General features: G+C 71.3%; 55 protein-coding genes and 1 pseudogene (2 of these 56 only partly in view). 37 read left to right on the top strand and 19 right to left on the bottom strand.

Translation table 11 applies throughout. The features are described from left to right. A protein-coding gene (locus FRZ03_RS02330) for a VOC family protein (RefSeq protein ID WP_146463480.1) crosses the window boundary here: on the bottom strand, positions 1–540 show its 5' portion. It extends 252 nt beyond the left edge of the window; 540 of the gene's 792 nt are visible here — the first part of the coding sequence; the start codon lies at positions 538–540; the stop codon falls past the left edge of the window. 330 nt (positions 541–870) lie between these two features. Here FRZ03_RS02330 and FRZ03_RS02325 point away from each other — a divergent pair, with 330 nt between their 5' ends. Continuing rightward, positions 871–1,722: a sulfurtransferase gene (locus FRZ03_RS02325; protein ID WP_146463479.1), complete on the top strand. Its 852-nt coding sequence runs from the start codon at positions 871–873 to the stop codon at positions 1,720–1,722. 68 nt (positions 1,723–1,790) lie between these two features. Here FRZ03_RS02325 and sepH read toward each other — a convergent pair whose 3' ends face one another. Continuing rightward, on the bottom strand, positions 1,791–2,834 hold the full coding sequence (gene sepH / locus FRZ03_RS02320) for a septation protein SepH (RefSeq protein ID WP_146463478.1): 1,044 nt from the start codon (positions 2,832–2,834) through the stop codon (positions 1,791–1,793). A gap of 480 nt (positions 2,835–3,314) precedes the next feature. Here sepH and FRZ03_RS02315 point away from each other — a divergent pair, with 480 nt between their 5' ends. Beyond that, the gene (locus tag FRZ03_RS02315; protein ID WP_146463476.1) at positions 3,315–4,058 is read left to right on the top strand and encodes a hypothetical protein; all 744 of its coding nucleotides are present in this window, start codon (positions 3,315–3,317) and stop codon (positions 4,056–4,058) included. Here FRZ03_RS02315 and FRZ03_RS02310 read toward each other — a convergent pair. Both FRZ03_RS02310 and FRZ03_RS02305 read right to left on the bottom strand, forming a co-directional pair. After that, a complete protein-coding gene (locus FRZ03_RS02310) occupies positions 3,982–5,313 on the bottom strand; it encodes a D-arabinono-1,4-lactone oxidase (protein ID WP_146463474.1) in 1,332 nt (443 codons plus the stop codon). The genes FRZ03_RS02315 and FRZ03_RS02310 overlap by 77 nt on opposite strands. Continuing rightward, complete coding sequence (locus tag FRZ03_RS02305) at positions 5,261–6,511, bottom strand: MFS transporter (RefSeq protein WP_146463472.1); 1,251 nt, start codon at positions 6,509–6,511, stop codon at positions 5,261–5,263. Before FRZ03_RS02305 ends, FRZ03_RS02310 begins: the two co-directional genes overlap by 53 nt. Before the next feature lie 171 nt (positions 6,512–6,682). On the opposite strand from FRZ03_RS02305, the gene FRZ03_RS02300 reads away from it, so the two are divergent. After that, the gene (locus FRZ03_RS02300) at positions 6,683–7,810 is read left to right on the top strand and encodes a ferrochelatase (protein ID WP_146463470.1); all 1,128 of its coding nucleotides are present in this window, start codon (positions 6,683–6,685) and stop codon (positions 7,808–7,810) included. An 8-nt stretch (positions 7,811–7,818) separates the two neighbouring features. Then, entirely contained in the window at positions 7,819–8,634 is an 816-nt protein-coding gene (locus FRZ03_RS02295; RefSeq protein ID WP_146463468.1) for an inositol monophosphatase family protein, read from the top strand. A gap of 86 nt (positions 8,635–8,720) precedes the next feature. Here the strand turns inward: FRZ03_RS02295 and FRZ03_RS38765 are convergent, their stop codons facing one another. After that, positions 8,721–8,894 carry a hypothetical protein gene (locus tag FRZ03_RS38765; protein ID WP_167381439.1) on the bottom strand — a complete coding sequence of 58 codons (174 nt, stop codon included), beginning with the start codon at positions 8,892–8,894 and terminating at the stop codon, positions 8,721–8,723. A 412-nt stretch (positions 8,895–9,306) separates the two neighbouring features. Between FRZ03_RS38765 and FRZ03_RS02290 the strand changes: the two genes are divergently transcribed. The 4 genes from FRZ03_RS02290 to FRZ03_RS02275 all read left to right on the top strand — a co-directional run bounded on the left by FRZ03_RS02290 (position 9,307) and on the right by FRZ03_RS02275 (position 12,841). Further along, positions 9,307–9,960 carry a response regulator transcription factor gene (locus FRZ03_RS02290; RefSeq protein ID WP_020125132.1) on the top strand — a complete coding sequence of 218 codons (654 nt, stop codon included), beginning with the start codon at positions 9,307–9,309 and terminating at the stop codon, positions 9,958–9,960. A 6-nt stretch (positions 9,961–9,966) separates the two neighbouring features. Next, on the top strand, positions 9,967–11,214 hold the full coding sequence (locus FRZ03_RS02285; protein WP_146463466.1) for a sensor histidine kinase: 1,248 nt from the start codon (positions 9,967–9,969) through the stop codon (positions 11,212–11,214). A gap of 402 nt (positions 11,215–11,616) precedes the next feature. Then, the gene (locus FRZ03_RS02280) at positions 11,617–11,913 is read left to right on the top strand and encodes a DUF4193 domain-containing protein (protein ID WP_037654155.1); all 297 of its coding nucleotides are present in this window, start codon (positions 11,617–11,619) and stop codon (positions 11,911–11,913) included. 13 nt (positions 11,914–11,926) lie between these two features. Beyond that, positions 11,927–12,841 carry a hypothetical protein gene (locus tag FRZ03_RS02275; protein WP_146463465.1) on the top strand — a complete coding sequence of 305 codons (915 nt, stop codon included), beginning with the start codon at positions 11,927–11,929 and terminating at the stop codon, positions 12,839–12,841. A 15-nt stretch (positions 12,842–12,856) separates the two neighbouring features. Here the strand turns inward: FRZ03_RS02275 and FRZ03_RS02270 are convergent, their stop codons facing one another. Continuing rightward, complete coding sequence (locus tag FRZ03_RS02270) at positions 12,857–13,345, bottom strand: DUF3093 domain-containing protein (RefSeq protein WP_146463463.1); 489 nt, start codon at positions 13,343–13,345, stop codon at positions 12,857–12,859. A gap of 112 nt (positions 13,346–13,457) precedes the next feature. Here FRZ03_RS02270 and FRZ03_RS02265 point away from each other — a divergent pair, with 112 nt between their 5' ends. The 8 genes from FRZ03_RS02265 to FRZ03_RS02230 all read left to right on the top strand — a co-directional run bounded on the left by FRZ03_RS02265 (position 13,458) and on the right by FRZ03_RS02230 (position 21,131). After that, the gene (locus FRZ03_RS02265; protein WP_146463461.1) at positions 13,458–14,042 is read left to right on the top strand and encodes a PaaI family thioesterase; all 585 of its coding nucleotides are present in this window, start codon (positions 13,458–13,460) and stop codon (positions 14,040–14,042) included. Continuing rightward, complete coding sequence (gene dut, locus FRZ03_RS02260; protein ID WP_146463460.1) at positions 14,039–14,599, top strand: dUTP diphosphatase; 561 nt, start codon at positions 14,039–14,041, stop codon at positions 14,597–14,599. Before FRZ03_RS02265 ends, dut begins: the two co-directional genes overlap by 4 nt. 1 nt (position 14,600) lies before the next feature. Then, positions 14,601–15,365 (top strand): DUF3710 domain-containing protein, encoded by a 765-nt coding sequence (locus FRZ03_RS02255; RefSeq protein ID WP_146463458.1) that lies wholly within the window; start codon positions 14,601–14,603, stop codon positions 15,363–15,365. Positions 15,366–15,737: 372 nt separating this feature from the next. Continuing rightward, positions 15,738–16,442, top strand: a complete 705-nt coding sequence (locus FRZ03_RS02250; protein WP_146463456.1) for an ABC transporter ATP-binding protein — start codon at positions 15,738–15,740, stop codon at positions 16,440–16,442. A 125-nt stretch (positions 16,443–16,567) separates the two neighbouring features. Then, entirely contained in the window at positions 16,568–19,162 is a 2,595-nt protein-coding gene (locus tag FRZ03_RS02245) for a sensor histidine kinase (protein ID WP_261398467.1), read from the top strand. Next, on the top strand, positions 19,159–19,878 hold the full coding sequence (locus FRZ03_RS02240) for a response regulator (RefSeq protein ID WP_146463454.1): 720 nt from the start codon (positions 19,159–19,161) through the stop codon (positions 19,876–19,878). Before FRZ03_RS02245 ends, FRZ03_RS02240 begins: the two co-directional genes overlap by 4 nt. Before the next feature lie 68 nt (positions 19,879–19,946). Further along, on the top strand, positions 19,947–20,345 hold the full coding sequence (locus FRZ03_RS02235; RefSeq protein ID WP_071828767.1) for an OB-fold nucleic acid binding domain-containing protein: 399 nt from the start codon (positions 19,947–19,949) through the stop codon (positions 20,343–20,345). Between the two features lie 3 nt (positions 20,346–20,348). Then, the gene (locus tag FRZ03_RS02230; protein WP_146463452.1) at positions 20,349–21,131 is read left to right on the top strand and encodes a DUF3159 domain-containing protein; all 783 of its coding nucleotides are present in this window, start codon (positions 20,349–20,351) and stop codon (positions 21,129–21,131) included. A 146-nt stretch (positions 21,132–21,277) separates the two neighbouring features. Here the strand turns inward: FRZ03_RS02230 and FRZ03_RS02225 are convergent, their stop codons facing one another. Then, positions 21,278–21,952, bottom strand: a complete 675-nt coding sequence (locus tag FRZ03_RS02225; RefSeq protein WP_146463451.1) for a potassium channel family protein — start codon at positions 21,950–21,952, stop codon at positions 21,278–21,280. Then, entirely contained in the window at positions 21,952–22,623 is a 672-nt protein-coding gene (locus tag FRZ03_RS02220; RefSeq protein WP_146463450.1) for a potassium channel family protein, read from the bottom strand. Before FRZ03_RS02220 ends, FRZ03_RS02225 begins: the two co-directional genes overlap by 1 nt. Before the next feature lie 423 nt (positions 22,624–23,046). On the opposite strand from FRZ03_RS02220, the gene FRZ03_RS02215 reads away from it, so the two are divergent. From FRZ03_RS02215 to FRZ03_RS02200, 4 genes are all read left to right on the top strand, one after another. Then, the gene (locus FRZ03_RS02215; RefSeq protein WP_146463447.1) at positions 23,047–25,095 is read left to right on the top strand and encodes an APC family permease; all 2,049 of its coding nucleotides are present in this window, start codon (positions 23,047–23,049) and stop codon (positions 25,093–25,095) included. A gap of 144 nt (positions 25,096–25,239) precedes the next feature. Continuing rightward, positions 25,240–26,568 carry a class I SAM-dependent RNA methyltransferase gene (locus FRZ03_RS02210; protein WP_146463445.1) on the top strand — a complete coding sequence of 443 codons (1,329 nt, stop codon included), beginning with the start codon at positions 25,240–25,242 and terminating at the stop codon, positions 26,566–26,568. A 425-nt stretch (positions 26,569–26,993) separates the two neighbouring features. Further along, positions 26,994–27,188 (top strand): ribbon-helix-helix protein, CopG family, encoded by a 195-nt coding sequence (locus tag FRZ03_RS02205; protein WP_146463444.1) that lies wholly within the window; start codon positions 26,994–26,996, stop codon positions 27,186–27,188. Then, on the top strand, positions 27,185–27,577 hold the full coding sequence (locus FRZ03_RS02200; RefSeq protein WP_146463442.1) for a type II toxin-antitoxin system death-on-curing family toxin: 393 nt from the start codon (positions 27,185–27,187) through the stop codon (positions 27,575–27,577). The genes FRZ03_RS02205 and FRZ03_RS02200 overlap by 4 nt, the downstream gene beginning before the upstream one ends. A gap of 278 nt (positions 27,578–27,855) precedes the next feature. Here FRZ03_RS02200 and FRZ03_RS02195 read toward each other — a convergent pair whose 3' ends face one another. Both FRZ03_RS02195 and FRZ03_RS02190 read right to left on the bottom strand, forming a co-directional pair. Continuing rightward, the gene (locus FRZ03_RS02195; protein ID WP_146463440.1) at positions 27,856–28,545 is read right to left on the bottom strand and encodes a hypothetical protein; all 690 of its coding nucleotides are present in this window, start codon (positions 28,543–28,545) and stop codon (positions 27,856–27,858) included. A 192-nt stretch (positions 28,546–28,737) separates the two neighbouring features. Continuing rightward, on the bottom strand, positions 28,738–29,586 hold the full coding sequence (locus tag FRZ03_RS02190; protein ID WP_146463438.1) for a helix-turn-helix transcriptional regulator: 849 nt from the start codon (positions 29,584–29,586) through the stop codon (positions 28,738–28,740). Between the two features lie 188 nt (positions 29,587–29,774). Between FRZ03_RS02190 and FRZ03_RS02185 the strand changes: the two genes are divergently transcribed. The 8 genes from FRZ03_RS02185 (at position 29,775) to FRZ03_RS02150 (ending at position 37,658) form a co-directional block, all read left to right on the top strand. Then, entirely contained in the window at positions 29,775–31,235 is a 1,461-nt protein-coding gene (locus tag FRZ03_RS02185; RefSeq protein ID WP_146463436.1) for an MFS transporter, read from the top strand. Between the two features lie 115 nt (positions 31,236–31,350). Continuing rightward, the gene (locus tag FRZ03_RS02180; RefSeq protein ID WP_146463434.1) at positions 31,351–32,118 is read left to right on the top strand and encodes an SDR family NAD(P)-dependent oxidoreductase; all 768 of its coding nucleotides are present in this window, start codon (positions 31,351–31,353) and stop codon (positions 32,116–32,118) included. 21 nt (positions 32,119–32,139) lie between these two features. Beyond that, a complete protein-coding gene (locus FRZ03_RS02175) occupies positions 32,140–33,165 on the top strand; it encodes a Gfo/Idh/MocA family protein (protein ID WP_146463432.1) in 1,026 nt (341 codons plus the stop codon). A gap of 38 nt (positions 33,166–33,203) precedes the next feature. Next, entirely contained in the window at positions 33,204–33,743 is a 540-nt protein-coding gene (locus tag FRZ03_RS02170; protein WP_146463429.1) for a flavin reductase family protein, read from the top strand. Between the two features lie 37 nt (positions 33,744–33,780). Further along, positions 33,781–35,049: a beta-ketoacyl-[acyl-carrier-protein] synthase family protein gene (locus FRZ03_RS02165; RefSeq protein WP_146463428.1), complete on the top strand. Its 1,269-nt coding sequence runs from the start codon at positions 33,781–33,783 to the stop codon at positions 35,047–35,049. After that, positions 35,046–36,287, top strand: coding sequence for a ketosynthase chain-length factor (locus tag FRZ03_RS02160; protein WP_146463426.1), 1,242 nt, complete (start codon positions 35,046–35,048; stop codon positions 36,285–36,287). The genes FRZ03_RS02165 and FRZ03_RS02160 overlap by 4 nt, the downstream gene beginning before the upstream one ends. A 77-nt stretch (positions 36,288–36,364) precedes the next feature. Beyond that, positions 36,365–36,616: an acyl carrier protein gene (locus FRZ03_RS02155; protein WP_261398466.1), complete on the top strand. Its 252-nt coding sequence runs from the start codon at positions 36,365–36,367 to the stop codon at positions 36,614–36,616. Positions 36,617–36,797: 181 nt separating this feature from the next. Next, positions 36,798–37,658 (top strand): AfsR/SARP family transcriptional regulator, encoded by an 861-nt coding sequence (locus tag FRZ03_RS02150; RefSeq protein WP_261398465.1) that lies wholly within the window; start codon positions 36,798–36,800, stop codon positions 37,656–37,658. Between the two features lie 77 nt (positions 37,659–37,735). Here FRZ03_RS02150 and FRZ03_RS02145 read toward each other — a convergent pair whose 3' ends face one another. The 6 genes from FRZ03_RS02145 to FRZ03_RS02120 all read right to left on the bottom strand — a co-directional run bounded on the left by FRZ03_RS02145 (position 37,736) and on the right by FRZ03_RS02120 (position 43,045). Next, positions 37,736–38,884, bottom strand: a complete 1,149-nt coding sequence (locus FRZ03_RS02145; RefSeq protein WP_146463422.1) for an acyl-CoA dehydrogenase family protein — start codon at positions 38,882–38,884, stop codon at positions 37,736–37,738. Between the two features lie 17 nt (positions 38,885–38,901). After that, the gene (locus FRZ03_RS02140) at positions 38,902–40,065 is read right to left on the bottom strand and encodes an LLM class flavin-dependent oxidoreductase (RefSeq protein ID WP_146463420.1); all 1,164 of its coding nucleotides are present in this window, start codon (positions 40,063–40,065) and stop codon (positions 38,902–38,904) included. Further along, positions 40,058–40,549, bottom strand: a complete 492-nt coding sequence (locus tag FRZ03_RS02135) for a lipocalin-like domain-containing protein (protein ID WP_146463418.1) — start codon at positions 40,547–40,549, stop codon at positions 40,058–40,060. Before FRZ03_RS02135 ends, FRZ03_RS02140 begins: the two co-directional genes overlap by 8 nt. Further along, entirely contained in the window at positions 40,542–41,303 is a 762-nt protein-coding gene (locus tag FRZ03_RS02130) for a cyclase family protein (protein WP_146463416.1), read from the bottom strand. The genes FRZ03_RS02135 and FRZ03_RS02130 overlap by 8 nt, the downstream gene beginning before the upstream one ends. After that, positions 41,300–42,133 carry an aromatase/cyclase gene (locus tag FRZ03_RS02125; RefSeq protein ID WP_146463413.1) on the bottom strand — a complete coding sequence of 278 codons (834 nt, stop codon included), beginning with the start codon at positions 42,131–42,133 and terminating at the stop codon, positions 41,300–41,302. Before FRZ03_RS02125 ends, FRZ03_RS02130 begins: the two co-directional genes overlap by 4 nt. 126 nt (positions 42,134–42,259) lie before the next feature. After that, positions 42,260–43,045 carry an SDR family NAD(P)-dependent oxidoreductase gene (locus FRZ03_RS02120; RefSeq protein ID WP_146463411.1) on the bottom strand — a complete coding sequence of 262 codons (786 nt, stop codon included), beginning with the start codon at positions 43,043–43,045 and terminating at the stop codon, positions 42,260–42,262. Positions 43,046–43,287: 242 nt separating this feature from the next. Between FRZ03_RS02120 and FRZ03_RS02115 the strand changes: the two genes are divergently transcribed. Both FRZ03_RS02115 and FRZ03_RS02110 read left to right on the top strand, forming a co-directional pair. Continuing rightward, on the top strand, positions 43,288–43,740 hold the full coding sequence (locus FRZ03_RS02115) for a MoaF-related domain-containing protein (protein ID WP_146463410.1): 453 nt from the start codon (positions 43,288–43,290) through the stop codon (positions 43,738–43,740). Positions 43,741–43,756: 16 nt separating this feature from the next. Next, positions 43,757–45,322 (top strand): acyl-CoA carboxylase subunit beta, encoded by a 1,566-nt coding sequence (locus FRZ03_RS02110; RefSeq protein WP_146463408.1) that lies wholly within the window; start codon positions 43,757–43,759, stop codon positions 45,320–45,322. Between the two features lie 240 nt (positions 45,323–45,562). Here FRZ03_RS02110 and FRZ03_RS02105 read toward each other — a convergent pair whose 3' ends face one another. Beyond that, a complete protein-coding gene (locus tag FRZ03_RS02105) occupies positions 45,563–46,987 on the bottom strand; it encodes a cytochrome P450 (protein ID WP_146463407.1) in 1,425 nt (474 codons plus the stop codon). A 592-nt stretch (positions 46,988–47,579) separates the two neighbouring features. Between FRZ03_RS02105 and FRZ03_RS02100 the strand changes: the two genes are divergently transcribed. Both FRZ03_RS02100 and FRZ03_RS02095 read left to right on the top strand, forming a co-directional pair. Then, the gene (locus FRZ03_RS02100) at positions 47,580–49,079 is read left to right on the top strand and encodes a Dyp-type peroxidase (RefSeq protein WP_146463405.1); all 1,500 of its coding nucleotides are present in this window, start codon (positions 47,580–47,582) and stop codon (positions 49,077–49,079) included. A gap of 21 nt (positions 49,080–49,100) precedes the next feature. Beyond that, a pseudogene (locus FRZ03_RS02095) lies at positions 49,101–49,717 on the top strand (MFS transporter); the annotation flags it as partial. A 66-nt stretch (positions 49,718–49,783) separates the two neighbouring features. Here FRZ03_RS02095 and FRZ03_RS02090 read toward each other — a convergent pair. Beyond that, on the bottom strand, positions 49,784–50,560 hold the full coding sequence (locus FRZ03_RS02090; protein ID WP_146463403.1) for an IclR family transcriptional regulator: 777 nt from the start codon (positions 50,558–50,560) through the stop codon (positions 49,784–49,786). Positions 50,561–50,630: 70 nt separating this feature from the next. On the opposite strand from FRZ03_RS02090, the gene FRZ03_RS02085 reads away from it, so the two are divergent. From FRZ03_RS02085 to FRZ03_RS02070, 4 genes are read left to right on the top strand one after another with little or no spacing between them, the layout of a single operon-like run. Continuing rightward, positions 50,631–51,800 carry a cupin domain-containing protein gene (locus FRZ03_RS02085; RefSeq protein ID WP_146463402.1) on the top strand — a complete coding sequence of 390 codons (1,170 nt, stop codon included), beginning with the start codon at positions 50,631–50,633 and terminating at the stop codon, positions 51,798–51,800. A gap of 2 nt (positions 51,801–51,802) precedes the next feature. Then, positions 51,803–52,630 (top strand): fumarylacetoacetate hydrolase family protein, encoded by an 828-nt coding sequence (locus FRZ03_RS02080; RefSeq protein ID WP_146463400.1) that lies wholly within the window; start codon positions 51,803–51,805, stop codon positions 52,628–52,630. Continuing rightward, positions 52,627–53,262 carry a maleylpyruvate isomerase family mycothiol-dependent enzyme gene (locus tag FRZ03_RS02075; RefSeq protein WP_146463398.1) on the top strand — a complete coding sequence of 212 codons (636 nt, stop codon included), beginning with the start codon at positions 52,627–52,629 and terminating at the stop codon, positions 53,260–53,262. Before FRZ03_RS02080 ends, FRZ03_RS02075 begins: the two co-directional genes overlap by 4 nt. Positions 53,263–53,289: 27 nt before the next feature. After that, entirely contained in the window at positions 53,290–54,534 is a 1,245-nt protein-coding gene (locus FRZ03_RS02070; RefSeq protein ID WP_146463489.1) for an FAD-dependent oxidoreductase, read from the top strand. Between the two features lie 172 nt (positions 54,535–54,706). On the opposite strand, the gene FRZ03_RS02065 is transcribed toward FRZ03_RS02070, so the two are convergent. Then, entirely contained in the window at positions 54,707–55,099 is a 393-nt protein-coding gene (locus FRZ03_RS02065; RefSeq protein ID WP_146463396.1) for a hypothetical protein, read from the bottom strand. A 281-nt stretch (positions 55,100–55,380) separates the two neighbouring features. Here FRZ03_RS02065 and FRZ03_RS02060 point away from each other — a divergent pair, with 281 nt between their 5' ends. After that, positions 55,381–56,227: the 5' portion of a sensor histidine kinase gene (locus tag FRZ03_RS02060; protein WP_146463395.1), read on the top strand. It continues 362 nt past the right edge of the window; the window shows 847 of its 1,209 coding nt (coding positions 1–847); it begins with the start codon at positions 55,381–55,383; the stop codon falls past the right edge of the window.

The raw sequence follows: 56,227 nt of genomic DNA, 5'->3' as shown, positions 1-56,227 counted from the left end.
CGCACCGGCGTCGGCCGCCGGGTCCGTCTCGTAACCGAACACGCTCGCGTAGAACTTGGTGACGCTCTCCGTCTCGAACGTGAGCAGTTCGTTCCAGGCGGGCGTGCCCGGCACCCCGGTGACCGGGGTGCCCAGGCGCACGAGGCCCTGCCAGATGCCGAACACCGCGCCACAGGGGTCGGCGGCGATGGCCAGCCGCCCGGCCTCGTCCGCGTCCAGCGGGCCGACCGCCACCGTGCCGCCGCACAGCCGCACCGCGTCTGCCGTGCGGTCCACGTCGTCCGTGGCGAGGTAGGGCGTCCAGGCGATCGGCAGCCGGTGGTCCGGCGGCAACTGGCCCATGCCGGCCACCTCGTGCCCGTCGAGCAGCGCCCGCACGTACGGGCCGAGCTGCCGCGGGCCCGGTCGGAACTCCCAGCCGAACAGCGCCCCGTAGAACTCCTCGGTGGCGGTGAGCCCGCGCGCCATCAGGCTCACCCAGCAGGGCGTGCCGGGCGCGCGCAGCGCGTGCGGACCGGCCGACTCCCGTGCCTCGGTCATCGATCACTCTCTCCCCGGCCGCCCGTGTGGTGGCCGTGTCGCTTCCGCTCCCCCGGCAGGGGTGTGCTCGCCGCCGGCGCGTACGCCCGTACCGGTGTCCGCATCTTCCACGCTCTGGCGGCCATGTCCCGCCGCCGCGCCGCCACTTGGCGATGACTTCGGAAGATGTCCAGGGCTGACGTCTTTCGCCGCATCCTGATGATGTCGGACCGGTGTCCGACGGACGTACGACACGTGCTCGATCTCTTACGTTCGGTGACCGACACTGCCCGGCCGAGCAGCGTAGCCGTACCTGGACGCCGCGGCCACCCCTGGCGTATGCATGGCGCCATGACAGTCATCATCACCGCATCCGAACTCGCCCGGGACCTCGTCGGCGAGGCGCCGCCGGTCCTGCTGGACGTCCGCTGGCAGCTGAGCCTGGCGAAGGCGGCGGGTGCCCCGGCCTTCGACGGCCGGGCCGAGTACGCGGCCGGGCACATCCCCGGCGCGGTCTTCGTCGACCTGGACCGGGAACTGGCGGCGGCCCCGGGCGGGCGCGGCCGCCATCCGCTGCCGGACCTCGCGGAGTTCGGCGCCGCGATGCGCCGCGCGGGTGTGTCGGCGAGCCGTCCGGTCGTCGTCTACGACGGCGGACAGGGCTGGGCCGCCGCGCGCGCGTGGTGGCTGCTGCGCTGGACGGGTCACCCGGACGTGCGGGTCCTGGACGGCGGGTTGCCGTCCTGGGAGGGCGAGTTGGCGACCGGGGCGCCCACCCCGGCCGAGGGCGACTTCAGCCCGGCGCCGGGCGCGGCGGGCCTGCTGGACGCGGACGGTGCCGCGGCCCTGGCCCGCACGGGCGTGCTGCTGGACGCCCGCGCGGGGGAGCGGTACCGGGGCGAGGTGGAGCCCGTGGACCGGGTCGGCGGGCACATCCCGGGCGCGGTCTCCGCGCCGACGACGGAGAACGTCGGCCCCGACGGTCGCTTCCTGCCCGCGGCCGAGCTGAAGGACCGCTTCAAGGCGCTCGGCGTCAGCGCCGACACGGAGGTGGGCGTCTACTGCGGCTCGGGCGTGTCGGCAGCGCACGAGGTGCTGGCCCTCGCGGTGGCGGGTATCCCGGCGGCGCTGTACGTCGGTTCCTGGTCGGAGTGGTCCGCGGACCCGTCCCGTCCGGTCGCGACGGGCGCCGACCCGCGGTAGCGGGCCGGCGGAAGCCCGAGAGGGGCGGCTCACCGGTGACCCGCCCCTGCCCGTCGTCGTACGGCCGGCTACTCCTGCTTCTTGCGGCGGGTGCCGAACACGATCTCGTCCCAGCTCGGGACGGCCGCCCGGCGGCCGGGGCGGACGCCGTCGGCCTCCGCCTGACGGTCGGTCGCGCCGACCAGCCGGTCGCGGTGGCTGCCGACCGAGCGGGGCATGAGGACGTCCGCGTAGGCCGAACCGGCCGAGGCGGCGGGCGCCGGCGGCTCCTCCGCGACGGCCTCCTCGTCGGGCTCGTCCGAGGGGTCCGGGGCGCGTTCCGGGACCACCATGTCGCCGCGGAAGGACGGCACGGCCTCCAGGAGGCTGGTCAGCGAGTCCCGTTCACCGGTGCTCTCCTCGGCGGGTTCCGCCGCCTGCGCGGGCAGGGACGGCCGCTCCCGGTCGGTCTGCCGGTCCAGGGCGCGGTCCATGGAGCGCTCGCGCGGCAGCCGGGCGATGCGCGGGACGAACGGGAAGCTCGGCTCGGGCGCGGCGAGGTCGTCGGACTCGCCGATCAGCGAGCGCGCCTCGTCGTCCACGGCCTGGACCAGCCGCCGAGGCGGGTCGTACGTCCAGCTCGCGGAGTGCGGTTCGCCGGCGACCCGGTAGACGAGCAGGACCTCCCAGGTGCCGTCGTCGCGGCGCCAGGAGTCCCACTGCACGGTGTCCTTCTCGGCGCCGCGCAGCAGCAGCCGTTCCTGGACGGCCTCGCCGAGCAGCGGGCCGGAGTTCTCGCCCGGGCGGCGGACCGGGGTCTTGCGGGCGCGTTCGGCCATGAAGGCGCGTTCGGCCAGCACCGGACCCTCGAAGCGCCGCACCCGGTCGACGGGGATGCCCGCGAGCTGCGCGACCTCTTCCGCGGTGGCACCGGCTCGTATCCGCGCCTGGATGTCGCGGGGGCGCAGATGGCTCTCGACCTCGATCTCGATCTGGCCGAGGCGCGGCCGGTCGCCGCGTACGGCGGCGCGCAGCCGTTCGTCGATCGGAAGCGTGTACTCCGTTGAGTCGGCAGCCTTCAGCACCAGCCGTGTGCCGTCATTCGAGACGGCCACGACACGCAGTTCGGGCATGGGGACCTCCCGGGTGGTGCCTGCCGACGTCACGTGCGTCGCTGCTTCCGCTAGTCGAGTGTGGCCTGCCCGGGTGCAGCCTGCCACAACCTTGCCGAGTTGCCCGGCGTGTCGGGCACGGGCCCTGGATCGCCGTTATGGCACGGTTACCTGTTCGCCACGCTAAGTGACCAAGTCCGTCACCCTGTGCAACTAGCCCCCTCCCGGCGGTCCTTGGTGGCCGCGGACACCCTGGTGGGAGGCCGGACCCAGGGTTCGCAACAGTACTCCATTCGGGCCACGTGCGTGGATTGGCGCGCCGCCCAACTTCTGGCAACGGGCGCGACTTGGCCCGCCGCAACCGGTTTTGTCGATCATGAACGTGGCGAACTTCACCTAATCTCCAGAAACGGAACTAATGGTTTCGTGCGTACGTCCCTATCTCGTGCAGTCGGCCACTCAATGTCGATCAAGTACGGGAAAGGCAGGCAAGTTCCGGGTATGCGCGAAACACCCGATACGGAGCGGAAGCGGTTCGACCTCAACGTCCCCCAGGTGGCGGGAAGCGCCCTGGCGGCGGTCGTGGCGGCCAAGCTGGCTTCCTCCTTCGGCGTGTACGGCACGATCCTCGGCGCGGGCGTCGTCAGTGTGATCGCCACCTGTGGCGGCACCGTCTTCCAGCACTTCTTCAAGCGGACCGGCGAACAGCTGCGGGTGGTCAAGACCGGGGCCCGGCCCCAGGTGCAGGTGCCACCGGTCCCGGGCGAGTTCTCCGAGGGCACCGTCTACCGGGCCCGGATCAAGAGCTGGCGCCGGCCGCTGGTCGCCGCCGCTCTCGTGTTCGGGGTGACCATGGGCGGCATCACGGTGTACGAACTGGTGTCCGGCAGCAGTTTCAGCGGCGGCACCGGCACCACGGTCGGCGACGCCGTCGGCGGGCGGCACTCGTCCGCACACCGGACGAACGACCCCCAGCCCGGCCAGGACCCCTCCTGGACCCCCTCGCACACCGCCCCGACCGGCGGCGTCCCCTCGCAGGGCGCCGGCACCGGCACCGGCGGCGGTACGACGGACCCGGCGACGCCCACCCCGAGCGCCTCGCCGGACGGCCGGACCGGTGGCGGCCAGGCCGGCCCGACCCCCACGCCCAGCGGCTCCGCCCCGGCGGCTACGCCCCCAGCACCCTCCGCAGATAGTCGTTCTGGAACAGCCGATCCGGGTCAAGGCGGTCCCGCAACGCCGTGAACTCGGCGAACCTCGGATACACCCGGGCGAGGTACTCCGCGTCCCGGGTGTGCACCTTGCCCCAGTGCGGCCGGCCCTCGTGCGCGGTGAAGATCCGCTCGGCGGCGGTGAAGTACGCCTGGTACGGCGTGCCCCGGTACATGTGCACGGCGACGTACGCGCTGTCCCGGCCGGAGGCGGTGGACAGGGTGATGTCGTCGGCCGGGGCGGTGCGCACCTCCACCGGGAAGCTGACGCGCAGGCCCGAGCGCTCCACCATGGTCTTCAGCTCGCGCACCGTCTCCACCAGGGCCGCGCGCGGAACGGCGTACTCCATCTCCACGAAGCGCACCCGGCGCGGCGAGGTGAAGACCTTGTAGGGGATGTCGGTGTACGACCGCGCGGACAGGGCCTGGCTGGAGATCCGCGCGATGCCCGGGACGGCGCCGGGGACCGCCCGGCCGATCCACTGGGCCACCTGGAAGACGCCGTTGGACAGGAACTCGTCCTCGAACCACCCGGCCAGCTGCCCCACGGGCCGCTCGGGGCCCAGGCTGCGGTTGTTGCGCTTGGTGGTGGTGTTCTCGGTGTGCGGGAACCAGTAGAACTCGAAGTGCTCGTTCTCCGCCCACAGTCGGTCGAACTCGGCGAGGACCCGGTCGAGGGGCATCGGTTCCTCGCGGGCGGTGAGCAGGAACAGCGGTTCCACGGCGAAGGTGATCGCGGTGACGACACCGAGCGCGCCGAGCCCCGTCCGTGCGGCCGCGAAGACCTCGGGGTTCTCCTTCTCGGAGCAGGTGAGTACCGAGCCGTCCGCCGTGACGAGTTCGAGGCCCTTGATCTGGGCGGCGATGGAGGCCGAGTCGCGGCCCGTGCCGTGCGTGCCGGTGCTGGTGGCGCCGGAGACCGTCTGCTCCATGATGTCGCCCATGTTGGTGAGCGACAGGCCCTCGCGCGCCAGGGCGGCGTTGAGCCTCTTGAGCGGGGTGCCGGCCTCGACCGTGACGGTCATGGCCTCCCGGTCGACGGCGCGTATGCCGGTCAACAGTTGAGGGCGTATCAAGACGCCGTCGGTGGCGGCGATCGAGGTGAAGGAGTGCCCGGTGCCGACCGCCTTCACCTTCAGGCCGTCCTCGCGCGCCCGGCGCACCGCCGCGGCCAGCTCCTCGACCGAGGCCGGCTCGACCTGCCGGGCGGGCCGGGCCGCGACGTTCCCGCCCCAGTTACGCCATGTGCCGTTCGCGCCGCTCGTCTTCCCGCTCGCTGTGGTGCTCAACGGTGCCTCCCCGACCCGCGGCCGGCCTGCGCAGCCGGCGGTACCCGAGGAAACCGACCACGACCGCGACGGCCCCGGACAGCGCCGGAACCCCGTACCCGGCCCGCGCGCCGGCGGCGTCGATCACCGTGCCGCCCAGCGAGGAGCCGAGGGCCACGCCGACCGCCAGGCCGGTGCTCACCCAGGTCATGCCCTCGGTGAGCTGCGCGCGAGGTACGTGCTCTTCGATGAGGGACATCGTCGTGATCATCGTCGGTGCGATGGACAGCCCCGCAACGAACAGCGCCACGGCCAGAAGCGGCAGGTTTCCGACCAGTAGGAGGGGGATCATACTCACGGCCATGGCGGTGACGCCCAGCAGCCAGCGGCGTTCCGGCGCCCCCGCGAGGCGCAGCAGCCCGAAGACCGCCCCGGCCACACAGGAACCGGCCGCGTACACGGCGAGCACCACGCTCGCCGCGCCCTTGTGACCGCGTTCGTCGGCGAAGGCGACCGTGACCACGTCCACCGACCCGAAGATCGCGCCGGTCGCCACGAAGGTCGCCACCAGCACCTGGAGGGCCCGCGAGCGCAGGGCGGTGCCGCCGCCGTGCCGCTCGCGCGGGTGCGGCTTCGGCTCGGTGGCCCGCTGCGCGGTCAGCCAGCAGACGCCGGCCGCCAGGAAGCAGGCGGCCAGCAGCGGGCCGGCCTCGGGGAACCAGGCCGTGCACAGGCCGATGGAGACGATCGGCCCGAAGATGAAGCAGACCTCGTCCATGACCGACTCGAACGAGTAGGCGGTGTGCAGCTTGGGCGTGCCCCGGTACAGGGCCGCCCAGCGGGCCCGGATCATCGCGCCGAGGCTCGGCACCGCGCCGATGCCGGCGGCGCAGACGAACAGCGCCCAGTCCGGCCATCCGAAGTGCGCCACGAGCAGCAGTCCGGTCGTCGCCGCGAGGGCCACGAGGGTCGCGGGCCGCAGCACCCGGCTCTGTCCGTGCCGGTCCACCAGGCGGGACACCTGCGGGCCGAGGATCGCCGCGGACAGCGCGATGGTGGCCGACAGGGCGCCCGCGAGCCCATAGCGCCCGGTGAGCTGGGAGACCATCGTGACCACGCCGATGCCCATCATGGACAACGGCATCCGGCCGAGCAGCCCGGCGGCCGAGAAGGCCTTGGTACCGGGCGCGTCGAACAAGGCTCTGTAGGGGCTGGGCACGTGGTCTCCGAGGCGGTCCGTAAGGCGCGAATACGGCGGATACAGCTTACGAGTTAGGCGACCCTAAGGGCATCCGGTTTTCCATGTGGAAATATCGTCATGAACCATTTGGAACCCGACTCTTCACCCCGCGCTTGCCGGGCTGTCGGTGCCGGGTGGCAGGATCGAGACATGCCAGACGCGCTCGATGCCACCCCGTACGACGCCCTGCTCCTGCTGTCCTTCGGCGGTCCCGAAGGTCCCGAGGACGTGGTCCCGTTCCTGGAGAACGTCACGCGGGGGCGCGGCATCCCCAAGGAACGCCTGAAGGAAGTCGGGCAGCACTACTTCCTGTTCGACGGGGTCAGCCCCATCAACGGCCAGAACCGCGCCCTGATCGAGGCGCTGCGCGAGGACTTCGCCGGGCACGGCCTGGACCTGCCGGTCTACTGGGGCAACCGCAACTGGGCGCCGTACCTGACCGACACCCTGCGCCGGATGGTCGCCGACGGCCGCCGCCGCGTCCTGGTGCTCGCCACCAGCGCCTACGCCTCCTACTCCGGCTGCCGCCAGTACCGCGAGAACCTCGCCGACGCGCTGGCCACCCTGCAGGGCGAGGGCCTCGACCTCCCGAAGATCGACAAGCTGCGCCACTACTTCAACCACCCCGGCTTCGTCGAGCCCATGATCGACGGCGTGCTGCGCTCCCTCGCCGACCTCCCCGAGGACGTCCGCGACGGCGCCCACATCGCCTTCACCACGCACTCCATCCCCACGGCCGCCGCCGACACCTCCGGCCCCGTCGAGGCCCACGGCGAGGGCGGCGCCTACGTGGAGCAGCACCTGGACGTGGCCCGGCTGATCGCCGACGCCGTCCGCGAGCGCACCGGCGTGGACCACCCCTGGCGGCTCGTCTACCAGTCCCGCTCCGGCGCCCCGCACATCCCGTGGCTGGAGCCCGACATCTGCGACCACCTGGAGGAGCGGCACGCGGCGGGCGTCCCGGCGGTCGTCATGGCCCCCATCGGCTTCGTCTCCGACCACATGGAGGTCCTGTACGACCTCGACACCGAGGCCAGGGCCAAGGCCGAGGAGCTGGGTCTGCCGGTGCGGCGCTCGGCCACCGTGGGCGCCGACCCCCGGTTCGCGGCCGCCGTGCGCGAGCTGGTCCTGGAGCGCGCCGCCACCGAGCGCGGCCAGGCCGTCACCCCCTGCGCCCTGGGTGCCCTGGGCGCGAGCCACGACGTCTGCCCGGTCGGCTGCTGCCCGTCCCGGGCGCCCCGCCCGGCCGCCGCGGGCGCCGACAGCCCCTACGCGTGAGGAGAGCCGTGACCGACGCCCTGCACAGGGAACTGCTGGAACTGGCCCAGGAGGCCGCCCGGCGCGCCGGCGAGCTGCTGCGGGACGGCCGCCCGGCCGACCTCGCCGTGGCACGGACCAAGTCCAGCCCGATCGACGTCGTCACCGAGATGGACATCGCGGCGGAGAAGCTGATCACCGATCTGATCTCCGAACGGCGCCCCGACGACGGCTTCCTCGGCGAGGAGGGCGCCTCCGTCGCCGGCAGCAGCGGCATCCGCTGGGTGATCGACCCGCTCGACGGCACCGTGAACTACCTCTACGGCCTGCCGACCTGGGCGGTCTCCATCGCGGCCGAACGGGACGGCGAGACCGTGGCCGGGGTCGTCGCGGCCCCGATGCGCGGTGAGACGTACCAGGCGGTCCGCGGCGGCGGCGCCTGGGCCACCGGCGCATGGGAGGGCGAGCGGGCGCTCGCCTGCCGCCCCGCGCCCCCGCTGGACCAGGCACTGGTCTCCACCGGCTTCAACTACGTCGCCGAGGTCCGGGCCCACCAGGCCGAGGTGGCCGCCCGGCTGATCCCGCTGCTCAGGGACATCCGGCGCGGCGGCTCGGCCGCCATCGACCTGTGCGACCTGGCCTGCGGCCGGCTCGACGGGTACTACGAGCGCGGACTGCACCCGTGGGACCACGCCGCGGGGGACCTCATCGCCCGGGAGGCGGGCGCGCTGACCGGTGGACGGCCCGGAGAGCGCCCCGGACGCGATCTGACGGTCGCGGGCACCCCGGGCGTCTTCGAGCCCCTCCAGCGGCTGCTGGAGGACTTCGGGGCCTGGCACGACTGACGGTCGGGCACGTGGGCACACGCGAAGGGACCCCGGCGCTGGATTCGCCGGGGTCCCTCGCCGTCGCTTCAGCGCGCTCGGATCGATCAGACGCGTGACGCGCCGACCTCCACACCGTGTTCGGCGGCGAGGCGGCGCAGGTCGTCGAGCTCTGCCTGCTCCACCTCGACGAGGAAGTCGTCGCCCTCGTCACGAGCCCGAGACAGGTCGGACTCGGTCGCCTTTATGCGCTGGAGAAGTCCTGCGGTGAAAGCGTCCATGCTGCGCCCCCTCGTCCAGGGTCGGTGGGTCGGTGGCACGGGGGTGTGCCGTCGGGAAGGGACGATCACGCCTTCCGCAGGTGCCCGACGCGCCCTGGCCGGGCGGCTACGGTGCCGGACACCCGCGCCCGCTCTGCACAAGCGGATCGCGAGGTACCGCATGGTGCTGCGGCACATGCAGAGCGTGATCGCGGGGTGTAAACCCGTCCTCCCCCCGCTGCATTCCCGGGAAACCTCGCCGGCGGAGAAAATCTCGCATTCCCGCCCCTGGACGCCCGTTCCCACGGCCGGGACACCGCTTACAGCCGACTTATGACCGAAAAGGGCAGGATGGAGTCACACTCCACGAACACCCCTGCCCGCGCGGGGCGCCCGGTGCGCCACGCGGGTGGACACAGGAAGGACTAGCGACGTGCGCGTACTCGTCGTCGAGGACGAGCAACTGCTCGCCGATGCGGTGGCCACCGGACTGCGCCGGGAGGCCATGGCCGTCGACGTCGTGTACGACGGTGCGGCCGCCCTGGAGCGCATCGGCGTCAACGACTACGACGTGGTCGTCCTCGACCGCGACCTCCCGCTCGTGCACGGCGACGACGTCTGCCGCAAGATCGTCGAGCTGGGCATGCCCACCCGCGTGCTCATGCTCACCGCCTCCGGCGACGTCAGCGACCGCGTCGAGGGCCTGGAGATCGGTGCCGACGACTACCTGCCCAAGCCGTTCGCGTTCAGCGAGCTGATCGCACGCGTGCGCGCCCTCGGCCGCCGCACCAGCCTGCCCCTGCCGCCCGTCCTGGAGCGCGCCGGCATCAAGCTCGACCCCAACCGCCGCGAGGTCTTCCGCGACGGCAAGGAGGTCCAGCTCGCCCCCAAGGAGTTCGCCGTCCTGGAAGTGCTCATGCGCAGCGAGGGCGCCGTCGTCTCGGCGGAGCAGCTGCTGGAGAAGGCCTGGGACGAGAACACCGACCCGTTCACCAACGTGGTCCGGGTGACCGTGATGACCCTGCGCCGCAAACTCGGCGAGCCCCCCGTGATCGTCACCGTGCCCGGCTCCGGCTACCGGATCTGATCCGCCATGGCCGCGACACCCGCACCCCCGCAAGCGCCGCCCAAGCCCACCTGGGACCCCCGGCGGCCGCAGGCCCCCTTCCCGTGGCTGCGGCCCACCATCCGCATACGGCTCACCCTGCTGTACGGCGGCATGTTCCTGATCGCCGGCATCCTGCTGCTGTCGATCATCTACCTGCTGGCCGCGCAGGCCATCAGCACCGGCAACCAGCCGCTGTTCAAGATCGTCAGCTTCCAGGAGCTGAAGGTCTCCAGCGACAACTGCCCCGCGATCAACACCACCAGCCTGCCGCTGGCGGACTTCAACGACGCGATCAGCCAGTGCGTGGACCACCAGCGCCAGGTCGCCCTGGACAACCTGCTCAGCCGCTCGCTGCTGGCCCTGCTGGGCCTCGCCGTGATCGCCTTCGCGTTCGGGTACGCGATGGCGGGCCGGGTGCTGTCCCCGCTCGGCCGGATCACCCGCACCGCCCGCGCGGTGGCCGGCTCCGACCTGTCCCGCCGGATCGAGCTGGACGGCCCGGACGACGAGCTCAAGGAGCTGGCCGACACCTTCGACGAGATGCTGGAGCGCCTCCAGCGGGCCTTCACCGCCCAGCAGCGCTTCGTCGGCAACGCCTCCCACGAGCTGCGCACCCCGCTCGCGATCAACCGCACGCTCCTGGAGGTCCACCTCTCCGACCCGAACGCGCCGGTGGAGCTCCAGCAGCTCGGCAAGACGCTGCTGGCCACCAACGAGCGCAGCGAACAGCTGGTCGAGGGCCTGCTGCTGCTCGCCCGCAGCGACAACCAGATCGTGGAGCGCAAACCGGTCGACCTGGCCGAGGTGGCCACCCAGGCCATCGACCAGGTGCGGTCCGAGGCCGAGGCCAAGGGCGTGGAGATCCGCGGCGAGCGCAGACCGGCCGTGGTGCAGGGCAACGGCGTGCTCCTGGAGCGGATCGCGCTGAACCTCGTCCAGAACGCCGTGCGCTACAACGTGGCCGAGGACGGCTGGGTCGAGGTGGACACCGAGGTCCGGCACGGACAGGCGGTGCTCACCGTCTCGAACACCGGTCCGGTGGTGCCCGCCTATGAGATCGACAACCTTTTCGAGCCCTTCAGGCGGCTGCGCACGGAGCGCACGGGCAGCGACAAGGGCGTGGGCCTCGGCCTGTCCATCGTGCGGTCCGTGGCCCGCGCGCACGGCGGACACATCGCGGCCCGGCCCCGCGAGGGCGGTGGCCTGGTGATGCATGTGACACTTCCGCTGTGATCCGCAGCGGAAAACATCGACACACGCGAGGGATGTTCGCTCGACGCGGAATTTTCCAGAGGCCGAATGGGCTTCTCTCTGTGTGATCGATCACATGGGCGGATTTCCGGCCATGTACTGTCAGTGATCATGACAGATGGCAGAAAGCCCGGAAAGTCCTGGTTTTCAGGCCTCTTGATCACGGGAAGTACACGTTGAGGCGCCTTTGAGGTGCGGTATTCGAAGCGTGTACGGTCCTCACCGCCATCCAAGCCGATCACTCTCGGGGGATCGGGTTGGGTGTCGATTGAGTAACAGCCCTTGATGTGAGGCAAAATCTCCGCCTCAGGTCGGGCACAAGTCCGGCCTCTCACGCGTTACGTGCGCTGGAGACACCGCAGACACCCAGAGGGGGAGAGCGATATGGCAACCGACTACGACACTCCACGCAAGACCGACGATGACGTCGACTCGGACAGCCTGGAAGAGCTGAAGGCCCGGCGGAACGACAAGACCACCTCCGCAGTGGACGTCGACGAGTTCGAGGCCGCCGAGGGACTCGAACTGCCCGGAGCGGACCTCTCGAACGAGGAACTGGCCGTCCGGGTCCTGCCGAAGCAGCAGGACGAGTTCACCTGCATGAGCTGCTTCCTGGTCCACCACCGCAGCCAGCTGGCCCGCGAGAAGAACGGTCAGCCGATCTGCCGCGACTGCGACTGAGGAGGGGTCGGCCATGACTGGCTCGACCCCTCCCCGGAAGCGCCGCCTTTCCCAGCGGAAGGCGGACCAAGGGCCGCTCGACGGCTCATTCGGCGCGCGTGACGACGAGCGTGGCTCCCCGGCCGCGGGAGCCCCGCTCGAACCGACGGCGGACCGGGCCGACCACCCGGCGCCGGAGCAGGGGCCCGCGCCCGTCGCCAGGCGACGGGTTCGGGTCATCAGCGGCAAGGCCCGGGACATCGCCCGGGAAGGCGCCCGCAGGAGCGGCTCCCGCGCCCGCGCGGGGCTGGCCCACCTCGCGGACCGGGTCATCGACATCGCCCCGCGTGTGCCCGTACGCGACCTCGCGACGCTGCGCAGGCAGTTCCCGGGCCTCGGCCCCGAGGAACTGGCCGACAAACTGGTGGCGGGCGCCGCGGCCGGCACCTCGACCATCGGGGCCGGCATCGGCGCGATGGCCATGCTGCCCGTGCCGCCCGCCCTGCCGACCGAACTGGCCACGGAGATCACCGGGGTCGCCGCGGTCGAACTGAAGCTCATCGCGGAACTGCACGAGGTCTACGGCGTACGCCCGCCCGGCGGCCTCAAGGTCCGCAGCACCGCGTATCTGTCCTCCTGGTCGGGGGAGCGCGGGATCGACGTGACGAAGCCGTCGACGTACGACGCGGCCCTCGGCGGCCGCATGAAGCGCGAACTGCGCCAGCAGATCATGAAGCGCATGGTGCGCGACATGCCCACCCTGATGCCGTTCATGGTGGGCGCCGCGGTCGGGGCGGTCCTGAACCGCCGGGACACCAGGAGACTCGCGGCCCGCGTCCGCGCCGACCTGCGCAAGATCCAGGTCCCCTGGGAGGAGCTGGAGCAGCAGCCGCCCCTGGATCAGCCTGCCGAGCCGCTGAAGATGCGCGATCTGCCCAAGGAACTCTGACTTCTCACGAACTTCTCAGGCGCGGTTCTCCGGCGCGCTCGGGGCGTTGGCCGCGCGTGCCGCCTCGATCGCCGCCGCCAGCCGCTCGGGCTCCCGCGTCGACAGGTACAGGTACGGCGTCGGGTCGTCGGGGTCCGTCACGATTACCCGCAGCGCCCGGGGGATGTACGCGCGCAGCAGCAGGAACGCGCGCACGTCCGCCTTGTGCGTGCGCCAGGCGCGGGCCTCCTCCGGGTCCAGCACCTCCGACTCGCCCAGCGCCGACACCGGGATCTTCGCCTCGCCCGCGATCAGCGAGTCGCCCACCACGCGGATGCGCGGGGAGCCGTACGCGCTGGCGACCACCGCGGACGCGGCCGTGCCGCCGACCAGGCCGCCGAGGATCGGCAGGGTGCCGAAGGGGAACAGGATCAGGGCGAACGAGACGCCGACGAGAAGGCTGATCAGCCACCACGAGCGGGGGGCGGTGAGGCGTTCTTCGTACGGGGTGGCGGAGTGCTGCATGAAGCCAAGCTTGGCACGGGGAGCCGGATGCCCCGGAACCAGGGGGAGCCGGTGCAGGGCACCGCGGGCGGGGCGGTGATGGGCGGCGGACGGACGGGTAAGGTCTGCGGCTGTGAGTGGTAGTTCCGCAAGCCTTCAGCCCCCCGCCGACGCGGTGAAACCGGTACGGCACCCCGACGCGCCCGCGCCCGGGGAGCTTCTCGGCGCCCACTACGAACACTGCTTCGGCTGCGGCCCCGGACAGCCGCACGGGCTGCACCTGGAGGCACGGGCGGGCGAGGGTGTCTCGCTGACCGCCGAGTTCACCGTCCAGGCCGCCCACCAGGGCGCCCCCGGCCTCGCGCACGGCGGGGTGCTGGCCACCGCACTGGACGAGACCCTGGGCTCGCTGAACTGGCTGCTGCGCACCATCGCCGTCACCGGCCGCCTGGAGACGGACTACCTGCGGCCCGTGCCCGTCGGCACCACGCTCCACCTGGAGGCCGAGGTCACCGCCGTCGCCGGGCGGAAGATCTACTCCACCGCCGTCGGCCGCCTCGACGGCCCCGAGGGGCCGGTCGCCGTCCGCGCCGACGCCCTCTTCGTCGAGGTGAAGGTCGACCACTTCGTCGACCACGGCCGCCCCGAGGAGATCCAGGCCGCCATGAACGACCCCGACCAGGTCCGCCGGGCCCGCGCCTTCGAGGTGAACCCGTGAGCCCCGCCGGCCGTGCCCCGCTCGACGTCCTGCTCAGGCGCGTGGACCCGGACGTACCGCTTCCGGCCTACGAGCACCCCGGGGACGCCGGCGCCGATCTGCGCACCACCGAGGCGTGCGAACTGGGACCCGGGGAGCGGGCCGTTCTGCCCACGGGCGTGTCGATCGCCCTCCCGGAGGGGTACGCGGCCTTCGTGCACCCGCGTTCCGGTCTCGCCGCCCGCTGCGGTGTCGCCCTCGTGAATGCCCCGGGGACGGTTGATGCCGGGTACCGTGGGGAGATCAAGGTGATCGTGGTGAATCTCGACCCGCGCGAGAGTGTGCGGTTCGAGCGCTTCGACCGGATTGCCCAACTGGTCGTCCAGCAGGTCGAGCGGGTCCGCTTCCAGGAGGTGGCGGAGCTTCCCGGCTCTGCGCGGGCCGAAGGGGGCTTCGGGTCCACCGGTGGCCATGCCGCGGTGGGCGACGAGAGCGGCACAAGCGGCCGGTCCGCCAACAGCGGTCCGGCGGGTGGGAATCGATACGCTTCGGTCGTATCCGACCGGGAAGGACAGTGACGTGTTCGGACGTCGCAACAAGAAGGGTGCCGCCGAGGACGCGGCCGGCGAGGCCGAGCAGGTCGTCGACAGCGTCGACACCGAGGCGGACGAGGAAGCGGAGGCCGAGCGCGAACGCGTCCGGCTGGAGCCCGGTCCCCGGCCCGAGGGGCCGTGGGACAGCACCGAGGTGCGCGACCCGGCCGAGGGCCGGGTGGACCTCGGGGGACTGTTCGTGCCGGGCGTGGACGGCATGGAGCTGCGGGTCGAGGTCGCCGGTGACGCGATCGTGGCCGCCACCGTCGTCCTGAACGACAGCGCCGTCCAGCTCCAGGCCTTCGCCGCGCCCAAGCGCGAGGGCATCTGGGGCGAGGTCCGCGAGGAGATCGCGTCCGGCATCACCCAGCAGGGTGGCATCGTCGACGAGGTCGAGGGCCCGCTCGGCTGGGAGCTGCGCGCCCAGGTGCCGGTCCAGCTGCCGGACGGCACGGGCGGCTTCCAGGTGGTGCGGTTCGTCGGTGTGGACGGCCCCCGCTGGTTCCTGCGCGGAGTGATCTCCGGCCAGGGCGCGGTGCAGCCGCAGGCCGCCGGGCTGCTGGAGCAGATCTTCCGGGACACCGTCGTGGTCCGCGGCGAGGGCCCGATGGCGCCCCGCGACCCGATCGTGCTCAAGCTGCCGAACGACGCGCAGATGGTCCCCGAGGGCGTGCAGCAGGAGGAGTCCTCGCGGTTCTCCGGCGGGATGGGGCAGTTGCAGCGCGGACCGGAGATCACGGAAGTCCGCTAGGGCCTCTCGTTCGGATCAGGCCGGGCTCGCGGGGCCCGGCACGCGCACCTGCCGCGTTGTCGTCAGTCGCCGACGCGCCAAGTCGACTCCCTCCTCCGCCTTGCATCTGCACGCACCGGACCCCGCTCCCTGATCCGGCCTGATCCAAACGAAAGTGACCGGAAAGGTTCACCGGCTCGCGACGCCCGGCAGACCTCTCCGGCCACAGCACTGGCCGCTCCGCCTGCCCGGCAGGGGTGCACGGGCCGTGCCCCTCGGGGCACGGCCCGTTTTCGCGGTCGCCGCGCGGCCGCGGGCGGATACGGTCCCCGCGCCCCTTCCGGGCCGTGCCCCGCTCGGTGATACTGGCGCCCTGCCCACGGGGGAGGCGACATGGTCATGGTGCGGGTGGAGGGGATCCACAAGTCGTACGGGCGGGGCGCGGCCGCCGTGCACGCCCTGCGCGGGGTCTCCTTCGAAGTGCGCCCGGGTGAACTCGTCGCGCTCAAGGGGCGCTCGGGGTCCGGCAAGACCACGCTGCTCAACATCGTGGGCGGGCTCGACACCCCCGACCAGGGGCGGGTCGAGGTGGACGGGCGGCCGCTGGCGGAGCTGGGGGAGGACGAGCTGCTGCCGCTGCGCCGGGATCGGATCGGCTTCGTGTTCCAGTCCTTCGGGCTGATCCCGATCCTCACCGCGGCCGAGAACGTGGGCGTGCCGCTGCGGCTGCGACGGACCGAAGCCCGCAAGCGCGAGGAGCGCGTGACGTCGCTGCTGTCCCAGGTGGGGCTGGCGGAGCACGCCGGGCAGCGGCCCGGTGAGCTGTCCGGCGGCCAGCAGCAGCGGGTCGCCATCGCCCGCGCGCTCGCCAACCGCCCGGCCCTGCTGATCGCCGACGAGCCGACCGGCCAGCTGGACGCCGAGACCGGCCACGCCGTCATGGAGCTGCTGCGCGCCGTCGTGCACGGCGAGTCCCCCGAGGCGGGCGACGCCCCCGGAACACCCCCCGCCGTCCTGGTCGCCACCCACGACGCGGCCCTCATCGGCCTGGCCGACCGGGTGCTGGAACTCCACGACGGCGAGATCGTGGGCCGGTGACGGCCGGACCCCCATCAGGGTTCCGTCAAAGACTCCCCGCCCTCCGCGTCCCGTCCGGTTTGTCCGCATCGTTGGCCGTAAGGTCGACGCTGCGTACACACGGGTCACCGGAAGACAATGGAGCCATGGCACGCGGGAAGCTTCGGATCTATCTCGGCGCGGCACCGGGTGTGGGCAAGACGTACGCGATGCTGGCCGAGGCCCATCGCCGTACCGAGCGGGGCACCGACTGCGTGGTGGCCTTCGTCGAGCATCACGAGCGGCCCCGGACCGAGGTGATGCTGCACGGCCTGGAGCAGGTCCCCCGCAAGGAGCTGGAGTACCGCGGGGGCGTCTTCGGCGAGATGGACGTGGACGCCGTACTGCGCCGCGCGCCCGCCGTCGCCCTGGTGGACGAACTCGCGCACACCAACATCCCCGGCTCGCGCAACGCCAAGCGCTGGCAGGACGTGCAGGAACTGCTCGCCGCCGGGATCGACGTGGTCTCGACCGTCAACATCCAGCACCTGGAGTCACTCGGCGACATCGTCGAGTCGATCACCGGGGTGCGCCAGCGCGAGACCGTGCCCGACGAGGTGGTACGCCGGGCCGACCAGATCGAGCTGGTCGACATGTCCCCGGAGGCGCTGCGCCGCCGGATGGCGCACGGCAACATCTACCAGCCGGACAAGGTCGACGCGGCGCTCTCCAACTACTTCCGCCCCGGCAACCTCACCGCCCTGCGCGAACTGGCGCTGCTGTGGGTCGCCGACCGGGTGGACGAATACCTGAACCAGTACCGCAGCGAGCACCGGGTCTCCCGGATCTGGGGATCGCGTGAGCGGATCGTGGTCGGCCTGACCGGCGGACCCGAGGGCCGCACCCTGATCCGGCGGGCCGCGCGACTCGCCGAGAAGGGCGCCGGCGGCGAGGTCCTCGCCGTCTACATCGCCCGCAGCGACGGGCTGACCTCGGCCTCCCCGAAGGAACTGGCCGTCCAGCGGACCCTCGTCGAGGACCTGGGCGGCACCTTCCACCATGTGGTCGGCGACGACATACCGGCCGCGTTGCTGGACTTCGCGCGCGGCGTCAACGCCACCCAGATCGTGCTCGGCTCCTCGCGCCGCAAGGCCTGGCAGTACGTCTTCGGGCCCGGCGTCGGCGCCACCGTCGCCCGGGACTCGGGGCCCGACATCGACGTCCACATCGTCACCCACGAGGAGGTCGCCAAGGGGCGCGGGCTGCCGGTGGCCCGCGGCGCCCGGCTCGGCCGCACCCGCATCCTGTCGGGCTGGGCCGCGGGGGTCGGCGGCCCGGCGGTGCTGGCGCTGCTGCTGATCACCGTCGACATCGGCCTCGCCAACGACATGCTGCTGTTCCTGGCCGTCACGGTCGCGGCGGCCCTGCTCGGCGGCCTGCTGCCCGCGCTCGCCTCGGTGGCCTTCGGCTCGCTGCTGCTGAACTACTTCTACACCCCGCCCCTGCACCGCTGGACCATCGCCGACCCGAAGAACATCGTCGCCATAGTGATCTTCTTCTGGGTCGCCGTGTCGGTGGCCTCGGTGGTGGACCTCGCCGCCCGGCGCACCCACCAGGCGGCCCGGCTGCGCGCCGAGGCCGAGATCCTCTCCTTCCTCGCGGGCAACGTGCTGCGCGGCGAGACCAGCCTGGAGGAGCTGCTGGAACGGGTCCGCGAGACCTTCGCCATGGAGTCGGCGGCCCTGCTGGAGCGGCAGAGCGACGTCGAGCCCTGGAACTGCGTGGGCCGGGCCGGCTTCGGGCCCGCCCTGGAGCGGCCCGAGGACGCCGATGTGGACATGCCCGTCGGCGACCACATGGCGCTCGCCCTCACCGGCCGGCCGCTGCCCGCCGAGGACCGCAGGGTGCTCGCCGCCTTCGGCGCCCAGGCCGCCGTCGTCCTCGACCACCGCCGCCTCCAGGAGGAGGCCGACCGGGCGCGCACCCTCGCCGAGGGCAACCGCATCCGCACCGCCCTGCTCGCCGCCGTCAGCCACGACCTGCGCACCCCGCTGGCCGGGATCAAGGCCGCCGTCTCCTCGCTGCGCTCCGACGACGTCGACTGGTCCGAGGCGGACCGGGCCGAACTGCTGGAGGGAATCGAGGAGGGCGCCGACCGGCTCGACCACCTCGTCGGCAACCTGCTCGACATGTCCCGCCTGCAGACCGGCACCGTCACCCCGCTGATCCGCGAGATCGACGTGGACGAGGTCGTACCGATGGCCCTGGGCGGGGTGCCGGAGGACAGCGTCGACCTGGACGTGCCCGAGACGCTGCCGATGATCCAGGCCGACCCCGGACTGCTGGAGCGCGCGGTGGCCAACCTGGTGGAGAACGCCGTCAAGTACAGCCCGCCCGGACGGCGCGTCCTGGTCTCCGCCAGCGCCCTCGCCGACCGGGTGGAGGTGCGGGTGGTGGACCGCGGCCCCGGCGTGCCGGACGCGGCCAAGGACCGCATATTCGAGCCCTTCCAGCGGTACGGCGACGCCCCGCGCGGCGCCGGTGTCGGGCTCGGCCTCGCGGTCGCCCGCGGCTTCGCCGAGGCCATGGGCGGCACCCTGAACGCGGAGGACACGCCGGGCGGCGGACTCACCATGGTCCTCAGCCTGCGCAGCCCGCGCGGAACGCGCCCCTCGCCACAGCCCGGTCCCGGCACGGCGGCCGAGCCCGCCCCCGGGGACGCCGGAACGGACAACGCGGAACCAGAAAGGCAGACCCTATGATGAGCCCGAATGGGGGGACACCCCAGACCCCCACGAGGGTCCTCGTGGTCGACGACGAGCCGCAGATCGTGCGCGCCCTCGTGATCAACCTCAAGGCACGCAAGTACGAGGTCGACGCGGCCGCCGACGGCAGGACCGCCCTGGACCTCGCCGCCTCCCGCCACCCCGACGTGGTCGTCCTCGACCTGGGCCTGCCCGACATGGACGGCGTCGAGGTGATCAGGGGCCTGCGCGGCTGGACCCGGGTGCCGATCCTGGTGCTGTCCGCCCGCCACTCCTCCGACGAGAAGGTCGAGGCCCTGGACGCGGGCGCCGACGACTACGTCACCAAGCCCTTCGGCATGGACGAGCTGCTGGCCCGGCTGCGGGCCGCCGTGCGCCGCGCCGAGCCGGTCGGCGCCGGCGAGGACGGCCTGACCGCCGTGGACGCCGAGGGCTTCACCGTCGACCTGGCCGCCAAGAAGGTCAACCGCGACGGCCGGGACGTCCGGCTCACCCCCACCGAGTGGCACCTGCTGGAGGTGCTGGTCCGCAACACCGGCCGCCTGGTCAGCCAGAAGCAGCTCCTCCAGGAGGTGTGGGGGCCGTCGTACGGGACGGAGACCAACTACCTGCGGGTCTACATGGCACAGCTGCGCCGCAAGCTGGAGGCGGACCCCTCGCACCCGAAACACTTCATCACCGAGCCCGGAATGGGGTACCGGTTCGAGAAGTGAGGAGGTGCGCGTACCGGGAGTGTGAGCGGGGATACGGCGCTGTCGGCGGGCCCCGGTACGCTTCATGTATGAGTGCTGTTCCTCGTTCCGAAAAGCCGGCCGGCCGGCTCCGGCGCATGTTCGACCGGCTGTCCTCGTCGCAGGAGGACCTGGAGTCCGAGGAGCTGCGCGAGGACGCCGAGACGGCGGGTTGTACGAAGATCGGCGACTGCCAGGACCGGCAGATCGTCACGGTAACTGGTACCTTGCGCACGGTCACCCTGCGTCCGCGGGCCGGAGTCCCGGCCCTGGAGGCCGAGTTGTTCGACGGCTCCGCCGCGCTGGACGTGGTGTGGCTCGGCAGGCGTTCCATCGTGGGTATAGAACCGGGGCGCAAGCTGATCGCATCGGGCCGGATCTCGCTCAGCCGGGGCCGCCGGGTGCTGTTCAACCCGAAGTACGAACTGCGACCCCTCGGACGGGAGTAGCCGGTGACGTCCCTCGACAAGCCGACCGAAGACACCGACCAGACCCCGCCCGGCCGGCCCGGCGACGCCCGCGCGGTGACCGAGGCGGCACTGTTCGAGGCCTTCGGCGGGGTCCGCGGCATGGTCGAGACGGTCGTGCCGGGCCTGCTCTTCGTCGCGATCTTCACGGTCAACAAGGACCTGCACCTCTCGGCGATCGCCGCGCTGGCCGTCTCCCTGGTCCTGGTCGTGGTCCGGCTCGTCAGGAAGGACACCGTCAAGCACGCCTTCAGCGGGGTGTTCGGCGTGGCCTTCGGCGTGGTGTTCGCGATGTTCACCGGCAACGCCAAGGACTTCTACCTCCCGGGCATGCTCTACACGCTGGGCCTGGCGCTGGCGTACATCGTCACGACCCTCGCCGGGGTCCCGCTGATCGGCCTGATCCTCGGCCCGGTCTTCCGGGAGAACCTCTCCTGGCGCACCCGCAACCCCGGCCGCAAGAAGGCCTACGCGAAGTCCAGTTGGGCCTGGGGCCTGATCCTGCTCGCCAAGTGCGCGATCCTCTTCCCGCTGTACTGGTGGTCGGACACCACCCGGCTCGGCTGGGTTCTGGTGGCCCTGAAGATCCCGCCCTTCCTGCTGGCGGTCTGGCTCACCTGGGTCTTCCTCGCCAAGGCGCCCGCGCCGATCGACGTCTTCGCGGAGATGGAGGCGCAGGAGGAGGCCGAGAAGGCCGAGAAGGAGCGCAGGGCGGCGCTGGCCGCGGAAGGCGGCGAACCGGAGCCGGGGCGGCACCGCAAGGGGTGACCCGGCCCTGCGGCAGCACCGGGATGCCGCCGGCCGCCCACGGCGAGCCGTCGCCGACGGCCGCCCACGACGACGAGAAGGGCGCCCTTGTCACCAAGGGCGCCCTTTCGTGTGCTCGGCCTCTCAGGGCCGCGGCGGCGGGGCGGTCAGGACTCCTCCTGCTTGCGCACCGACAGCAGCTCCTCGAGTTGCTGCTCGCGGGCCTGGGCGGCCACGAAGAGCAGTTCGTCGCCCGGCTCCAGGGAGTCGTCCCGGGACGGGGTCAGCACCCGGGTGCCCCGGATGATGGTGACCAGCGAGGTGTCCTCCGGCCAGCGCACGTCCCCGACCTGGGTGCCGGCCAGGGCCGACTCCTCGGGCAGGGTCAGCTCCACGAGGTTGGCGTCGCCGTGGCTGAAGCGCAGCAGCCGTACCAGGTCGCCGACGCTCACCGCCTCCTCCACCAGGGCGGACATCAGCCGCGGGGTGGAGACGGCCACGTCCACGCCCCAGGCCTCGTTGAACAGCCACTCGTTCTTCGGGTTGTTGACCCGGGCGACGACACGCGGAACGCCGTACTCCGTCTTGGCGAGCAGCGACACCACCAGGTTGACCTTGTCGTCTCCGGTCGCGGCGATCACCACGTTGCAGCGCTGGAGCGCCGCCTCGTCCAGGGACGTGATCTCGCAGGCGTCGGCCAGCAGCCACTCCGCCTGCGGCACCCGCTCCACCGAGATGGCGGTCGGGGCCTTGTCGACGAGCAGGACCTCGTGGCCGTTCTCCAGCAGCTCGGCGGCGATCGAGCGGCCGACGGCGCCGGCTCCGGCAATGGCGACCCTCATCAGTGACCGCCCTCCTCTTCCGGGCCCCCGGCGAACGCCGCCTCGACCTTCTCCACGTCGTCCGTCCGCATCATCACGTGCACGAGGTCGCCCTCCTGCAGCACCGTCTGGGAGGTGGGCAGGATCGCCTCGCCCAGCCGGGTCAGGAACGCCACCCGGACGCCCGTGTCCTCCTGCAACTTACTGATCTTGTGCCCGACCCACTTGGGGGAGGCGTGCACCTCGGCGAGCTGCACCCCGCCCGTGGGGTCCCGCCACAGCGGCTCCGCCCCGGAGGGCAGCAGCCGGCGCAGCATCTGGTCGGCGGTCCAGCGGACCGTGGCCACGGTGGGGATGCCGAGGCGCTGGTAGACCTCGGCGCGGCGGGGGTCGTAGATGCGGGCGGCGACGTTCTCCACACCGAACATCTCGCGGGCCACGCGAGCCGAGATGATGTTGGAGTTGTCCCCGCTGGAGACGGCCGCGAACGCGCCGGCCTCCTCGATCCCCGCCTCGCGCAGGGTGTCCTGGTCGAAGCCGACTCCGGTGACCCGACGGCCCCCGAATCCCGGTCCCAGCCGACGGAAGGCGGTCGGGTCCTGGTCGATCACGGCGACCGTGTGCCCCTGTTGCTCCAGGGTCTGGGCGAGAGCGGAACCTACTCGCCCGCAGCCCATGATGACGATGTGCACGACCGTCCTTCCGATGTCAAGAGTCATTGGCTGGCCTGAACAGGTTCTCAGACCGCCGCCCAAGCTACACACGCATCGTCCCGGTCCGGCACCCCCGTGCCCCGCTCGCGCCGCTCACCCGCCTCGTCCACCCGCTCATCCGGCCGCTCCACGCGCTCATCCGGCACGTCTTCGAGTGATGCTGCGCACGCTGCACAGGGTCAGGATTCCGAGGCCGGCCAGCGCGAGCACGGCCCCGATCAGCTCAGCGGTCGGGGGCATGAGGGCCTCCAGGCTTGGGCGGCAGGCGGGGTTTGCCATCTAGACACGGCCGGAGCCCGGGCCACGGAATCCGTACATCACTTCGCCGTGGAGTTCACCCATGGGGAAGATATTGCGGACGGGGTGGGCGGCGCCCTGTACGAAGGCTTACGATCCTCTCTCGTGTCCAAACTGACCGACGTGCCCAAACGGATCCTGATCGGGCGCGCACTGCGCAGTGACAGGCTGGGCGAAACGCTCCTGCCCAAGCGCATCGCACTCCCCGTCTTCGCCTCCGACCCGCTGTCCTCCGTCGCCTACGCGCCGGGGGAGGTTCTGCTGGTCCTGTCCATCGCGGGCGTGTCGGCGTACCACTTCAGCCCCTGGATCGCGGTCGCGGTCGTGGTGCTCATGTTCACCGTGGTCGCCTCCTACCGCCAGAACGTGCACGCCTACCCGAGCGGCGGCGGCGACTACGAGGTGGCGACGACCAACCTCGGCCCCAAGGCCGGCCTCACCGTCGCGAGCGCGCTGCTCGTCGACTACGTGCTGACCGTCGCCGTCTCCATCGCCTCCGGCATCGAGAACCTGGGTTCGGCCGTCCCGTTCGTGGTCGAGCACAAGGTCCTCTGCGCGACCGCCGTGATCGTCCTGCTGACGCTGATGAACCTGCGCGGCGTCAAGGAGTCCGGCAAGCTCTTCGCGATCCCGACGTACGTGTTCGTCGGCGGCGTCTTCGTCATGATCCTCTGGGGCGCGTTCCGCGGTCTGGTGCTCGGCGACACCATGCGGGCGCCGACCGCCGGCTTCCACATCAAGGCCGAGCACCAGGGCCTGGCGGGCTTCGCGCTGGTCTTCCTGATGCTGCGCGCCTTCTCCTCCGGCTGTGCCGCGCTCACCGGTGTCGAGGCGATCTCCAACGGCGTCCCGGCCTTCCGCAAGCCGAAGTCGAAGAACGCGGCGACCACCCTCGCGATGATGGGCCTGCTGGCCGTCACCATGTTCTGCGGCATCATCGCCCTCGCCGCGACGACCAAGGTCCGCATGGCCGCCAACCCGGCCACCGACCTGATCAGCAACGGCCACCCCCTCGGCTCCGGCTACGTCCAGAACCCGGTGATCTCCCAGGTCGCCGAGGCCGTCTTCGGCAAGGGCAGCTTCCTGTTCGTGCTCCTGGCGGCCGCGACCGCGCTGGTGCTGTTCCTCGCGGCGAACACCGCCTACAACGGCTTCCCGCTGCTCGGCTCGATCCTCGCCCAGGACCGCTACCTGCCCCGCCAGCTGCACACCCGCGGCGACCGGCTCGCCTTCTCCAACGGCATCGTGCTGCTGGCCGGCGCCGCCGCGCTGCTGACCGTGATCTACGGCGCCGACTCCACGCGCCTGATCCAGCTGTACATCGTCGGCGTGTTCGTGTCCTTCACCCTGAGCCAGACCGGCATGGTCCGGCACTGGAACCGCCACCTGGCCGTCGAGAAGGACCCGGCCAAGCGCCGCCACATGGTGCGCTCGCGCGCGATCAACACCTTCGGCGCCTTCCTCACCGGCCTGGTGCTGGTCGTCGTCCTGGTCACCAAGTTCACGCACGGCGCCTGGGTGGCCCTGCTGGGCATGTGCATCTTCTTCGCGACCATGACCGCGATCCGCAAGCACTACGACCGGGTCGCCGAGGAGATCGCGGCCCCCGAGGAGCCGGACGACGACCTGGTCCGGCCGTCCCGGGTGCACTCGGTGGTGCTGATCTCGAAGATCCACCGGCCGACCCTGCGGGCCCTGGCCTACGCCCGGCTGATGCGCTCCGACACCCTGGAGGCGCTCACGGTCAACGTCGACCCGGCCGAGACCAAGGTGCTGCGCGAGGAGTGGGAGCGGCGCGGCATCGACGTACCGCTGAAGGTCCTGGACTCGCCGTACCGCGAGATCACCCGCCCGGTGATCGAGTACGTCAAGGGCCTGCGCAAGGAGTCCCCGCGCGACGCGGTCTCCGTGATCATCCCCGAGTACGTGGTCGGCCACTGGTACGAGCACCTGCTGCACAACCAGAGCGCCCTGCGCCTCAAGGGCCGCCTCCTGTTCACGCCCGGCGTGATGGTCACCTCCGTGCCCTACCAGCTGGCCTCCTCCGAGGTGGCCCGGGTCAGGGCCCGCAGGCGCCAGGAGTGGAGCGCGCCCGGCGCCGTCCGCCGCGGCCCGGCGGGGGAGCGGCCGAAGGAGCCGTCGACGAAGGACTGACGCGGCACCGGGGGTCGGGTCCCGGGCGGCGAGGCCGTAGACTGGTGGGCTGTTGTCGGTTCACCGGGCCGCGCTCGACCGCCCGGACCCGGCTCCCGACCTTCCGTGTCCCTCCCTCGGCAACTCGATCTGGAGTCACCCACCATGCAGGCAGCACCGACCACGTCTTTGGTGGGCGAGGAGTACGAGGTCGAGATCGGCCCCGTCGCCCACGGCGGCCACTGCATCGCCCGTACCGAGCAGGGCCAGGTCCTCTTCGTGCGGCACGCGCTGCCCGGCGAGCGGGTGGTGGCACGGGTGACCGAGGGCGAGGAGGGCGCCCGCTTCCTGCGCGCGGACGCCGTACGCGTCCTGGAGGCGTCCAAGGACCGCATCGAGGCACCCTGCCCCTTCGCGGGCCCCGGCCGCTGCGGCGGCTGCGACTGGCAGCACGCCAAGCCGGGCGCCCAGCGCCGGCTCAAGGCCGATGTGATCGCCGAGCAGCTCAGGCGGCTCGCGGGCCTCACCCCGGAGGAGGCGGGCTGGGACGGCACGGTCGTCCCGGCCGAGGGCGACAAACTGCCGGCCGGCGAGGTGCCGCAGTGGCGCACCCGGGTGCAGTACGCCGTCGACGCCGAGGGGCACGCGGGTCTGCGCCGCCACCGCTCGCACGAGGTCGAGCGCATCGACCACTGCATGATCGCGGCGGCCGGCGTCTCCGAGCTGGGCATCGAGAAGCACGACTGGACCGGCATGGAGTCGGTCGAGGCGATCGCGGCGACGGGCTCCCAGGACCGCCAGGTGATCCTCACCCCGCGGCCGGGCGCCCGCCTTCCCCTGGTCGAGCTGGACAAGCCGGTCTCCGTGCTGCGGGTCGACGAGAAGTCCGGCGGCGTGCACCGCGTGCACGGCCGCCCCTTCGTCCGCGAGCGCGCCGACGGCCGTACCCACCGCGTCGGCGCCGGCGGCTTCTGGCAGGTCCACCCGAAGGCGGCGGACACCCTGGTCACCGCCGTGATGCAGGGACTGCTCCCGCGCAAGGGCGAGATGGCCCTCGACCTCTACTGCGGTGTCGGCCTGTTCGCCGGCGCCCTCGCCGACCGCCTCGGTGAGAAGGGCGCGGTCCTCGGCATCGAGTCCGGCAAGCGGGCGGTGGAGGACGCGCGGCACAACCTGGCCGACTTCCCCCGGGTCCGCATCGAACAGGGCAAGGTCGAATCCGTCCTGCCGCGCACCGGCATCACCGAGGTCGACCTCATCGTCCTCGACCCGCCCCGCGCGGGCGCCGGCCGCGCGACGGTCGACCACCTCACCTCCCTGCGCGCCCGCCGCATCGCCTACGTGGCGTGCGACCCCGCGGCGCTGGCCCGCGACCTGGGCTACTTCCGGGACGGCGGGTACCGGGTGCGGACGCTGAGGGCGTTCGATCTGTTCCCGATGACGCATCATGTGGAGTGCGTGGCGATCCTCGAGCCTGCCGAGAAGGGCCTCTGACCTGCCGTTTTGCATTTCAGGTGGTCAGCTCGACCTGTTTTCGCTCGCGGAATGCGTCGACTGAGGTTCGCTTGTGCAGAACGCTCTGAGCTGCAGGTTCGAGGGTCAGCGTGGGTCTCGCGGCGACGTGGCGATGCGCAATGCAGGATTTTTGACGCTCGGATGACGCTCGAATATCGGAAGCCTCAGCCTCGGACCTCTCCGGCCCTGGGCCGCAGACCGGGGCCGTTGGCGCGGGGCAAGGACTCCGGTTTGGGGGGCCGACTGCACCTCGCCAGCGGCGGCGCGTGCTGCCACCTCGTCGCACGCACCTCGGAGCCGGGGCCGCAGGCCCGACCGGGCCACGAAGGACGGCGTCGTGGTCCGAGGTCTTGGGTGGCTGATATCACCTCGCCACCCAGATACCAGCCCGGTATCATTCCTGTATGGCGATGACACTCCGACTCCCCGAAGACCTTGACGCGAAGCTCACCGAGCGGGCTCGTCGGGAGGGTCGCAGCAAGCAGGAACTTGCCATCGAGGCCATCCGTGACGCCCAGCGCCGGGCCGAGCTGAAGGTTGATGACGTCCTGGCCGAGCTGATGGACAGCGATGCGGAGATCCTGGACTACCTGAAGTGACCCAAGTGCGCTACATCCATATCGACGAGATCCTGGCCATCGCTCGCACGGTCAACGATACCGAGCACAGCGTGCGTGACATGGGTCTTTTGGTGTCAGCGATCGAACGGCCCCGGACGAACGTGTTCGGGGCCGAACTGTATCCCACGCTGCACGAGAAGGCGGCGGCACTGCTGCACTCCGTCGCTCGCAATCATGCGCTGATCGACGGCAACAAGCGCACCGCCTGGCTTGCCATGCGTGTCTTCCTGCGGTTCAACGGCGTCAGTGCCAATACCGCCCCGCCACCCGTCTCCGTGGCTGGCCCGTTCGTCGAGGAAGTCGCGCAGGACAACATCGATGTACCGGCTATTGCAAAGCGCCTGTCGGCCTGGTTCCCCGTTTCCTGACGTTCGACGTCGTGGGTACGGGACGGAATGAGGTTCTGGGAGCGGTGCTGGCTTCTGGCAGTCCGCCGGTGGACTGACCCGTTCGTTCAGCGGGCGGATTCGTATGGCGGTCGTGGCGAGCGGTGCGTAGGGCTGGGCCGCCGGGCCGTTCAGATCCGCGCCCCGGCCGGGCGCGGCGATCATGACGCGGGCGCCGAAGCGTGCGTCGACGGCTCACCGGCAGGTTCGGGGTTGACGGGCGTGCTCGCCGTAGCTCGGGTCGGTGATCGCCGGCGCGTTCACGAACTGGCCGACGCGCCAGGGCTGTCGGGCCCCGAACCGCTCGGCGAAGAAGGAGGGCATCCCTTTGCCCTCCGATTGCCGAGCAGCCGTGGAGAACCGTGCGGCGCACGTTGGCGGCGAACGGCCCGTCGTAGGAGGCACGGCCCCGGCCCGCCCGATTCCTCCGGTTGAGCGTCCCTGCTGCTCCGTGCGGGCGCGTCGAACCGAAGCACCCCGTCCGCGTGCCGGAGTGCGGTGCCCCGGCTGCCGAGGGGTGCGAGCGGGTCCCAGCGGTCGAGATGGAAGGGCACGGTGTTCAACTCGCCCTCGCAGACGATCAGCTTCAGCCAGTCCCGGACGAATGCGCCGGGCCGCGGCGGCCTGTGCGCCGGCAGGGACAGTTGCACGGGCCGGTTGTCGAGGGCGTACCCGGTGTAGCCCGGTCCGACGAACCGGCCGTCGTCGAAGAGCCCGGTATGGGAGGTGTAGCTGTCGGTGAGGTCGAGCAGGACGCACCACAGCCGGCGCCCCGAGGTGGCCCGGTGGCGGATCCGTATCGAGACCAGGGGCGGCACGGGGCCGGCGGCCCCGAGGCCGTACCGGCAGACGATCTCTCCGTCGCCGTCGGCCATCAACGGAATGTCGCTGTCCCAGGGCGTGACCCGCGCTTCGAGACCGCCATGGAGCATGGCCACCATGTCGGCCACGGGCGCCGCGTCTCAGTGGGGCGGATGCCACCAGGTTTCCTCGTGCCGCAGTCTGTTTCCTTCCCGAGTGGGGAACGGCTCGTGACGCTCATTTGACGACTGCCCTGACGGGGTGTCAGCTCGCTGATCGTGCAGGGCGTGGTCACCCGGCGGCCGCGGGCAGAAGGAGTTCTGGGATCTGCCGGCCGGGCGTCAGGGCAGATCGGTGAGGGAGGTCACCGCGGACAGGACCTTGAGCGCGTCTTGGTCGAGGCTCCCAGGATCGGCCTGGAAGACCGTCAGTCGCTGGGAGCGGTCGTCGAGATGGAGCGACTCGGACGTCAGCGTGAAGGTGCCGGCCTGCGGATGGCGGAACGTCTTCCGCCCGGACCGGCGCCTGCCGACGTCGTAGCGGTTCCACATGCAGGCGAACTCCTCGCTGTGCGCGTCGAGTTCCTCGACCAGGGCGGCCAGGTCCGCGGCGTTCGCGTCGGTCGCCTGGACCAGGCGCAACTGGGCGAGGCTGTCGGCCGCGGCCTTGCGCCAGTCGGGATAGAGCGTGCGGGCCGTCGGGTGCAAGAACGTGTACCGGATGGTGTTGCGGCGCTCTGGCGGCCACTCGGCGATGCCCGCGAGGAGGGCGATGCCCTCGGGGTTCGCCGCGAGGATGTCGTTGGTGCGATTGAGGACGTACGCCGGGCAGGGCCGCACCGTCTCCATGAGCTGTCGAGTCCCGGGGCGCACCGCGTGCTGGGACGCGGGGACTCCCGGGGCGCGGCGGGCGGCCTGATTGGCCAGGCCGTAGAGGTGGGCGCGCTCCTCCTGGTCGAGGCGGAGGGCCCGGGCGAGGGCATCCAGGACGGGGCCGCTGGGGTTGGACTCCTTGCCCTGTTCCAACCGGATGCAGTACTCGATGCTGATGCCGGCGAGGGCGGCCAGTTCCTCCCGGCGCAGGCCTGGTGTCCTGCGCAGCCCCGAGCCTGAGGGCAGCCCGACGTCGGTCGGCTGGATGCGGGCGCGGCGGGCCCGGAGAAACGCGCCCAGTTCGTCTGCAGCGGTCATGTTTCTGAGCGTCTCCCTTCCCGCCCCAGTCTCCCTCCTTCCCGCCTGCGCGCGTCAGAGGCGCGGGTAGCCCTGTCACTGCCATGAACACGGGGGTCTGCCGCGGGATGCGGGCGGCCCCCAGGATCGAGGTACCGGACGACGCACGCATCTGCACGAGGACGTACACACAAGGAGGTGGCTGCAACATGGCCGCTGAGGTCACGGAGGCGGACCGGACGGCGGAACGCACCCGCTCCGGTGCCGGGCCCTGGGCGGTCCTGGCGATCGCCTGCGCAGGACAGTTCATGGTGGTGCTGGACGTGTCGGTGGTGAACGTGGCACTGCCGTCGATCCGTCGGGGACTGGGGTTCTCCCCGGTCGGCCTGCAGTGGGTGGTGACGGCCTACTCCTTGGTCTTCGCCGGCTTCCTGCTGCTGGGCGGACGCCTCGCCGATCTCTACGGACGCAAGCGCATCTTCACTCTGGGGCTCGCCCTGTTCTCCGCAGCCAGCCTGGTCGGCGGCCTTGCCGACACCCCGGCGCTGCTGGTCGCGGCGCGTGCCGTGCAGGGGCTCGGTGCGGCCGTTCTCGCCCCGGCCACGCTGACTCTCCTGACGACGACGTTCACCGAGCCGGAGCACCGTGCCCGGGCCCTGGCAGCCTGGACGGCGGTGGGCGCGGCGGGCGGTGCCGCGGGCAACCTGGTCGGCGGTGTGCTGACGCAGTACCTCTCCTGGCGCTGGACGCTGTTGATCAACGCGCCCATCGGGGCGGTGGTGATCCTGCTGACGGCCTCGCTCCTCCCCGGCCGGGGACCGGGGCGGGACGCCCAGCGACTGGACGTGCGGGGCGCGGTCCTCGCCACGGTCGGGCTGACCTCCCTGGTCTACGGGATCAGCCAGGCGGACCCGCGCGGGTGGAGCGACCCGGTGACACTCGTAGCGCTGACCGGGGGCGCCGCGGTGCTCTGCCTGTTCCTGCTGGCCGAGGCCCGGCTGACGAGGTCGCCGCTGCTGCCGTTGCGGCTGTTCGGCAGCCGATCGGTGTCCGCGGGCAACGGTGTGATGGTGCTGGTGGGGGCGGCCTTCATCCCCATGTGGTACTTCCTGTCGCTGTCCATGCAGAACGTGCTGCACTACAGCGCCCTGCGCACCGGTGTCGCCTACATTCCGCACACCACCATGATCGTGGTCGGCTCCCGGCTCGCCCCCCGCCTGATGAAGCTGATCGGTCACCGCGCCCTGATCATGTCCGGTGCGGCCGTCTCAGCCGCCGGATTCCTCTGGCAGAGCCGTCTCGCCCCGGACAGCGGGTATCTCGCCGGCATTCTCGGCCCGGCTCTGCTGATGTGCCTGGGTCTCGGGTTGCTGATGACGCCCGTCACCGCTGTGGTGACCTCCGGTGTCGCGGCGCCGGACGCGGGGATCGCCTCCGGCCTGATGAACGCCACCCGGCAGGTCGGCGGCTCCCTGGGCCTCGCAGTGCTGGCCACGGTGGCCGGCGATGTCGCCGGCGCGGCCGGTCTGGCGCGCTCGTACGGCCACGCGTTCGAGGTCATCGCCGGGATCCTGGTCGCGGTGATCCTCCTCGCCGGGGTGCTGCCGGCAGGCCGTCCCGAGGCCGAGACCGAGGCGGAGCACGAGCCGGAGTCGTCCGCGGCGCGGTGACCGGCCGCGGCCAGCGCACTTGACCGGCTCTTCAGAGAGCTGTCCCCATCGCCTTTAGCTCCCTCTCCAAGGCTGTTGCCTGCAGCAGACGCGACGGCATGAGGAGTGTGACGACATGGGCGGGCGGCTCGAAGGCAGGACGGCCGTGGTGACGGGTGGCAGCCGGGGCATCGGTGCGGCGGTCGCCACCCGGCTGGCGGCCGAGGGAGCGGCCGTCGTCATCGGCTACCAGCGGGCGGTCGAGGCCGCCGAGGAAGTGACGGCACGGCTGAAGGGGCAGGGAGCGCAGGCGCTCGCCGTGTGCGCCGACGTCGGCGACCCCGAGCAGATCGGCGAGCTGGCCGACCGGGCCGTGGAGACCTTCGGTGGTCTCGATGTCCTCGCCTCGTGCGCGGGGATCGAGCACTTCGGACGGCTGGAGGAGCTGACGGCAGCCGAGTTCGACCGTGTCTTCGCGGTGAATACCCGCGGCCAGCTGTTCGCCGCCCAGCAAGCGGCCCGTCACATGGCACCCGGCGGCCGGATCATTCTGACCTCCTCGGTGAGCGTCCACCGGGCCGTGTTCGGCCACACCCTGTATGCGGCCAGCAAGGGTGCCGTCGAGGCGATGGTGCTGAGCCTCGCCGCCGAGCTCGGTCCGCGCCGGATCACCGTCAACGCCGTGTCGCCCGGCGGAACCGCGACCGACATGGCCGTCGAGTACGGCCACCACTACCGCCACCCCGAGCTGCGGATACCGGACGAGGAGTGGCTGCGCGCCAGCAGTGCGCTGCAGCGGGTGGGACGCCCGGAGGAGATCGCGGCCCTCTACGCGTTCCTCGCCACCGAGGACGCGTCCTACATCACAGGGCGGGTGCTGCCCGTCGACGGCGGGCTGTTCTGACCGGCGGTGGGAGGCCTGCACATGAACCCCGCCCCCGCTTCCCCGCGTCTGAACACGGTTCTCGTGGGCGTCGGCGGCTTCGGCCGGACCTGGTGGCCGTCGCTCACCGCCCACAGCGACCGCATCCATGTGGTCGCCGTCGTCGATCCCGACGCCCAGGCCCGCGACGAGGCCGCCCGGCACTTTCGGCTGGCGCCGCACGCGGTCCGGGACCTGCTGGACGCGGCCTTGCTGCGAGACGTCGGCGCCGAGCTGGTCGTGGACTCCAGCCCGCCACCGTACCGCCGGGCCCACGCGCTGGTGTCCCTCGCCCACGGCGCCCGGCTGATCGCCGCCAAGCCGCTGGGCTGGAGCCTCAAGTCCGCGGAGGACATCGTGCGCGCGGGCCCGACGCCGGAATCAGTCACCGTGGTCCAGCAGATGCGGTACTTCCCCTGCCTCCGCGCACTGCGCGAGCTGCTGGACGAGGGCCGGTACGGCCCCGTGACCTCCGTGTCCGTGGAGATGGCCCTCGACAGCCACGGGTGGGCGCCCGGCATGGAATGGCGGGTCGGGATGGACCACCCCGTCTTCCTGGAGGCGGCCATCCACCATCTGGATCTGCTGCGCCACTGCCTCGGCACGGAGCTGAACGTCGTGGGGGCCGCGGAGTGGAATCCGCCCTGGAGCCCGTTCCCGGCCGGCGGCGCCGTTGCCGCGCTGCTGCGCACGGGGGACGGCGTGCCCGTGCACTACGAGGCAACCCTGGCACCAAGACCGGGGCGCGCACTGGTCCGCTTCGACTCCGGATGGCAGGTGACCTGCCGTGACGCGACGCTGACGGTCGTCGACGGCGGACTGTTCGTCGACGGTGAACCGACCGGCGTCCCCGCCACCGCGGCACCTGTCCCCCTGCACGACCTCAACGACCGGCTGCTCACCGACTGGCTTGCGGCCCTCGACGCGGGCCGCCCCGCTCCGGTGAACGGCCGCGACAACCTCGTCAGCATGCGGCTGCTCGACCAGGTCATGCGGGCCGCGGCCGACGGCGCCCAGGCCCGGACGTGACGTGCCGTGCGTGCCCCTCACGCTCTCAAGGACAGGACATGTCTGATCTCTCCTCCTTTCCCGGCACCCCGGCCGCGGTCGCCCAGCCGGCGGTGTCCCCGGAACAGTTCCGGGCCTGCCTGAGCCGCTGGGCGAGCGGGGTGACCGTGGTGACTGCCAGCGATCACCACGGCCGCCCCCAGGGCTTCACGGCCAGCTCCTTCTCCTCCGTCTCCCAGTCCCCGCCGCTGATTTCGGTCTGCCTGGACCGCGACGCCAACTGCCGGGACACGTTCGAGGCGGCCTCCTGCTTCGCTGTCCATGTCCTGAGGGCGGGACAGCAGGATCTGGCGGCCGGATTCGCGCGCAAGGGCGCCGACAAGTTCCGTGGCCGCCGATTGGCCGGGGCGGCAACGGGGGTGCCGCTGCTCGATGACGCGCTGGTGCGCCTGGAATGCCGTACGACGCAGCGGCTCCCGGCCGGCGACCACCTGATCCTCATCGGCGAGGTCTACCACTGCGTCGTCGGCGACGGCGAGCCCCTCGTCTACTTCCGCAGCCGTTTCCACCGTCTGCGTCCACCCGAGGCCGGCCCCTGACCTCGGAATCCACCCACACACTTTCTCGGAGGTAGCCCTGTCCAGGCGAGTAGTCATCACAGGAATGGGCGTACGCGCACCCGGCGGCTGCGGGCAGAAGGAGTTCTGGGACCTGCTCAGCTCCGGGCGCACGGCGACCCGCCGCATCTCCTTCTTCGACCCCTCCCCCCACCGCTCGCAGATCGCCGGCGAGTGCGCCTTCGATCCACTGGCGGAGGGCCTGAGCCCCAGGCAGGTCCGGCGGATGGACCGGGCCACGCAATTCGCCGTCGTCTGCGCACGGGAGGCCGTCGACGACAGCGGCGTCGACCTGACGGCGCTCGAACCGCACCGGATCGGGGTGACCCTCGGCAGCGCCGTGGCCGCCGCGACCAGTCTCGAGCAGGAATACGTCGTACTCTCCGACACCGGCCGCAACTGGCTGGTCGACGACTCCTATCTGTCTCCGCACATGTTCGACTACCTCACGCCCGGGGTCATGCCGGCGGAGGTGGCGTGGGCGGTCGGTGCCGAGGGACCGGTCACCCTGGTGTCCGACGGCTGCACCTCCGGCATCGACGCCGTCGGCCACGCTTGCGAGCGCATCGAGGACGGTTCCGTGGACGTCGTGCTGGCCGGCGCGACCGACACGCCGATCACCCCGATCGTCGTCGCCTGCTTCGACGCGATCAAGGCGACGACCCCCCGCAACGACGACCCGGAGCACGCCTCGCGTCCCTTCGACCGGACCCGAAACGGGTTCGTCCTGGCCGAAGGGGCGGCCATGTTCGTCCTGGAGGAGTACGAGCACGCCCGGGCCCGGGGCGCCCGCGTCTACGCGGAGATCACCGGGTACGCCACGCGCTGCAACGCGTACCACATGACCGGACTGAGGTCCGACGGCCGCGAGATGGCCGCCGCCATCGAGGCCGCCCTCCGCGCGTCCCGCACCGATCCCGGCGACGTCGACTACGTCAACGCCCACGGATCGGGGACCAAGCAGAACGACCGGCACGAGACGGCGGCCGTGCGGCGCAGCCTCGGCTCCCGCGCGGACCGTGTGCCGGTCAGTTCCATCAAGTCGATGGTCGGCCATTCGCTCGGCGCGATCGGCTCCCTGGAGATCGCCGCGTGCGCGCTCGCCCTGGACCACGGGCTGATCCCGCCGACGGCCAATCTGCACGAGCCGGACCCCGAATGCGATCTGGACTACGTGCCGCTCGTCGCGCGGGAGCAGCCACTGCGCACCGTGCTGACCATCGGCAGCGGATTCGGCGGGTTCCAGAGCGCGATGGTGCTGCGCCGGCCGGGCGGGGTACGCGCATGAGCGGCGCAACTCCGGTCCTGGTCACCGGCATGGGTGTCGCCGCTCCCACCGGCCTGGACACCGAGACGTTCTGGCGGGCAAGCCTGGCGGGGCAGAACGCGGTCGCCGAGCACGACGGCTTCGACGTCTCGCGCTATCCGTGCCGGCTCGCCGGGCGCATCAGGCAGTTCGACGCGTCGGAGCACTTGCCCGGCAGGCTGCTGCCGCAGACGGACCGGATGACCCGGCTGGCTCTGTTCGCTGCGGAGCGGGCCCTGTCGGACGCCGCGGTCGACACCGGGGCGTTACCCGAGTACGGGATGGGGGTGGTCACCTCCACGGCCTGCGGCGGATTCGAGTTCACCCACCGCGAGTTCGCCAAGCTGTGGGCGAAAGGCCCGCACCACGTCAGCGTCTACGAGTCCTTCGCCTGGTTCTACGCCGTCAACACCGGTCAGATCTCCATCCGGCACGGCATGCGCGGCCCTTGCGCGGCCCTGGTCGCCGAACAGGCCGGCGGACTGGACGCGATCGGGCAGGCGCTGCGCAGCGCCCGCCGGGGCACGGCTCTGGTCACGACCGGCGGGGTGGACTCGGCCTTGGACCCGTGGGGCTGGGTGTCCCAGGTCTCGGGCGGCAGGGTGAGCACGTCCACCGAGCCGGAGGAGGCGTATCTGCCCTTCGACGAGCGGGCGCACGGATACGTGCCGGGCGAGGGCGGTGCGATCCTCGTTCTGGAGCGCGCCGACGCGGCGCTGGAGCGCGGAGTGTCGCGCGTCCACGGCGTGGTGTCCGGGCACGCGTCCACCTTCGATCCGCCGCGGGGCTCCGGCCGGCCTCGCGGGCTGCGCCGGGCGATCGAGGCCGCGCTGTCGGACGCGGAGGTGGGGGCGCAAGAGATCGGCGTGGTGTTCGCGGACGCGGTCGGTGTGCCGCAGCTCGACCAGGAGGAGGCCGAGGCGCTCCGCGGTGTGTTCGGACCCGAAGGCGTCCCTGTGACCGCGCCGAAGGTGCTCACGGGCCGACTGTCGGCCGGCGGTCCGCCGGTGGACGTGGTGAGTGCGCTGCTGACCATCCGGGACGGGCTGATACCGGCCACCGCGCACACCGCCCGGGTGCCTGCGGAATACGGAATCGACGTGGTGCGCGAGAACCGGGCGGTGCCGGTACGCCATGCGCTGGTGCTCGCCCGCGGCCGGCACGGCTTCAACTCCGCGCTGGTGGTGTCCGCAGGAGACGTCCGCGGCCGGCACGGCTGAGTTGTGAGGAACGCAGGTGGCCCCGGGGCGGGTGGCCGTGCCCGGGACGAGTGAAGGAGTTGCCTTTCATGGACCGTATGACCACTGAGGATCTGCGTCAGGTACTGCGCGAGACCGCCGGTGAGGACGGCATCGCGGTGGTGAGCGAGGAGACGCTGGACACGTCGTTCACCGACCTGGGATACGACTCGCTGGCGATCATGGAGACGGCCACACAGCTCACCCGGCGCTTCGGCAGCCGGTTGGACGAGGACGAGCTGATGGAGCGGCGGACGCCGCGAGAGCTGCTGAACGCCATCAACCACGCGCTCGCGCAGGCGGGTTCCTGACACCCGGCACGGACCCGACGGCTCGTCGGGGGTGTGGCCGAAAAACGAGTGCCTGCTCCTTTCCGGAGTGGGCACTCGCTCTGTCTGCCGCCGAAGACTTGAAAATGACACCAAATACGGGCAAACAACCGTAAATTCCTTGCCCGTCCATGGATGTCGCACGCGGACGTACCTAGGCTCGATGTTCTGCACGACGCCGGAGTACGAGGAACGAGACGAAGAGGTTCTTCGCGTGATCCAGGCTCGCATACTTGGTCCGTTCGACGTTCGCATGCACGACCGCCCGGTGCTTCCCGCCGCGCGCAAACCCAAGCAGGTGCTGGCCGTCTTGCTGCTCAATGCCAACAGAGTCGTGTCCACCGCCACGCTGATGAAGGAACTGTGGGGAGAGGACAAGCCGAAAACCGCCACCGCCGCGCTGCAGACCTACATCCTGCAGGTGCGCAAACTCATCCAGAAGGCCCTCGTGGCGCACGGCGCGTCACCGAAGGGCGCAAAACAGATCCTGACGACCAAGGAGAACGGCTACGGCCTCATGACCGACTCCGCGGACATCGACCTGGAGCGGTTCACGGCTCTTGTGGCGCAGGGACGTTCGGCGTTCACCGCGGAGGACTGGGACACCGCCGCGCGGCGGCTGCGCGCCGCGCTCGGCCAGTGGACGGGCGAACCACTGCTGGATGTCGCGGCCGGCCCGGTGCTCGAGGTGGAGATACGCCGCCTGGAGGAGGCTCGGCTCACCGCGCTGGAACTGCGCATCGAGATGGACATGCGGCTGGGCCGGCACCACGCCCTGCTCAGCGAACTCACGGCGCTGTCCGAGACGCACACGCTCAACGAGCACTTACACGCACAGTTCATGCTGGCCCTGCACCGCGCGGGGCGCCGTTCGCAGGCGCTGGAAGTCTTCCAGCGCCTGCGCCGTTCCTTCATCGATGAGCTGGGGCTGGAGCCCTCTCCCGAGCTGTACCGCCTGCACCAGCTGATCCTCACCGCGGACCCGGAGCTTCACTACGTGCCTCCGGGGCTTCACCACGTCTGACCGGCGCGCGCCGGAGCATGCGCGACGGGGCCCCACCACCGCGTCCGGTGTTCACGCCCCGCCCCGCTCGCCGCCGTCTACTCCACCGGCTCGCCGTTCTCCCAGACCCGTTCGGCCAGTTGGCGGCTGCTCCACTGAAAACGAAGCACATTGTGCTGGGTGGCTGCGTGCACGTCCCGCCACACGCGCTGCAACGGGTTGGACCGTGTCTGTGCGGCGGTGCCCCCGGCGCGGAACAGGTCGTCCACCGTACGGAGAACGAGTTCGGCCGCCATGGCCGCCCCTCGGGCGTTGCGCAGCGCCCCGGCCTGGTTCGGCGCCGGCCGGGCATCCGCCGTACGGCAGCAGTCCTGCAGGACCGACCGGGCCGCTTCCAGCCCCGCGGCCGCGCGTACCAGCGTGGCCTGCGCGCTCTCGCTGCTCCAGATGGGCCCGCCGGGCGTGTTCTTGCGGCGCATGAGCTGTGTCCACGCGTCGAGCGCCGCGTAACCGGCCCCGAGTACCGGCGCGGCGAACAGCGGCGGCATCGCCGCGAGCAGCGGAACGTCGTACCCGTCGCCCTCGGCGCACGGTCCGGTACCGGTGAGCAGCCGGCGCTGCGGGAAGGTCCGGTGGGCAGGCACAAGGGCGTCCCGTACGACGACGGTGTTGCTGCCCGTCCCGCGCATCCCCGTGGTGTGCCAGGTGTCCCGGATCGAGTAGTCCTGGCGGGGAAGAGCGCAGAAATGCGGTTCGGGCGCGCTGTCCGGACCGGGCAGCGGTGTGCACAGCAGAGCCCACTCGGCGTGGTCGACGGCGCTGACGAAGTCCCAGGTACCACTGAGCCGCCAGCCGCCGTCGGCCGGTACGGCCGTTCCGGCCGGCGCCAGTGCTGTCGCGAGCGGTGTATCCGGTCCCTCACGCCACAGCTCGTGCCGTGCCGGCTCGGGCAGGTACGCGCCGATCCGGCCCGAGGAGGCGACGATGAGTCCGCACCAGCCGGCCGAGGCGCAGCCTCGTCCCACGTCGATCAGGGCGGGCAGCAGGGCCCCGAACGAGCCACCGGCACCGCCGTGTCGGCGAGGTACGAAGTGCCGTGCGAACCCGGCCCGGCACAGGGCGTGCGCCACCTCTTGCGACAGCTTGCGCCGCTCGTCGGCCTGCGGCGCGCGTTCGGCGGCCAGGGCCGCGACCCGCCGTATCTCCTGCTCGGCCGGCCCGGCCACGGGCAGGTGGTGGCCGAGCATCGTCCCGCTTCCCCCGCTCACCGGTCCCGGCCGCCCATCGCGGCCCGCATGGCGGCCTCCGCGTCCCCCATGAACGTGGGCCGGTTCTCAGCCACCCATTCCAGGCTGGCGCGCGGCGCGGCCAGCGCGCCGCGTACGCCCGGCGCGACGTACCGTGCGAACAGGTCATAGGAGCGGCGGGTCGGTCCGGGGGGCGCCCAGTCGTGCGTCATCAGCAGATAGCAGCCGAAGCCGCCGGATTGCCGCGACAGCCGTTCGAGCTGGGTGATCGCGTCGTCCGGAGTGCCGATGACTCCGTATCCGGAGGCATTGATCGCCTCCGCCATCTCGGCGGGGTGGGTGGCGCCGGGCGCCAGGGGCAGCGTCGCCACCTTTTCGAAGTACTCAAGCCAGTCCGGCAGTCCGTACGCGACCTCGGCGACCGCCTGCTCGCGGCTGTCTGCCAGATGCATCGGGCCGGCGATGCGCCACGTCGACCGGTCGACCCGGGCGCCGTACTCGGATGCGCGCTTTTCCACGATGGACCAGTGGCCGGCGAGCGCGTCGAATCCGGCCGCCTGCGTGCCTGCCGTGGACAGCAGGCCGCAGCCGAACCGTCCGGCGACACGTGGCCCCGAGGGCGAGGCCATGGCGGCCACGGCGACCTCGAAGTGCGGCCGGGTGTAGGGGCTCAGCTGCAATCGGGCGTCTTGCAGCCGGAACCAGTCGGTCTTGCGGGTCACGGGTTCCTCGGCACGCAGGAGGGCCATCACCGCCTCGAGCGACTCGGCCATCATGTCCCGTTGCCGTGCGACCTCGATGCCCATCATGTGGGCGTCCGATGGCAGGGCCCCCGGCCCGACACCGAGCATGGCCCGTCCCCGGGTGAGGTGGTCGAGGAGCACCATGCGCTCGGCAAGCATCAGCGGGTGGTGGTACGGCAGGGACACCACCCCCGTGCCGAACCGCAGGTGCCGGGTCCGGGCGGCGGCGGAGGCGATGAACACCTCCGGAGAGCCGATGGTCTCCCAGCCGCCCGAGTGGTGCTCCCCGATCCACGCCTCGTCGAAGCCGAGTGCGTCCAGGTGCTCCATCAGGGACAGATCTTGTTCCAGGGTCAGTGTCGGGTTCTGCCCGCAGCGGTGGAAGGGGGCGAGGAAGACACCGAACCGGAACGGCCCGGGCGGGATGTGTTCAGTCATCTGCCGAAAGCCTTTCGTGGTGACGGGACCGGTCGGTGAAGCTCACCGACGCCGCTGCCTGGACCGGTCGTACGCGCTGCCAGGTCAGGACGCGGCGTTGGGGCACCGGCGGCCCGGTGTCCGTGCCGTGCAGTGTCAGGCGGTCTCCGGCGAGCTGCAGGTCGCGCACCTGCCGGGTGTCCGCCCAGCCGGCCCGGGGCGTGACGGCGACGGTGTGCACGACCTGGTGACCGGTGAGCTGCCAGGTGCCGGCGTAGCCCATGAACCGGGTGCCGTCGCGCGGAGCGTCCGGCGCACGGCTCATGCTGACCGAAACGTGACCGTCGGCGGTGTAGATGAGCAGACCGCGCGGTGCCGGCCCGAGCGGGCCCTCGCGGCGTTCCCCGGCGGGACCGAGATCGTGGAAGGAGACCAGCCGCCACACCCCGACCAGATCGGCGGGTGCCGGAGTGGCTCCGGCCGACTCCGTGGCGGGCTCATTCATCGCGCGGCTCCTGTTGGACGGCCACCACGCGCGACCAGCCGGCTCCGGCGCCCGTCACCGGCACGGGGAAACAGGCGACGGTGAATCCCGTGGCCGCGGGCAGGGCGTCCAGCCCGGCCAGCTTCTCCAGCTGGAGATAGGCGCGGGTACGGCCGTAGACATGGGCGGGCCACAGACAGGAAGGGTCCCGGGTCCGGCGGTAGTCGTCGATCATGGCGTGCATCGGGCGGTCCAGACCCCAGGCGTCGATGCCGATGACCCGCACGCCGCGCTCGCACAGATACGCGGTGCCCTCCCCGCTCAGCCCGGGGTACCGCGTGAGGTACTCGGCGGTGCCCCACAGGGCGGCGGCGCCGGTCCACAGCAGCACGATGTCGCCCGGTACGAGGTCGTGGCCGATGCCGTCCAGGGCGGCGGTCAGATGCCCGGGCGTGATGGCGTCACCTGGCGGCACGTGCCGCAGGTCGAGGCGGACTCCGGGCCCGTAGCACCAGTCCAGCGGAACCTGGTCGACGCTTTTGGCCGGCCGGCCACCGGTGTGGGGGCCGTAGTGGAGCGGGGCGTCCACGTGGGTGCCGGTGTGCGTGGTGAGGGTGACCGTCTCGTTGGAGATCGCCATGCCGCCGGGGAAGTCGTCCGGGGCGAGTCCCAGGACAGCCGCGCCCGTGCGGTGGTCGAGGAGGTCCACCTTGACCGGCGTGGCCTCGCTCGGGGAGTCCTCCAGGGGCACGCTGAGGTCGAACAACCGGGTCATGCGGCCTGCTCCGCCTGCCGGTACAGGCGCTCGGCCTCGCGTTTGACCGCGTCAAGGTCGGCCACACTGTTGCGCTCCACGGCGGCCTCGATGTGCGCCCGTGCCTCGGCGTAGGTGAAGCGCCCGGCGACCTTTCCGTCGACCGGGTCGCTCGGCTTGAAGTCATGGGTGAGCACGAGCTGGGTGGTGGACTCGTCCAGGGGCAGTGCCCTCCACTCGCCGCCCATGTGCCCCATCATCGGGGCGTGTTCGAGCTGGCGGTACGCGATCACCCGGCGGCCGGGATCCATGTCCCGCCGGGACACCCAGGACTGGACCGTGCCGTTCACGTCGACGACGAGCCGGGCTATCTGGTGGCGCGGGGACTCCTCCAGGACGGTCACCTCCTGGGTGGGTGGGAAGATGCGCGCGTAGCCCTCCACGTCGACCAGGACGTCCCAGACGGTCTCGGCGGGAGCGGACACGGTCACGGTGTGTTCGGTGTGTTGCATGCGAGATCCTGCCTCAGGAAGCCGGGTGAGCAGTTCCGCGTGATTGGCGTACGCGGCCTCGTAGGGGACATCGGCACGCCAGCGGGCGATGAACTGGTGGACGTGGGGCAGTTGCGAGAACTTCTCCAGACTCTGCTGGTCCGCGCAGGAGAACTGCACGATGTCGGTGGCCGTCATGCCCCGGGCGCTCTCGTCCACCGGGAGCCAGTGGTGCGTGGCATGGCCGAAGTCGTCGACCAGCCCGGACTCCAGCGCCAATTCCCGCAGCTCGGTGAAGAACTGTTCCTTCTGACCGGCCGGCACGGAATCCGAGAAGCGATAGATCAGTGTGTGGATCACGTTCCTCCCTGCCTTTCCGGCGCCCTTTCCAGACCATCAGAGGGCGCTCGTCAGCGAAACTAGGACGACTTTCTCAAGAGCCTCTATAGGGTCGAGAAAGCATGGCGTGGGTCGCGGGGGTTCTCCCTAGTAGACGTGTGGCGCGAGCCCACCGTCGACGTCCAGCGCGACCCCGTTGACATAGCTCGCGAGTTCGGACACCAGGAAGAGGACGACGTTCGCAACCTCCTGCGGCCTGCCGAACCGGCCCAGAGGGATGTCGCGCGAGCGTGCCGCGACCAGTTCGCCCGTACTGTCCGCGCCGCCCGCCCGGGCCCGCGCGGCCCGCTCCCACAGCGAGGTGCGGATGCGGCCGGGCATGACCGAGTTGACCAGGACCCCATCGGCCGCGTACTCGCGAGCCAGCGCCTTCGCGGTTACGGCGAGTGCGGCCTTGCTCGCCGCGTAGGGCACCTGGGCCGCAGTGGGATATTTGGCGAGCGTGCTCCCGGTCATCACGATGCGTCCCCACTGCTGCGCCCGCATATCTGGCAGGAAAGCCCTGGTCAGGGCGACTGCCGCGAGGAGGTTGAGACGGAAGAGAGCCTCCCAGTCGTCCGGGCCCGCCTGTTCGAACGGCTGCAGTGGGGCGATGCCCACGTTGTTGACGAGGATGTCGCAGCCACCGAGCGTGGCCCGGCAGCCGGCCTCGACGCAGGCGACGGCACCGGCGTCGGAGAGGTCGGCGCAGATCGGGTGGACTTCGGCACCGGTCGAGCGCAGCTCCTCCGTGAGTTCAGCCAGTTCCCGCTCGTCGTGGGCGCACAGAGCCACCCTCGCACCGTGCCGGGCGAGGGCGCGAACGACGGCCGCGCCGATGCCGGCGCCGGCACCGGTCACCAGGGCCCGCCGCCCGGTTACCTCGATGTCCATATTCTCGACCTCCGTTTTTCCCCACGCCAGGCCTGCTGATTCCCTTTGTGAGACTGACACAGGTGCGCGTTCCGGTTAAGCGGTCCGGCGGCCGTACATCCCGGTATTTCAGCAGCCATTGAGTGATGTGTTAGCGGCCCTCGGCATGCTCGTCGCCACCCCACCAGTGAACAGTGACACGAGAGAACACCGCACAGAAAACTGCCGCACGGCAGAACTTCCGGTGAGGACGGGAGAAACACATGAGGAATCGCGTCGGGGCGGCGATGGCCGCCTGCGCTGTAGCGCTGCCCGGGGCGGCACCGGCCTATGCCGCCCCGAGTGGTCACGAACACTCGATCCACGGGAGTCGGCCGACGGCCCTCACGCCCGTCGGGCACACCTTCGTCGTCACGGTGGACAGCGGTCTGGTGGCTCGCCAGGAGTTCTCCGCCGACGCCAAGAAGGTGACCATCACGGTGCTCGACCCGGGCCGCACCTCCGTGCCAGTGGGCTTCACGGAGGCCGTGCCGGTCTACATCGGGCGGGTCGCCCACGGCGTCTATCAGGTCAGCTGGATCGAGGACGACGGGGTGGAACTGTCCAACGTGCAGAACCTGCGCAACGGCACGGAGAGGGTGTTCTACACCTACACGGGCACCGACGGGAAGCGGCACGGCTCCGAGCACTCCGGCGCCCTGCGCGGGATTTCCTGAGGGGGAGGGGACGCCGATGACTGCCACCGGCAGCACCACGGCCGACCGACTGGCGGAGCTGGCCGAACTGCGGGCCAGGGTTCTGGCCGGCCCCAGCCCCCAGTCCACCGAGGCACAACACGCCAAAGGGAAACTCACCGCGCGTGAGCGGATCGGCCTGCTGCTCGACGAGGGCTCCTTCCACGAGGTCGAGCCGTTCCGCAGGCATACCGCCACCGGCTTCGGCCTGGAGAGCAAACGGCCGTACACGGACGGAGTGATCACGGGCTGGGGCAGCGTGCACGGCAGGACCGTGTTCCTGTACGCCCACGATTTCCGGGTGTTCGGCGGTGCCCTCGGGGAGGCCCACGCCACCAAGATCCACAAGATCATGGACATGGCTCTGGCGGCGGGAGCGCCGCTGATCTCGCTCAACGACGGGGCCGGGGCGCGCATTCAGGAGGGTGTACGGGCCTTGGCCGGCTACGGCGGGATCTTCCGGCGCCATACCCGGGCCTCGGGCACCATCCCGCAGATAAGCGTGATGCTGGGACCGTGCGCCGGCGGAGCCGCCTACAGTCCGGCCCTGACGGACTTCGTCTTCATGGTGCGGGGCATCTCGCAGATATTCGTCACCGGGCCCGACGTGGTGCAGGCCGTGACGGGCGAAAAGATCACCCATGACGGCCTGGGCGGGGCCGCCGTGCACGCCGGTGTATCGGGTGTGGCCCACTTCGTCCACGACGACGAGGAGACCTGCTTGGAGGAGGTGCGCTATCTGCTGTCCCTCCTGCCGCAGAACAACCGGGAACAACCGCCCGTGGTGTCCTGCGGCGATCCGGCGGATCGCCGCTGCGAGGAGGCCGCACGCCTGGTGCCGGCGGACGGCAACCGCTGCTACGACGTACGGGAGGTGATCGAGACGATCGTGGACGACGGCGAACTCATGGAGATTCACGAGCAGTGGGCGACCAACATCGTGGTGGCCCTCGCCCGGATGGACGGGCGGACCGTGGGAGTCGTGGCCAACCAGCCGAGCAGCATGGCGGGTGTCCTCGACATCCACGCGTCCGAGAAGGCGGCGCGCTTCGTCGCGATGTGTGACGCCTTCAGCATCCCCCTCGTCACCCTCCTCGACGTGCCCGGCTTCCTGCCCGGCGTGGACCAGGAACACGGAGGGATCATCCGGCACGGCGCCAAACTGCTGTACGCCTACTGCAACGCCACGGTGCCACGGGTGTCGGTCGTGCTCCGCAAGGCCTACGGAGGCGCGTACATCGTCATGGACTCTCCTTCCATCGGTGCGGACGCCGCTTTCGCCTGGCCCTCCAACGAGATCGCGGTGATGGGAGCCGAGGGCGCCGCCAACGTCATCTTCCGCAGGGAGATCGCGGCGGCCGACCATCCAGAGGAGACGCGGCAGCGGCTGGTCAAGCAGTACCAGGCCGATCTGATGCACCCGTATTACGCCGCCGAGCACGGCCTGGTGGACGACGTCATCGACCCCGCCGACACACGCCATGTGGTCATCGCCGCCCTGACCGCCCTGCGCACCAAGCACGCCGACCTCCCCCCGCGCAAGCACGGCAACCCGCCCCAGTGAACGAAGGCAGCCACGTCCCGCGGCGGGAGCACGAGCTTGTGTTGAGCGGCGGCTTGGTACTCCAGTCAGATTTCGTGTCCTGAGCTGGTTCTTTCCGGTAGTGGCGGCGTCGGGCTGTGGCTTGGTGGCGTCTGCGCCGGTGGGACCGGTTCAGGAGGTGAAGGCGCCTGTCCTGGTGGGGCGGGGGGTGCGGCAGGAGAGTGTCCAGCAGGCGCAGCGACGGTGGGTCGGGATCGAAGATCAGGTCGGTGAGCCGTGAGCGACACCCTCCGCGGGTTCCTCTCCGGGGCCGCGGCCGGACCGCCCGGAGCGCGGTACGTCCTGGGCCGCCGTGCCGGTAGTGGTGCTCGGATCGGCCGTGGCTGCGGCACGGGGAGTGAGGCGGGCATGCAGACCTGCCGGGGCACGCAGCACTGCGTGTACGGGTGCCCGCCGGTCGGGAGCGATCAGCTCGATGTCGTAGTCGCGGGCCAGCCGGGCGGCGCTGAGGGTGAGTTGCAGCAGGCCCAGTCGTGTTCCCAGACAGACCCGAGGGCCACCGCCGAAGGGCAGGTAGGCGCAGCGGTGGCTGTACGGGCGTTCGTTTTCCAGCCAGCGTCGGGGGTCCAACTGCTCGGGTTCACGCCACCAGCGGGGATCGTGATGGAGTTGGTGCGGGCTGAACAGCACCCGTTCGCCGGGCCGCACGGCCCATTGCGCCAGCTGTGTCGGTTCTGCGGCCACCCGCCCGAGCAGCCACACGGGTGGGTGTACGCGAAGGATTTCCTGGACCGCAGCGTGGGTGAAGGGCAGTCGGTGGACGAGCCCGGTGGCGACGGCGTCCTCGAGGGCATCGGCTTCGGCGCGCACCTCGGCGCGGAGCTCGGCATTGCTACCGAGTTCCCGGATGATCCAGGCCAGTGCGGTCCCCGGGATACCGCGGGCGGCCGCCAGAATCGTCTTGAGCATCCGCGCGCCGTGTTTGACGTCCAGTGGCGGACCGTTGCGCGGGTCGACCATGACGTCCAGCAGGTCCCTTGGCTCCTGGGCAGGTTGCTGCGCCGCCCGGTTTTGCAGTTGGGCCCCGAGCAGGTCGAGGCAGGCTCGCTCCACTGTGGCGAGCCGTCGGCGCCGTGGGGTGAAGACGGTGGGCAGCCGGCGGGTCCACCGTTGGGCACCGGCCATGTCGACCAGGGCCAGGCGGTTGAACGCCGCTGTGAGTTCGGCAGCGGCTTGCGCGCCCTCGTGAAGACAGAACTCGGCGCTGGCCCGGCAACTGATCTCCTGTGCGGTTTCCAGCACGGAGAACTCCCGGGCGGCCAGCGCACCGAAGCACTCCTGCAGTGCCTGGTCAAGGCGTTGGGCATGCGCAGCGAGTAGTGCCTGCCCCAGGCCACGGCCGATGCGGTGTCGGCCTTGCATCCACGAGGCGGTGTCGTGCACCGCGGTGTCACGGTCTTGATCCGGCTTGGCCGCCAGAATGTAGGTGCTGTTGGTTTCCGCCAGCACCTGCTGGATCAGCTCCGGGTCACTGACCACGATGGTGTGCTGTCCGAACCGGAACACGTCGCCGTACCGCCGTCGGCACGCTTCGAGGAACCCGTCGCGGTCACGTTCGTAGTCCCAGGTGTTTCCCACCAGGAATCGTCCGCTGGGTCCCGGAATCTCCTCGCCGAACGCACTCATGCATGCCTTCCCCACTCGCACGTCGGCCTGGCCGAAAGTGTCCAGGCCGACGTGTGGTATTCCCGGAGTATCAGTAGTAGTACCAATACGAACCGGGCATTTCTGATGGCGAGCCGCCAGTGATACGGCGCATCGCAGTCCACAGATACCTGATCACGTGAAGCACCTCCTTCGGGCAAGAGATCGCAATCGCTCCGATTGTGGAGAGTGGAGGCTGATGGCGATTACTCGTCGGATCGCGTACGCTGTGCCCGTCCAGCGGGCCGACCAGCGAGTCCCCGAATCGGGCCGGTTGAGAGAACCGCTCGAAAATCGGAAACGCGCTTCCAGGATACCCGGACGGCCGATGCCCGCCACACGGGTGATGCGCATCTCAACGTGCGCCGGGCTTGGAGATCGATCAACATGAAATGCGGTGAGCAGGGATCAGGAATGTCCCGCTCGCACCGCACTGCCGGCTCCGCCCCCATGAGCAGCTGCGGCCTCTCATCGGTTCGCATGGCGCCCGCCGATCCCGTCACGCCGGGCACAGCCCTGCACTTTTCCGGAAAACGAGACACTGATACCAACTGCCGGAAAGAGATGACCTGCTATGGCCACGGTGACACCGCGCGCATCCAGTGCGACTTCTGACGTCTCCCAGCAGATCAAGAGCTTCCGTGCCGCGGTACCCCCGCTGCGCACCTCGACCAACATTCAGGGAAATATCCTTGCCGCCTTCAACAAGGATATCCAGCTCTTCCGGCTCCTCCGGTTCACCGACGTCGACCTCGCGCGCTACTGGCTGTCCGGCATGGCTGAGACCGTGTCACGGTCCAAGGACGTCGAGGACTTCAACGAACGCTTCTCGGCGCAGCGCAAGGCAAATCAAGGCTCCGATCCCGAGCAGCTCAAAGCGCTCTGGGTCAGCCTGTCTCTGACCAGTGCCGGACTGCAGTACGTGGCAGTCGACTGGGACGGGCTCAAGAACAGCCTCCAGAGCTACGGAGATCTCAAGCTCTTCCTGGACGGCGCAGCCGGCTTCGCGAACGACCTCGGGGACAAGGGCGACAGTGACCCCAAGTACTGGAAGTTCGGCAACACCGATGATGACAAGATCGTGCACGCCATCGTGGTGATTGCCGCCGACGACCGCGACGACCTCTCCACCGCACGCGAGGAACACGTCAAGCTGGAAGCCGAGTACGGCATCAAAGTCGTCTTGGAACAGCCGTGCGATGCACGGTTGGCCGGGCGGGAACACTTCGGATTCAAGGACGGTGTCTCACAACCGGGCGTTTGGGGGTTCCACAGTCCGGACCCGAAACGGCCCGACGAGCGCCTGGGCAAACCTGGAACCAAGCTCGTCAAAGCCGGCGAGTTCGTCTTCGGCTACGTAACCGAAGACGGCCGCGCCCGCCCGGCCCCGACCTGGATGAACGACGGCTCACTGCACGTGATCCGGCGGCTCGAGCAAGACGTCAACGCATGGAACCAGCAACTGCGCAGGAATGCCTCGCAGATGAAAATGGACCCGGACCTGCTCGGAGCCCTTCTCGTCGGCCGGTTCAAGGACGGAACGCCATTGGCGGAATGCCATGACGGGGACAACGACTTCGACTTCGGCGACGACCCGAAGGGACTGACCACCCCGTGCGTCGCGCACATCAGGAAAACGTATCCACGCGCCCACCGGGACAAGAACATCGACAGCGCACAGAACGCGGGACACACACGGCACCGCATCATGCGCCGCGGCGTCTCCTACGGCCCGCCGTACAGACTGGACCCGGACGAGGAACGCGGCATGATGTTCACCTGTTACTGCACCTCTCTCAGAGGCCAGTTCGGCGTGCAGCAGGGTAGGTGGTCCAACAGCAGCAATTTCCGTGCCGGAATCGACGGCAGCCCCACCGGCATCGACGCGGTATCGGGCACGGACAACGGCAACTCGCCGTTCAAGGTGAACATCGAGGTCTCCCGTAACGGCACTCTCTACAAGGGCGAACTCAACTTGAAAACCTGCGTCACCACCACCGGATCACTGTTCGCCTTCACCCCCTCGATCAACACCCTGCGCCAGCTCGGCCGCGCCGAACCGCTGCCCCGATAATGACGAAGACGCGTAGAGCGGGGCTGGACCTCCGGAGGGGGACCGTGGGCTCCTTCGCCGCCGGACCGCTCCTGCTCGCGCTCTTCGGCTGGTACGAGACCCGTGTGCGGCACCCGCTGCTCCCCATGCGGCTGTTCCGCGGCCCGGCGCTCACCGTCGGCACCGTCGGCACCGCGATCAACTTCTTCGTGCTGCTCGGACTGGGCGTGGGCATGGTCATGTCGGCGTGCTCGGACGCGATCGTCGGCAACGCGCCCGTCCGGGACGGCGGTGTGGCGAGCGGCCTGCAGTCCACCGCCCTCCAGATCGGCGGCGCCCTCGGCACGTCCGTCCTGGTCTCGCTGATCAGCGGCCGGGTGGGCGCGACCCTCGTCGGTGAGCTGACCGGCGCCGGGGTCCCGGCCGCCGCGGCACACGGTATGCGGGAGGCCGAGGACGCCGTGGCCATGGGCGTCGGGCCGGTCACCGGCCACATGTCCGCGCCGCTGCGGGCCGCCGTCGCCGAGGGCAGCGGCAACGCCTTCATGAACGGGGTGCGCACCGCCGTCCTGGTCACCGCCGTGCTGTGCGCCGTGGGCGCCCTCCTCGCCGCGGTGGGTCCGCGGCGCGGCCCGGGCCGGGGCGCCGACGAGGGCTGACAGCCGTGGGGTGAGTCCGCCCCCGGGCGCCCAGGCCGCCGCCCGGGGGGCGGGACGGCCGGCCGTTCAGTCCTGTTCCGCCAGGTCCCGCTCCAGTGCGTGGGCCGCCGCCTCCAGTGCGTTGACCAGGTGCTGGAGGCGGTGCGGGTCGTAGCGCACGCTGGGCATGGAGACGGAGAGGCCGGCGCGTGCGGTGCCGTCCTCGTCGCGCACCGGCACGCCGACGGCGACGAGGCCGCGTTCGGACCGTTCCCTGTTGACGGCGAAGCCGTTGCGGCGCATGCGCCGCAGGTCCGTCCGCACACGCGCGAGGTCGGGGCGGTCGGCCGGCCGGTCGCGGTAGCGCTCGGGCGCGTAGACCTCCTCCAACTCCTCGTCGGTCAGGTCGGCGAGCAGGAGCAGTCCCGCCGTGGTGCGGTGGGCCGGGAACACCATGCCCTCCCGGGAGCCGACCCGCAGCGCCTGCCGGCATTCGACGCTGGCGATGAACCGGACCGTGTCCCCGGTGCGCACGATCAGGTTCGCCGTCTCGTCGAGGAGATCGACGACCCGGTGCAGATGGGGCAGGGCCGCCGCGCGCAGCCGGGACACGAGGGACTGCGAGTGCGCGGCCAGTTCCAGCACCGGGCCCGCGCGGTAGACGCGGTTCTCGCCCTGTACGGCGAAATCCCGGTAGACGAGCATCGCCAGGATGCGGTGGGCCGTCGACCTGGCGACGCCCAGGCGCTCGGCGAGCTGCGCCACGGTGGCGCCGCCCTCCATCTGGAGGATGGTCGCCGCCCGCAGCGCGTGGTCCACGCTGGCGATGGGGTAGGGCGGGGGTGTCTTCAGCGGCTTGTCCATGATGTTTCCCCTGATTCTGCTGTACAGAATCTACATGTCCTTATGGTGGACGCGGCGCACTCTGAGGTCTGTGACTGAGTCCTCCATCACCCAAGACATCGCCGCGGGCTCCCCGGTCCGGCTCCAGGCCGTCGCCGCGGAGGGGAAGCCCCAGGTCACCCCGGCACTCGAAGAGCTGTACCGGGGCTTCGAGCAGGAACTGCTCGTCCCGCTGTGGACCGAGATCGGCGACCTCATGCCGGCCCGTCCGCGCTCGCGCGCCGTACCGCACCTGTGGCGCTGGGAGCGGCTGCGCGAGCTGGCGGCCAAGGCCGGCGACCTGGTCCCGGTCGGCCGCGGCGGTGAGCGCCGGGCCATCGCGCTGGCCAACCCCTCCCTCGGCGGCAGGCCCTTCGCCACGCCGACGCTGTGGGCGGCCATCCAGTACCTCATGCCCGGTGAGGACGCCCCCGAGCACCGGCACACCCAGCACGCCTTCCGGTTCGTCGTCGAGGGCTCGGGCGTGTGGACGGTCGTCGGCGGCGACCCCGTGCCCATGAACCGGGGCGACTTCCTGCCGCAGGCCGGCTGGAACTGGCACGCCCACCACAACGCCACCAGCGAGCCGATGGCCTGGATCGACGGCCTGGACATCCCGTTCCAGTACGTCACCGAGGCGCAGTTCTTCGAGTTCGGCCGCGACGAGATCGGCGACGCCGAGCGGATCACGCCCGAGCGGTCGCGCTCCGAGCGCCTGTGGGGCCACCCGGGCCTGCGCCCGCTGTCCGCCGCCCCCGCCACGCCGGGCAGCCCGCTGCTCTCGTACAAGTGGGAGTACACCGGCGCCGCCCTGCGCGACCAGCTCCTGCTGGAGAAGGAGGGCTTCGGCGGCACCGTCGAGCCCGGCCACGCCGCGGTGCGCTACACCAACCCGCACGACGGCTCCGACGTCCTGCCGACCCTCCGCGCCGAGTTCCACCGCGTCGCCCGCGGCGCCGAGACCGCGCCGGTGCGCGAGACCGGCTCCTCGGTCTACCAGGTCTTCGACGGCTCCGGCGTGGTGACCGTCGGCGACCGGTCCTGGAGCGTCAGCCGCGGCGATCTGTTCGTCGTCCCGTCCTGGGAGCCGTTCTCCGCCCGCTCCGAGGCCGGCGCGACCGACTCCGACGAGGGCGCCCTCGACCTGTTCCGCTTCTCCGACGCGCCCGTCTTCGAGGCGCTCCACCTCAACCGCACCGACCGCACCACGAAGGACGCCTGACCATGAAGCTCGCCACCCTCCGCACCGCCGACGGCACCCGGGCGGTCCGCCTCGACGGAGCGGTCCTCGTCGACCTCGGGTACGCCGACCTGGGCGAGCTGTTCGCCGAGGACGACTGGCAGCAGAAGGCCGCCGCCGCCTCGGGCGCCACCTACCCGGCCCCGGGCGCCGACTTCGCGCCGGTCGTCCCGAACCCGTCCAAGGTCGTCTGCGTCGGCCACAACTACACCAACCACATCAAGGAGATGGGCCGGGACCTGCCGAACCACCCGACCCTCTTCCCGAAGTTCGCCGACACCCTGCTCGGCGCGCACGACGACATCGTCAAGCCGGCCGAGACCGACGCGCTCGACTGGGAGGTCGAACTCGCCGTCGTCATCGGCAAGCAGGTGCGCCGCGCCGACGAGCGGCAGGCCGCCGACGCCATCGCCGGCTTCACCGTCATGAACGACATCTCGGTGCGCGACTGGCAGTTCCGCACCATCGAGTGGACCCAGGGCAAGATCTGGGAGGCGTCCACCCCGGTTGGCCCCTACGTGGTCACCCCCGACGAGGTCGGCGGCGTCCGCCCCGCGCTCCAGGTCAGCACGGTCGTCGACGGCCAGGTCATGCAGCGGGACGACACCGGCACGCTGCTGTTCGACCCGGTGTTCCTGGTGCAGTACATCTCCACCGTCATCACCCTGCGTCCCGGCGACATCATCGCCACCGGCACCCCGGCCGGCGTCGGCAACGCCCGCGACCCCAAGGTCTTCCTGCGGCCCGGCCAGACCGTGGTCACCGAGATCGCCGGCCTGGGCGCCTGCACCAACCGCGTGGTCGCGTCGTGACGGACACCGCACGCACCTTCGCCGACGCGCGCGCGTGGGCCCGCACCGGCACCGAGCTGCTGCTCGACGCCGTCGCGGGCCTCGACGAGGCCGCGTTCGGGGCGCCCAGCCTGCTGCCGGGGTGGACCCGGGGGCAGCTCGTGGCGCACGTCGCCGCCAACGCGGACGCGCTGGGCAACCTGGTGCACTGGGCGGCCACCGGGGAGAGGACGCCGATGTACGCCTCACCCGAGGAGCGCGCCGCCGGCATCGCCAAGGGCACGGCCATGCCGGCCGGTGAACTGCGCTCCTGGCTCACCGACTCCGCCCGCAGGCTCGCCGACGGGCTGGACCGGCTCACCGAGGAGCAGTGGCGGCACGAGGTCGTCACCGCCCAGGGCCGTACCGTCCCGGCCACCGAACTGCCCTGGATGCGCGCCCGCGAGGTGTGCGTCCACGCCGTCGACCTCGGCACCGGCGTCGTCGCCTTCGCCGACCTCCCCAAGGGCTTCCTGACCGCGCTGGTCGCGGAGATCCGTACCCGGCGCGACCTGACCGCGCTGCCCGAAGGGCCCCTGCCGGAGGTCGCCGCCTGGCTGGCAGGCCGCCCCCACTCGCTCGCCGACGCTCCCCCGCTCGGCCCGTGGCTGTAGAGGAGTCACGTCATGTCCCATCCTGAAGTGATCGTCGTCGGCGGCGGGATCGGCGGCCTCGGCGCCGCGTACTCCCTGACCCGCCAGGGCCTCGGTGTGCGCCTGCTGGAACGCGCCCCCGCTTTCGGGGAGGTCGGCGCCGGCATCCAGCTCGCCCCCAACTGCACCCGCATCCTCGACGACTACGGCCTGCTGGACGAGGCCAAGAGCCTCGGCGTCGTCCCGGACTCCATGGTGATGCGCGACGCCGTCGACGGCAGCGAGCTGACCCGGCTCGACCTGCGCGACCTGGAGAAGCGCTACGGCTACCCGTACCTGGTCATCCACCGCAGCGACCTGCACGGCCTGCTGCTGCGCGCCTGCGAACGCGCCGGCGTGGAACTGATCACCGACGCGGCGGTGACCTCGTACGAGAACACCGACGGCGGCGCCCGGGTGACCCTCGCCTCCGGCGAGAGCCACGAGGCCGGCGTCGTGATCGCGGCCGACGGCCTGCACTCCGTCGCCCGCAAGCTGCTCGTCGACGACCAGCCCGTCTCGTCCGCGTACGTCGCCTACCGCGGCACCGTCCCCGCCGAGCTGGAGCGCGTGCGGTCCGTGGACCTCGGCGAGGTCGTGGTGTACGTCGGCCCCTCCTGCCACTTCGTCCACTACGGTCTGCGCGGTGGTGAACTCCTCAACCAGGTAGCGGTGTTCGAGTCGCCCAAGGCACTGGCCGGCCGGGAGGACTGGGGCACGCCGGACGAGCTCGACGCCGCCTTCGCCAAGACCTGCGGCTTCGTGCGGGACGGCCTGCCGTTCATGTGGCGGGACAAGTGGTGGCGGATGTTCGACCGCGAGCCGGTCATGAACTGGGTGCACGGCCGGATCGCGCTGCTCGGCGACTCCGCCCACCCGCCGCTCCAGTACATCGCGCAGGGCGCCATCATGGCCGTCGAGGACGGCTGGGTGCTGGGCGAGCACGTCGCCCGCCATCGCGCCGAGGACGGGAAGACCGACTGGGACGCCGCCCTCGCGGCCTACGAGGCCGTCCGCCCGGAGCACTGCCGCCGGGTGGTGACCACCTCCCGCGCCTGGGGCGAGCTGTGGCACCTCGACGGCGTCGCCCGCGAACAGCGCAACGTGCTGCTGCGCGCCCGCGACACCTACGACTACTCGTTCGTGGACTGGCTGTACGGCCCGACCGCGCTCACGCCGGACGAGGAGCCGCCCATGTTCACCCCGATCCCGCTGTCCGCGGCGGACACCGGGGACCGGCTCACGGCCGCGTAGGACAGCGCGCCCCGAGCGACGCCGTCCCGGTGACGTCGCGCCGACGTCGCGAAGACCGCGCGGGGGCATTCCACCGCGCCCACCCCGGCCGGTGCAATGTCTGACGGGGGATCCAGGTCAGTCGGCCGGGGTGGGCGCTCCGAGAATAAACCGGGTCTGGTGGCTAAAGGCATCACCTCCTCTTCCGGAAGCCGCGGACCGCCATGAGCGCGCAGCAGGCCGCCAGCGGCAGCTCCGCGGTCACGGCCGTGCCCAGCGCCAGCGCGAGTTCGCCGCCGTGACGTGCCGTCATGACGTCGAACCAGGCGTCGGTGACCAGCAGCGGCGCGGTGGCCGCGGCGGCCAGCACGCCCCGGGGGTCGCGGCGCGCCGTCAACAGGCCGGTGCCGATGAGCGCACCGGCCTCCAACAGGTCCAGACCGACCCAGACCGCGGACAACTTCGTCGGCAGCAGGCCCGACGCCAGCAGGCACAGCCACGGAAGGAGCGCCGCTCCGCAGGCGACCAGGCCGTAGCCCAGCGTGCGATGCCTGGCGAAGGGCTGGTGGAATACGGGGGCTTCCACCGGGGCGCTCCTCGAAGGGGTCCGGGGAGCGCCGCCGTCCGCCGAGTACCGGGCGTGCGGGGCACATCCCGGTACCTCCACGCCGGAGCGGGGATCGAGGACAGTCATGGTCGGGCACTCCTTGTGCGGCCATCGGGTCGATCTGACAAGGACGAGCATGGCAGCGGGGCCCGGTCCGGATCAGTACAAGGGCGCACCGTCTTGGGGGTGAGGCCAGCTACACCCCAACCCGGAAACCTGTGACATGGCTCCGGTATCGGCCGGGGACCTACCGTGTCCGCATGCGTGTCACCACCGCCTCTCCCTCCTGGCTGCGTCCCCTCAAGGGGGCCGGTCCGGCCACCGCTTGCCTGGCGCTCGGCGCCGTGGCGCAGGTGGCCACGCTGCTGCTGCTCGTCTTCGCGGGCGGCCCCGTCGGGGTGGTGGCCGCCACCCCCGTGCTCACCCCGATCCAGCGGGCCCGGCTGCACGCCTGTCTGGACCTGGAGATCCCGCCGCCCCCGAAGACCGGCGGCGACACCTACAAGGAACGGGTGCTGCACTGGCTCCAGGCCGGGTCCTCCTGGCGCCAGGTCGGGTACCACCTGATCGCCGCCCCGCTGATCGCCCTGGCCGGCCTGCTGGCACTCGCGCTGTGGGCGGCCTCCGCGGCCGCCGTGACCGTCCTGCTGTGGCGGCTGGGCGTGGGACCGCAGAGCTGGTTCCCGCTGACCGGCGGGATCGGCCGGCAGGTGCTCCTGACCGTCGTCGGCGTGGTGGGCCTCTACCTGGCCGCGACCCTGTCCAAGGCCCTGGTGCGGCTGGACACGCGGGCCGCGAGCGCCTGCCTCGGCCCCAGCCGCGCCGACCAGCTGGCCCGCCGGGTCGCGGAGGTCAGCGAGAGCCGGGCCGGTGTGGTGGACGCGGCCGACGCCGAGCGCCGGCGCATCGAGCGGGACCTGCACGACGGCGCCCAGCAGCGGCTGGTCTCCATGGCGGTCAACCTCGGTGTCGCCAAGGCGACCCTGCCCGATCTGCCGGAGCACGCCCGCAAGGTGATCGACGAGGCGCACCGCGAGGCCAAGGAGGCGATCGAGGAGCTGAACAACCTGGTGCGCGGCCTGCATCCGGCCGTGCTCGACGACCGGG

Source organism: Streptomyces misionensis (assembly GCF_007896895.1).
Classification (GTDB): Bacteria; Actinomycetota; Actinomycetes; order Streptomycetales; family Streptomycetaceae; genus Streptomyces; species Streptomyces misionensis_A.
This window is presented reverse-complemented; position numbering and strand designations above follow the sequence as displayed.

Coding starts and splice junctions, on each gene's coding strand:
- FRZ03_RS02245 (WP_261398467.1), top strand. CDS start 16,568: ATGGCACGCGGGAAGCTTCGGATCTATCTCGGCGCGGCACCGGGTGTG.
- FRZ03_RS02270 (WP_146463463.1), bottom strand. CDS start 13,345: ATGCAGCACTCCGCCACCCCGTACGAAGAACGCCTCACCGCCCCCCGC.
- FRZ03_RS02150 (WP_261398465.1), top strand. CDS start 36,798: ATGTTCTGCACGACGCCGGAGTACGAGGAACGAGACGAAGAGGTTCTT.
- FRZ03_RS02130 (WP_146463416.1), bottom strand. CDS start 41,303: ATGACCCGGTTGTTCGACCTCAGCGTGCCCCTGGAGGACTCCCCGAGC.
- FRZ03_RS02300 (WP_146463470.1), top strand. CDS start 6,683: ATGCCAGACGCGCTCGATGCCACCCCGTACGACGCCCTGCTCCTGCTG.
- FRZ03_RS02140 (WP_146463420.1), bottom strand. CDS start 40,065: ATGACTGAACACATCCCGCCCGGGCCGTTCCGGTTCGGTGTCTTCCTC.
- FRZ03_RS38765 (WP_167381439.1), bottom strand. CDS start 8,894: ATGGACGCTTTCACCGCAGGACTTCTCCAGCGCATAAAGGCGACCGAG.
- FRZ03_RS02210 (WP_146463445.1), top strand. CDS start 25,240: ATGCAGGCAGCACCGACCACGTCTTTGGTGGGCGAGGAGTACGAGGTC.
- FRZ03_RS02250 (WP_146463456.1), top strand. CDS start 15,738: ATGGTCATGGTGCGGGTGGAGGGGATCCACAAGTCGTACGGGCGGGGC.
- FRZ03_RS02315 (WP_146463476.1), top strand. CDS start 3,315: ATGCGCGAAACACCCGATACGGAGCGGAAGCGGTTCGACCTCAACGTC.
- FRZ03_RS02100 (WP_146463405.1), top strand. CDS start 47,580: ATGGCCACGGTGACACCGCGCGCATCCAGTGCGACTTCTGACGTCTCC.
- FRZ03_RS02155 (WP_261398466.1), top strand. CDS start 36,365: ATGACCACTGAGGATCTGCGTCAGGTACTGCGCGAGACCGCCGGTGAG.
- FRZ03_RS02235 (WP_071828767.1), top strand. CDS start 19,947: ATGAGTGCTGTTCCTCGTTCCGAAAAGCCGGCCGGCCGGCTCCGGCGC.
- FRZ03_RS02170 (WP_146463429.1), top strand. CDS start 33,204: ATGTCTGATCTCTCCTCCTTTCCCGGCACCCCGGCCGCGGTCGCCCAG.
- FRZ03_RS02190 (WP_146463438.1), bottom strand. CDS start 29,586: ATGACCGCTGCAGACGAACTGGGCGCGTTTCTCCGGGCCCGCCGCGCC.
- FRZ03_RS02240 (WP_146463454.1), top strand. CDS start 19,159: ATGATGAGCCCGAATGGGGGGACACCCCAGACCCCCACGAGGGTCCTC.
- FRZ03_RS02105 (WP_146463407.1), bottom strand. CDS start 46,987: ATGAGTGCGTTCGGCGAGGAGATTCCGGGACCCAGCGGACGATTCCTG.
- FRZ03_RS02145 (WP_146463422.1), bottom strand. CDS start 38,884: ATGCTCGGCCACCACCTGCCCGTGGCCGGGCCGGCCGAGCAGGAGATA.
- FRZ03_RS02285 (WP_146463466.1), top strand. CDS start 9,967: ATGGCCGCGACACCCGCACCCCCGCAAGCGCCGCCCAAGCCCACCTGG.
- FRZ03_RS02080 (WP_146463400.1), top strand. CDS start 51,803: ATGAAGCTCGCCACCCTCCGCACCGCCGACGGCACCCGGGCGGTCCGC.
- FRZ03_RS02205 (WP_146463444.1), top strand. CDS start 26,994: ATGGCGATGACACTCCGACTCCCCGAAGACCTTGACGCGAAGCTCACC.
- FRZ03_RS02180 (WP_146463434.1), top strand. CDS start 31,351: ATGGGCGGGCGGCTCGAAGGCAGGACGGCCGTGGTGACGGGTGGCAGC.
- FRZ03_RS02160 (WP_146463426.1), top strand. CDS start 35,046: ATGAGCGGCGCAACTCCGGTCCTGGTCACCGGCATGGGTGTCGCCGCT.
- FRZ03_RS02135 (WP_146463418.1), bottom strand. CDS start 40,549: ATGAATGAGCCCGCCACGGAGTCGGCCGGAGCCACTCCGGCACCCGCC.
- FRZ03_RS02280 (WP_037654155.1), top strand. CDS start 11,617: ATGGCAACCGACTACGACACTCCACGCAAGACCGACGATGACGTCGAC.
- FRZ03_RS02325 (WP_146463479.1), top strand. CDS start 871: ATGACAGTCATCATCACCGCATCCGAACTCGCCCGGGACCTCGTCGGC.
- FRZ03_RS02090 (WP_146463403.1), bottom strand. CDS start 50,560: ATGGACAAGCCGCTGAAGACACCCCCGCCCTACCCCATCGCCAGCGTG.
- FRZ03_RS02185 (WP_146463436.1), top strand. CDS start 29,775: ATGGCCGCTGAGGTCACGGAGGCGGACCGGACGGCGGAACGCACCCGC.
- FRZ03_RS02275 (WP_146463465.1), top strand. CDS start 11,927: ATGACTGGCTCGACCCCTCCCCGGAAGCGCCGCCTTTCCCAGCGGAAG.
- FRZ03_RS02120 (WP_146463411.1), bottom strand. CDS start 43,045: ATGGACATCGAGGTAACCGGGCGGCGGGCCCTGGTGACCGGTGCCGGC.
- FRZ03_RS02175 (WP_146463432.1), top strand. CDS start 32,140: ATGAACCCCGCCCCCGCTTCCCCGCGTCTGAACACGGTTCTCGTGGGC.
- FRZ03_RS02115 (WP_146463410.1), top strand. CDS start 43,288: ATGAGGAATCGCGTCGGGGCGGCGATGGCCGCCTGCGCTGTAGCGCTG.
- sepH (WP_146463478.1), bottom strand. CDS start 2,834: ATGCCCGAACTGCGTGTCGTGGCCGTCTCGAATGACGGCACACGGCTG.
- FRZ03_RS02225 (WP_146463451.1), bottom strand. CDS start 21,952: ATGAGGGTCGCCATTGCCGGAGCCGGCGCCGTCGGCCGCTCGATCGCC.
- FRZ03_RS02110 (WP_146463408.1), top strand. CDS start 43,757: ATGACTGCCACCGGCAGCACCACGGCCGACCGACTGGCGGAGCTGGCC.